This is a genomic window from Plantibacter sp. MDV22-iso1 (assembly GCF_058408345.1).
Genome location: NZ_JBZVDY010000001.1, coordinates 567,816 through 622,205 on the forward strand (window position 1 = coordinate 567,816; position 54,390 = coordinate 622,205).

Here is a 54,390-nt window from a genome sequence, read left to right on the forward strand (position 1 = left end):
TGCGACTGGTGGTTGGCGACGACGATGTACGGCCCGGTCACGCCCGACAGGCGCTCGCGACCCGTCACCGTCACGCGGGTCAGCGACCACACGAGGGGCTTCAGCAGCAGACGCTGGGCGACGAAGCGCGCGTTGGCGTGGAGGGAGGAGGTGAACCGCGGCTCTGCGGTCATCGGCGGGCTCCTGACTGGGCGGCGTTGGCGGCTCGACGGCTCGAGGACATCCGGCCGGAGATCCACCGGATGGACGCACGGGGCGCGAACTTGACGAGGGCCATGAGGGCTTTGAAGCGGAAGCTCGGGATGGAGACGACGACCCCCCTCCCGGCGTCGCGGAGGGCGTCGGCGACGAGCCGGTCCACATCGATCCACAGACCCGACGGGATCGAGCGGGTGCTGATGCCGGCCCGATCGTGGAACTCGGTGCGGACCCATCCGGGGCACAGGGCCGTCACGCGGACACCCGAGCCGGCGAGCTCGACGGCGAGCGCCTCGGTGTAGGTGGTGACGAACGCCTTCACCGCGGAGTAGCCGCCGGTGGTGATGTACCCCGCCGTGCTCGAGACGTTGATGATGGTGCCGCGTCCGCGTTCCCGCATGGCGCGGGCCGCGGCGCCCGAGAGGGTGGTGACGCTCCGGCACATGACCTCGATCGCGTTGTCGAGCTCGCTCGTGTCGGGATCGGTGAGGCGGGCGTGCACGCCGAACCCGGCGTTGTTCACGACGACCTCGATCGGCGACGCCTGGTCCTCGATCCGTGCGGCGAGTCTCGCGACGTCGGCACGGTCCGAGAGGTCGGCACTGATCACCTCGACGGTGCGACCGGTCGCGCGCAGTCGCTCGGCCGATCGCTCGAGCCGCTCGACATCACGGGCGACGAGCACCAGGTCGAAGCCCCGTCCGGCGAGCGCCGTGGCGAACGCGGCACCGATGCCGGACGTCCCACCGGTGACGAGAGCTGTAGCCATGGGGATCAGAATACGCTACGCGTTGCGTATCGTTGCAAGCTACAGTGATGAGGTCGGATCGTCACGGAACGGAGACGCCATGGTGAACCGGGATTCGCCGCGCGGAACAGCACCCGCAGCCCTCGAGGACGCGGAGCAGGAGAGCGCCATGCTGCGGCCTGCCCACGGGTTCAGCGTCCGCGACTACGCGAAGTCCGCCGTCGGCAGTCGTCGCAAGGAGATCGACGCCGAGGCATTCGCCGAAACGCCGCTGAGTGCTGAGACGGTCGCGCTCCTCCGGGCCCTGTCGGACATCGAGCGCGCGACCATGCAGTACCTCCGCGGAGTGCTCGTCACCCCCACCCACAAGGACGCCCGGGTCACCGCGTTCCTCATCACCTGGGCGTACGAGAAGTACTGGATCACCGACACCCTCGACACCGTGCTCAAGGCGAACGGGACCCCGCGCGACAAGACGCGTTCAACGGGTCTCCGCCGCACCGTCCACGGCGTGCGCGACCGCTTCGCGCCCATCGGCCAGGCCCTCATCGCGAACGTGCTCGGCGAGGACATCATCGCCTGGCACATGACGATCGGGACGATCGACGACCTCATCACCCACGCGGCGTACCGCACGGTGCGCGAGCGCGAACCGCACCCCGTGCTCGACCGCCTCGTCGACGAGATCCTCGAGACGAAGGCCAGGCACCTCGAATTCTTCACCGCACAAGCGAGCGACCGCCTCGCCGCGTCGCCCCGTGCGCAGGGCATCACCCGTCGCCGCATCCGGAACGCCGTGTGGCCCACCGGCTCCGATGCGAACGGCCCCCGACAGACGGCACGGTTCGCCGCGCTCGTGTTCCGCAGTACCGCCACCTGGAGCGACCCCGCCGTCCTCGGCATCGACGCGTCGATCGACGCGCTGCCCGGTCAGTCGGGCCTCCATCTCGCCGCAAGACTTGCCCGCCGCGGACGCCGCGGCAGCCTCGAGGAGAACCGATGACCGACACCCCCACGCCAGACGCCGAGCAGCCCGACACGCAGGAGCCCGAGGCTCAGCAGCCCGCCGCTGAGCAGCCCGCCACCGCCCCGAACGCCCTCGACGGCGCGCACGTGCTCGTCACCGGCGGAACCGGTTTCCTCGGTCAGGCGGTGCTCGAGCGCCTGCTCGCCGATCACCCGACCACCCGTGTCAGCCTGCTCATCCGGAAGAAGGGGTCGGTGCGCGGAAGCGACCGTCTCCAGACCCTGCTCCGCAAGCCGGTGTTCAAGGCCTGGCGCGAACGCGTCGGCGCCGAAGCCGCTGCGGCGATCGTGGCCGAACGCGTCAGCGTGATCGAGGGTGGCCTCGACGAGATGGCACTGCCGGCCGACCTCGACGTCGTCATCCACAGCGCGTCGACCGTCTCCTTCGACCCGCCGATCGACGAGGCCTTCGCCACGAACGTCGGCGGAGCGACCACGCTGTACGCGGCGCTCGCGAAGAGCGGCGCGACCCCGCACGTCGTCCACGTCTCCACCGCCTACGTCGGTGGCACCCGGAAGGGCATCCAGCCGGAACGCAGCCTCGCGCACGACGCCGACTGGCGCGTCGAGGCCGAGGCAGCCCGCTCGGCGCGCGTCCGCACCGAGGAGTCGTCCCGTCGTCCGGAGGTCCTGCGCAAGCTCATGCAGACCGCCCGCCGCGAGCACGGCAAGGCCGGCCCCCAGGCCGTCTCGAACGCCGCCGAGGCCGCACGCATCGCCTGGGTCGACGCCCGACTCGTCGCCCACGGCCGCGCACGCGCCGAGAGCCTCGGCTGGACCGACGTCTACACCTTCACGAAGGCCATGGCCGAGCGGGTCGCCGAAGAGCGCTGGGCCGGCGAGGGCAACCGACTGTCCGTCGTGCGCCCCTCGATCATCGAGAGCGCGCTCGCGCACCCCTTCCCCGGCTGGATCGACGGCTACAAGGTCGCCGACCCGCTGATCATCGCCTACGGCCGCGGGCAGCTGCCCGACTTCCCGGGCCTCCCCGACAGCGTGCTCGACATCATCCCCGTCGACTTCGTCGTCAACGCGATCCTCGCTGCTGCGCAGACCCCGCCGGAGCCGGCTGCGGCGCGCTACTTCCACGTGAGCTCAGGAGCCAGCAACCCGCTGCCGTTCCACAAGATGTACGCGAACGTGCACAGCTACTTCACCGAGCACCCGATCCCGGCCGACGCCGGCGACATCAGCGTGCCGACCTGGAACTTCCCCGGCGGGCGCGCCATCGAGCGCTCCATCGACCGGCGGCAGAAGGCGACGACGGCGGCCGGCCGGGTCGTCTCCCACCTGCCGGCGAACGCGACCACCCGCGGGTGGCAGGACCGGATCCGCAAGGCGTCGAGCGACCTCGGCTCACTCCGCGACTTCACCGGGCTCTACCGCTCCTACGTGCAGAGCGAGATCGTCTTCGACGACCAGCGCACCCGTGCTCTGCACGCCTCGCTGACGCCCGAGCAGCAGGCTGATCGCGGGTTCGACGTCACCACGATCGACTGGGACGACTACTTCCAGCGCATCCACTTCCCCGCCGTCACGACCCTGACCCGTGCCTTCGCCAACCGCAAGGCGGGCGCCGCAAAGCAGCAGAAGATCCTGCCCGTGCGCGACGACGTCCTCGCGGTGTTCGACCTCGAGGGCACGGTGCTCGCCTGGAACCTCATCGAGCAGTACCTCTGGCTGCGGCTCGCCGCGACCTCGCGGTCGCGCTGGCCCATCGAGATCGCTGCACTCGGCGCGTCCATGCCGGGGTACATCGGTGCTGAACTCCGCGACCGCGGCGAGTTCATCCGCACGTTCATGCGTCGCTACGAGGGCGTCGACGTGGCGCAGCTCGAGAAGATCGTCCGGGGCGGCTTCGGCAAGGCCGTCCGGTCCCGCCTCCTCCCCCAGGCGCTCGAGCAGATCGCCGCGCACCGGGCAGCCGGTCACCGGACGATCCTCGTCACCGGCACCATCGACCTCATGACGGCTCCGCTCGAGCCGTTCTTCGACGAGGTCGTGGCCGGGGCGATGCACGCCGAGAACGGACGCCTCACGGGCTACCTCGACAGCCCGCCGCTCGTCGACGAAGCGCGCGGCGCCTGGCTCACCCAGTACGCCGAGCAGCACGGCATGGACCTCGCGCACTCCTACGGCTACGGCGACTCCCATGCGGACGCCGCCTGGCTGCAGCTGGTCGGGAACCCGGTCGCCGTCAACCCCGACCACACCCTGTACAAGCTGGCGCAGGCCGGGCGGTGGACGGTGCGAGAATGGGCACGAACCACCGGAGGCGTCCGCTCCGAAGACGAACTGACCCGCGCACCGCGCCCCGCACAGCCGAGAGGAGAGCGGACGGCCGAGGACACGATCCCCGACCGCCCCACCGCACATGGCGTTTGACATCGACAAGTTCACCGAGACGAGTGTCTCGGTGAACTGGAGCGACCTCGACTTCGACGAGTTCAAGACGAACCCGCTCCCCGCTTCCACCCTGCGCAGCCTGCGCTACATGTGCGACATCGAGTACCACACGGTCTGCTACCTGCGCGACATGCTCATGACGCCGTCCCACGAGGACGACGAGGTCGGCGCGTTCATGACGATGTGGAACCGTGAGGAGTTCTGGCACGGGGAGGCGCTCGCCGCCGTCCTCGCCGCCCACGACATCACGGTCGACTTCGACGAGCTCAAGGCGACGCGCCTGAAGCTCGGCTGGAAGGACCGCCTCGACCCCATCAAGCAGTCGATCCTCGGCAACCTCGTGGGCACCGACTTCATCGCGGTGCACATGAGCTGGGGCGCGGCGAACGAGTGGTCCGCGACCGCCGCGTACACCCGCCTCGCACAGTTGGAGCGGCACCCGGTGCTCTCGGTCCTCCTCAAGCGGATCGCGAAGCAGGAGACCCGTCACGTGGCGTTCTACGCGAGCCAGGCCAGGGCACGCCTGGAGTCGTCGAAGAGCGCACGTCGACTCACCCGGTTCCTCCTCCGCAAGGTGTGGGGCCCCGTCGGTTCCGGCGTCATGCCCGACTCCGAGGTCACGCACGTCATGGGACACCTCTTCGGCGACGAGGACGGCCTGGCCGAGGTGCGCCGCATCGACGGGCACATCGCGAAGCTCCCCGGCATGGAGGGGCTCACGATCATCGAGAACTCGCTCCGCGTGCGCGGCGTCGCTGCCTGAACCGCACCACCTCGGACAGCAGCCCCGGTCGGATCTCCGACCGGGGCTGCTTCGTTCGTGCGGGCCGTGTCTCAGCTCTGCGAGACGATGCGGGCGCCGTGGACCGGTCCGTGGGCTCGGATGACCTTCAGCCCGGACGAGGCGAGCGTCACCTGCAGTTCGACGGCGTCGTCGGTGTCGGCCGCCAGGAAGGCGATCGTCGGCCCGGAGCCGGAGACGAGGCTGCCGAGGGCGCCCTGCGAGTCGCCGAACTCGAGCACCTCGCCCAGCACCGGGCGCAGCTGCAGCGCGGCGGCCTGCAGGTCGTTGTAGAGGACCTCGCCGAGGAGGTGGGCGTCGCCCGCCCGCAATGCCTGGAGCACCGCGGCGTCGACCGTCGGCTGACGACCGGACGGCGAGATGTCGAGGATGTGCCGCGCCCGGTGGGCGTCGAGCTCCTGGTAGACCTGCGGGGTCGACATCCCGAAGTCGGCGAGGGCGAGCACCCACTCGAACTGCCCCTTGGCCAACGCACTGCTCAGTTGGTCGCCGCGGCCGGTGCCGACCGCGGTGCCGCCGAGCAGCGCGAAGGGAACGTCCGCGCCGAGGCGCGCCGCCAGCGCCAGGAGGTCGTCGCGGCTGCGTTCGGTCCCCCAGAGGGCGTCACAGGCGAGCAGCGTGGCCGCCGCGTCGGCTGAGCCGCCGCCCATCCCGCCGGCGACCGGGACGTGCTTCTCGATCTCGAGCCGGACACCGCCGCGGTACCCCGTCCGGCGCGCGAGGGCCTTCGCGGCGCGGATGGCGAGGTTGCTCGTGTCGGTCGGCACACCCGAAACGTCCACCGAGCCGGAGAACGACACGCTGAAGTCGTCGGCCGGGTACGCGTGCACGTCCTCGTACAAGGAGATCGCCTGGTACGCGGTCGCGACGTCGTGGTAGCCGTCGTCCATCACTTCGCCGACTTTGAGGAAGACGTTGATCTTCCCCGGTGCTCGCACGTGGACGTGCTTGAGGATGGCCTCGGTGGTCATTGTTCCAAGTTAGTCGATCGAGCAGGCGCCTCAGACCGCGTCACTTGTCGGAGGAGTCCGCCCAGATGTTGACGTCGGCGCCCTCCGCGAGTCGGTCGATCTCCTCGAGCTCCTCGGTCGTGAACGCAGGGCCGTCGAGCGCCGCCAGGTTCTCGTCGAGCTGCTCGGGGCGGGAGGCACCGATGAGGGCGGAGGTGATCGCGGGGTTGTTCAGGACCCAGGCGAGCGACATCTGCGCGAGGGTCTGGCCACGCTCCACGGCGATGTCGTTGAGGGACCGGAGGCGGGTCGCCATCTCCTCGCTCACCTGGCGGTCGGGCAGGGAGGGACGGTTCGTCGCACGTTCGGCCGGGCCGTCGCCGAGGTACTTGTCGGTGAGCAGGCCCTGCGCGAGTGGCACGAAGGCGATCGCGCCGAGGCCGGTCTCGGTCAGCACCTCGGTGAGGCCGTCCTCGACCCAGCGGTTGAGGATCGAGTACGACGGCTGGTGGATCACGAGCGGCGTGCCGAGCTCGCGAGCGACGGCGTGCGCGGCGGCGGTCCGCTCGGCCGAGTACGAGGAGATGCCGACGTACAGGGCCTTGCCGGAGCGCACGATCGCGTCGAGCGCGCCCACGGTCTCCTCGATGGGCGTGACCTCGTCGACCCGGTGCGAGTAGAAGATGTCGACGTAGTCGAGACCCATCCGCTCGAGCGACTCGTCGAGGCTCGCGGTCAGGTACTTCTTCGAACCGAAGTTGCCGTACGGGCCTGGCCAGAAGTCGTAACCGGCCTTCGAGGAGATGATGAGCTCGTTGCGGTACGGACCGAAGTCCTCGCGCATCATGCGACCGAAGTTCGTCTCGGCGGAACCGTAGGGCGGGCCGTAGTTGTTCGCGAGGTCGAAGTGGGTGATGCCGTGGTCGAACGCGTGGCGCAGCAGCGCGCGCTGCCCGTCGAACGGCCGGTTGTCGCCGAAGTTGTACCAGAGGCCGAGCGAGATCGGCGGGAGGAAGAGGCCCGAGGTGCCGACCTGGCGGTAGTCGTTCCGCGCGTAGCGGTCGTCCGCCGCAGCGTACGGGCGGTGGATGTCGGGGACGTTCAGCGGGAATCGAGCATCAGCGGTCATGCGCCAACGTTATCGTCCCGCACGCACGATCGACAGGAAGTCGTGGACCGTGAGCTCCTCGCCGCGCGCCGTCGGCTTCACCCCGGCGGCCTCCATCTGCTCCGTCGCGGCCTGGGAGCTGCCGAGGACGCTCCCGAGTGCCTGCCGGAGCATCTTCCGACGCTGCTGGAACGCCGCGTCGATGAGCGCGAAGGTCTTGATGCGCTCCTCCTCGGTGCCGATGACGTCGCTTCGTCGCTCGAATCCGACGAGCACGGAGTCGACGTTCGGGACGGGCCAGAACACCTGCCGGCTCACCTGGCCGGCGATACGCCACGCGCCGTACCAGGCGGCCTTCGCGCTCGGGGCGCCGTAGACCTTGCTGCCAGGGACGGCGGCGAGTCGGTAGCCGACCTCGGCCTGCACCATGACGACACCGGCCGTCAGCGAGGTGAAGTGCTCCAGGAAGTGCAGGAGGACGGGCACGGAGATGTTGTACGGCAGGTTGGCGACGAGTCGGTTGGGCTGCGCCGGGAGTTCCTCGATGCGCATCGCGTCCTCGTGGACGACCGACAACCGGTCGATCATGCCCGGTGCCATCTCCCCCACGGTGAGCGGCAGCTGCTTGGCGAGCCGACCGTCGATCTCGACGGCGACGACGCTCGCGTCGGCCTCGAGCAGGCCGAGGGTCAACGAGCCGAGTCCAGGGCCGATCTCGACGACGACGTCGCCCGGAGCGACGTGCGCGACCGACACGATCTTGCGGACGGTGTTCGCGTCGATGACGAAGTTCTGACCGAGCTTCTTCGTCGGCGTCACGTCCAGCAGGGTGGCGAGATCTCGGATCTCGGCGGGGCCGAGCAGGGCGACGGAGGCGGTCATCCCTCCAGTATCCCTGATCGGGGAGCCGGTCCTCGTCGGGCGACGGGCGCGAGGCTCGGTGAGGAGCTCAGACGCTCAGTCGGCCCAGGAGCCGTAGACGCGCTCGGTGTTCGTCGCGAGCTGCGTCGCGAACGCTGCGACGTCCTCACCCAGGTGCTCGGCCATGCCGCGCACCGTGTACGGGAGGAGGTACGGCGCGTTCGGCCGACCGCGGAACGGGGCGGGCGTGAGGTAGGGCGCGTCGGTCTCGACCATGATCAGCTCGCGGGGCATGATCGCGAGCGCCTCACGCAGCGGTGCGGCGTTCTTGAACGTCACCGTACCGGCGAAGGAGGCGTACCAGCCGTGCTCGGCGCACAGCTCCGCGAGCTCCGGGCCGCCCGAGAAACAGTGGAAGACGGTGCGTTCCGGGGCGCCCACCCGCAGGAGCGTCTCGACGACCTGGTCGTGGGCGTCGCGATCGTGGATCTGCAGCGCGACACCGTGGCGCTTCGCGATGGCGATGTGCGCTTCGAACGACGCGAACTGCGCCGCTCGGCCGTCCTCCTCGGTGCGGAAGAAGTCGAGGCCGGTCTCGCCGACGGCGCGCACACGGGGCTCCGCCGCCAGACGGTCGATCTCGGCCAGCGCCTCGTCCAGGGTGCCCGCGCGGTCGAGGTCCGGCGCGTCGTTGGGATGGATCGCGACCGCCGCGAGCACACGGGGGTCACGAGCGGCGATCGCCGCCGACCAACGGGAGGTCTCGACGTCGGTGCCGACCTGCACGATGCCTTGGACCCCGACGGAGCCCGCGCGGTCCAAGTGCTCCGACGGGGTCAGCGGGGCGTCGCCGTCGGCGTGCTCGAGGTGCGTGTGGTTGTCGTAGACCGCGACCGGCAGCGCCTCAGGTGCCTCAGGGTAGCTCAGCTGCTTCCGCTCCCCCGCTTCGCGCTGCCGCAGGTGCGGTGTGGCGGCCGGATCCGGCGCGACGCCCCCGCTCATTCGGCGACGGCCTCGATCCGCGGGAACAGGGGCTCGAGCCCTGCCACCGAGGTGCCGGCGGGCAGCTGCCCCCAGGTGCCGACATCGCCGATGCGCTGTGCCCCGAGCTCGCCGAGGGCGGCTTCGGCGCCGAGGGCGGACCACAGCTTGGTGGTCGCCTTCGGGACGAAGGGGTGGAGCAGGACCGACAGGGCGCGCAGGCCCTCGACCGCCGTGGCGAGCACGGTGCCGAGCCGCTCCCGCTTGGCCTCGTCCTTCGCGAGCGCCCACGGCTCCTGCTCGGTGATGTAGCCGTTCAGCTCGTCGACGATCCGCCAGATGGCAGCGAGCGCGTCCTGGATGGCGAGGCGCTCGATCGCGGCGTCGGCGTTGACTGCAGCGCGAGCGACCGTCTCCTGGATGGCCACATCGGCCGGTTCGGCAGGGCCACTCGCCGGCACGACGCCGTCGAAGTACCGCGTCACCATGGCGAGCACGCGCGACGCGAGGTTGCCGAAGCCGTTCGCGAGCTCAGCCTGGTACCGCGCGGAGAGGTCCTCCCAGCTGAACGAACCGTCCTGCCCGAAGGCGATGGCGCGCATGAAGTAGTAGCGGAACGCGTCGGAGCCGAAGGTGTCGGTGATCTCACTCGGTGCGATACCGGTGAGCTTCGACTTCGACATCTTCTCGCCGCCGACGAGCAGCCAGCCGTGACCGAAGACCCGCTTCGGGACCTCGAGCCCGGCGGCCATGAGCATCGCCGGCCAGATGACCGCGTGGAACCGCAGGATGTCCTTGCCGACGATCTGCGTGGCGGGCCAGCGCTCGGCGAACGCCTCCTCGTCGGAGCCGTACCCGGCGGCGGTGATGTAGTTGAGCAGGGCGTCGAACCACACGTAGACGACGTGGCTCTCGTCCCACGGGACCTTGATGCCCCAGTCGAAGGTCGAGCGGGAGATGGACAGGTCCTTGAGCCCCTGGCGCACGAACTGGATGACCTCGTTGCGCGCCGACTCCGGCTGCACGAACTCCGGTCGCTCCTCGTAGAGGGCCAGCAGGCGCTCGGCGAAGTCGCTCATGCGGAAGAAGTAGTTGCTCTCCTGGAGCAGTTCGACCGGCTTCGAGTGGATCGCGCACACGAGCTGCCCGACGTACTCGCCGGTGCCCTGCACGAGGTCGCTCTCCTGCTTGTACTCCTCACAGCCGACGCAGTAGTACCCCTCGAACTCACCGGTGTAGATGAAGCCGGCGTCGTACAGACGCTGGAGGAAGAGCTGGACGTTCTGCTCGTGCCGTTCGTCCGTCGTGCGGATGAAGTCGTCGTTCGAGATGTCGATCGTGTCGAGCAGCGGGTACCAGGACTCGCTGACGAGCTTGTCGGCCCACTCCTTCGGCGTCACGCCGTTCGCGGTCGCCGTGCGCAGGATCTTCTGGCCGTGCTCGTCGGTCCCGGTCAGGAACCAGGTGCGGTCGCCGGCCTGACGGTGCCAGCGCGCGAGGACGTCCGCGGCCACCTCCGTGTAGGCGTGCCCGATGTGCGGGGCGTCGTTGACGTAGAAGATGGGCGTGGTGATGTAGAACGAGGTGCCGTCGGCCATGGGGTCAATCCTAGGACGAGCGGGCGTAGCCACCGTGCCTGTTACGGTGCGGGACGCACCTTCGCGTCCGGCGACGCCTTCGGGGGCCGGGCTGCGAGAGCCGCCTGGTACAGGTCGCGCTTCGAGAGGCCGGTGGCCTCGGCGACCTCGTTGGAAGCGTCCTTCAGGCGCGTGCCCGAGGCTACGAGCGCGAGCACCTGCTCGAGCGCGGTGGCCGGATCGGCTTCGACGGCCTCCGCACCGGCGATGACGATGCAGATCTCGCCCTTCACACCGCCGGACGCCCACTCGGCCAGTTCAGCGGCCGTCCCCCGCTTGACCTCCTCGAACAGCTTGGTGAGCTCACGGCACACCGCCACGCGACGATCGGCTCCGAGCACGGAGGCGATGTCCTCGAGGGAGGATGCGAGTCGGTTGGGCGATTCGAAGAACACCATCGTGCGCGGCTCGGTCGCGAGCGCTCGGAGGCTGCTGCGTCGATCGCCCGGTTTCCGCGGGAGGAACCCCTCGAAGGTGAAGCGGTCCGTCGCGAGACCGGACACGGCGAGCGCCGTCACGACCGCCGACGGCCCGGGGATCGCGGTGACCTGGACGTCTGCGGTCGCCGCCGCGTCGACGAGGTGGAAGCCGGGGTCGGACACGGTCGGCATGCCGGCGTCGCTGAGCACGAGGACGTCGGTCTCGCGGGCCAGTTCGACGATCTCGGCCGCACGTTCGCGCTCGTTGTGGTCGTGCATGGCGATGAGCCGCGGCCGCGATTCCACACCGAGGGCGCGCAGCAGGTGGATGGCCGTCCTGGTGTCCTCGGCGACGATGACCTCAGCCGCGGCCAGCGCCTCCCGGAGTCGTGGCGACGCATCGCCGAGGTTGCCGATGGGGGTCGCTCCGAGGATGATCACCGGACCAGTCTCCCATCCGGTCGGGGTGGTTAGATGAGACGGTGTCGGTCGATCTTCTGGAAGCCCCTGTGACGGGATCCCGCCTCGACCGCTGGTGGGAGCGGATGCTCCGCACCGAGCGCCGCAGGAAGCTCTGGATCTGGGGCGGCCCGGCCGCCGTGACGCTCCTCGCGTTCGTGCTGCGGTTCTGGAACCTCGGTCACCCGCACTCGCTCGTCTTCGACGAGACCTTCTACGTGAAGGACTCGTGGTCGCTGTGGCTGAACGGCTACGAGAGCACCTGGCCGGACGGGGCGGACGAGGGCTTCGCGAACGGCGACGCGGGCAGCCCGAGCACGAACCCCTCCTACGTCGTACACCCACCGCTCGGTAAGTGGCTGATCGCGCTCGGCATCGCCGTGTTCGGCATCGACGACAGCACCGGGTGGCGCATCTCCACCGTGATCGCCGGAACGCTCGCGGTCCTGCTCGTCACGCTCATCGCCAAGCGGTTGTTCACTTCCTCGATCCTCGCCGTCCTGGCCGGGTTCCTGTTCGCGATCGACGGGCACGCGATCGTCATGGCCCGGGTCTCGCTGCTCGACAACTTCGTCATGTTCTTCGTGCTGGCGGGATTCGGCGCGATCCTGTTGGACCGGTCGTGGCACGCGTCACGCCTGGCGGCGAAGGTCGCGTCAGCCCGGGCGAGGGGCGCCGATCCGGCCTGGGGTCCCGTCCTCTGGTGGCGGCCGTGGCTGCTCGCCGCAGGGGTCGCGTTCGGTGCGGCCACCGCGGTCAAGTGGAACGGACTGTACTTCCTCGCCGCGTTCGGGGTGTACGTGATCGTCACGGACCTGCTGCTCCGTCGCCGACTGGGCCTCAGCCTGTGGGCGAGCGCGGCGGTCCTCAAGCAGGGCCCCGTGTCCTTCGTGACCCTCGTCCCCGTGGCCGCCGTCGTGTACCTCGCCAGCTGGACCGGGTGGATCAGGACGTCCGGCGGGTACGACCGCCAATGGGCGGACGCGGTGGGGAACGCGTGGACCGGCACCTTCGCGTGGGTCCCCCACTGGTTCCAGAGCCTCCTCCACTACCACCAGAGCGCCTACAGCTTCCACGTCGGCCTCAGCACCCCGCACCCCTACGCCGCGAACCCGCTCGGCTGGCTGCTCATGATCCGGCCGACGAGCATGTACTACCAGTCCCCCGCCACCGGGACCGACGGCTGCGCGTGGGACGCCTGCTCCTCCGCGATCACCTCGATCGGCAACCCGCTCATCTGGTGGGGCGCCGCCGTCGCGCTCGGGTACTGCGTCTACCGGCTCGTCCGGTACCGCGAGTGGCAGGTCGGGCTCATCGTCCTCGGAGTCGCAGCGGGGTACCTGCCCTGGCTGCTCTACCTGAACCGGACGGTGTTCCAGTTCTACACGATCGTCTTCGAGCCGTACCTCATCCTGGCCCTCGTCTTCGCGATCGGGAAGATCCTCGGGTCCCGCGACGACCCGGAGGAACGACGGTTCGCCGGCGTCGGCGTCATCGGGGTGTTCGTGACCATCACGACGCTGTTGAGCATCTTCTGGTATCCGCTCTGGACCGCGATCACCGTGCCCTACTGGTTCTGGCACCTGCACGCCTGGTTGCCGTCATGGGTGTGACGGGAGGACGACGATGAAGGCGCTCCCAGGGGTGCTCGCCGCCGGTGCCGCGGCGCTCGCCGCCCTGGGCCTCCACACCCTCCTGCCGGTCGTCCCGCTCCTGACCGCGAGCGTCCTGCTCGGCATGGTGGTGGGCCAGCTGCCGCCGTTCCAGCGGCTCGCGGCGGGCGTCCTGAAGCCGGGACTCGGGATGAGCGCGAAGCGGTTCATGCGGATCGGTGTCATCCTGCTGGGGCTGAAGCTGAGCCTCGTCGACATCGCCGGCCTGGGGTGGGTCACGCTCGCCACCACGGTGGCGATCGTCGTCGTCACCTTCTTCGTCACCCTCTGGCTCGGCCGGAGGCTCGGGCTCGCGGGCCCCGAACCGCTCCTCATCGCCACGGGCTTCTCCATCTGCGGCGCCTCCGCGATCGGCGCGATGAGCGGCGTCGTGAAGGCGAAGGACGAGGAGCAGGCGACGCCCGTCGCGCTCGTCACGCTCTGCGGGACCCTCGCGATCTTCGTCCTCCCGGCGCTCCGCGGCCCCCTCGGTCTCAGCGACGAGCAGTTCGGCCACTGGGTGGGGGCGAGTGTGCACGACGTGGGTCAGGTCGTCGCGACCGCCCAGATCGCCGGCACGAGCGCACTCGCGATCGCCGTCGTCGTCAAGCTCACCCGCGTCGTACTCCTCGCCCCCATGGTCGCCGCCGCCGCGACGATCGAACGCCGCCGACTCCTGGCGGTGTCGGCCGGCGCCGGTGCGCAGGTCGACACCGACGGAACCGCGACCGCAGCCCGACCACCGATCGTCCCGCTCTTCGTGGCGGGCTTCATCGCCGCGGTGCTCGTCCGAACCCTGCTCCCGGTGCCCGAGCTCGTCCTCGACCTCGCCGACGGCGTGCAGACCGCACTGCTGGCGATGGCGCTCTTCGCGCTCGGTGCCGCGATCCGCGTCCGCACACTCGTCACCACCGGGTGGCGCGCGCTCGTCGTCGGGCTCGTCTCCTGGCTCCTCATCGCGGTGCTCGCGCTCGGAGCGGTGCACCTGGCCTGAGGCCGGCGTGCGTGTCCGACCAGCGTGACTAGTGCTCGCCGCCCACGATCTTCAGGCCGATGACGCAGCCGATGAGCCCGAGGATGAGCAGCACCTTGACGACCGACAACTGCTCGCCGCCGAAGGTCATGGCCCAGCCGACGGTGAGCGCTGCGCCGATCCCGACCCAGACCGCGTAGGCGGTGCCGACCGGGATGTCGCGCATGGCCCAGGCGAGTCCGGCCATGCTGAGCACGAGCGCCCCCGCGAACGTCACGGTCGGCCAGAGCTTCGTGAAGCCCTCGGACTTGCCGAGCGCGGTGGCCCAGACGGCTTCCAGGACACCCGACGCGATGAGTACGATCCACGACATGACGATCACTCCCAAGTGGTCAGTCTTGTCGCGTTCCGGGTACTGCGCCCTCGTCCGGCAGCCCGATCAGGGCTGTGCCCCACACGATACGCCGACGCCCTGGGCAGGCCCTGTGCAGTGCGGTCGAATGCGACGCAATGTTGCAGCACGGTGAAGCGCTCGACGGTGCTCCGGTAGCGTGAACGCATGGCAGATCGTGAGTATGGCTTCCGCACGCGTGCGATCCACGCGGGCAACATCCCCGACCAGGTGACCGGCGCACGGGCGCTGCCCATCTACCAGTCGAGCGCCTTCGTCTTCGACGACACCGCCGACGCCGCCGCCCGCTTCGCCCTGCAGAAGTACGGGAACATCTACTCCCGCCTCGCCAACCCGACGGTCGCGAGCTTCGAGGAGCGCATCGCCAGCCTCGAGGGAGGCCTCGGTGCCGTCGCGACCGCCTCCGGCCTCGCCGCGCAGTACATCACCTTCGCCTCGCTGGCCGGACAGGGCGACCACATCGTCGCCTCGGCCAACCTCTACGGCGGCTCGATCACGCAGCTCGACGTCACCCTCCGCCGGTTCGGTATCGAGACCACCTTCGTGCAGTCGTCCGACGCCGCCGACTACGCCGCCGCCATCCAGGAGAACACGAAGCTCGTCTTCGCCGAAACGGTCGCGAACCCCTCGGGCGAGATCGCCGACATCGAGGGCCTCGCGGACGTCGCGCACGCACACGGCATTCCGCTCATCATCGACTCCACCATCGCGACGCCCTACCTCAACCGCCCGATCGAGTGGGGTGCCGACATCGTCACGCACTCGGCCACCAAGTTCCTCGGCGGCCACGGAACGACCCTCGGCGGTGTCGTCGTCGAGAGCGGGCGCTTCGATTGGAACACCGACAAGTTCCCCCTGTTCGGCCAGCCCGTCCCGAGCTACGGCGGCCTGCAGTGGTCGGGCAACTTCGGCGAGTACGCCTTCCTCACCCGGCTGCGCGCCGAGCAGCTCCGCGACATCGGTCCGGCGCTCGCACCGCACTCGGCCTTCCTCCTCGCCCAGGGGGTCGAGACGCTGCCGTTCCGGATCCAGGCCCACGTCGACAACGCGCGGATCGTCGCCGAGTGGCTCGACGCCGACCCGCGCATCGCCGCCGTCAACTGGGCCGGGCTCCCGGCTCACCCGCACCACGAGCGTGCGGACAAGTACCTGCCGAAGGGGCCGGGCTCGGTCTTCAGCTTCGAGGTGAAGGGTGGCCGTCAGGTCGGCCAGAAGCTCATCGAGTCCGTCGACCTCGCGAGCCACCTGGCGAACATCGGCGACGCGAAGACGCTCATCATCCACCCCGCATCGACGACACACGCGCAGCTGTCCGACCAGCAACTCGTCGACGCCGGTGTGCTGCCGGGCATCGTCCGACTGAGCGTCGGCATCGAGGACCCTGACGACATCATCTACGACCTCGACCAGGCGCTCGCAGCCGCGGTGAAGGAGTAGTGGCATGAGCACTTCGACAAGCTCAGTGACCGGTGTGGACACGACCGTGACCGGTGAGGACACGACCGTGACCGACCAGGACGCGACCGAGACGGTCCGGCTCACCAACGGCCTCACCTGCTCGCTGCCCGCCGATTCGCCGCTCGCGAAGCTGCTGCGTTCGCAGCGCACCTGGGCGGGCCCCGACGCGAAGGCCCGCCTGAGGCTCCTCCGCGAGGCGAAGTCCGTCGCGATCGTCGGCGCCTCCCCGAACACGGCGCGTTCCTCGTACTTCGTGGGCACCTACCTGCAGCAGTCGAGCGACTTCAGGATCTACTTCGTGAACCCGAACGCCACGGAGATCCTCGGACAGCCCGCCTACCCCGACCTCGCCTCCCTGCCAGAAGTACCCGACATCGTCGACGTCTTCCGCAAGGCGAGTGACATCCCCCAGGTCATCGACGAGGTCGTCGCCGTCGGAGCTCCGACCGTCTGGGTGCAACTCGGCATCTGGAACCAGGAGGCCGCCGAGTACGGCGAGTCGAAGGGCCTGAACGTCGTGATGGACCGCTGCATCAAGGTGGAGCACGCCCGGTTCCACGGCGGCCTCCACCTGCTCGGCTTCGACACCGGCCAGATCACCGCCCGCAAGACCCTGCGCTGACGCCTCGGTTCCCTGAACTCGTCGGCAGGTCGCACTTCGACAGGCTCAGTGACCGGGGACGGCTCAGTGACCGGGACGGTACGGGATACGGCCCTGGATACACTCGTGACGTGCCTGCGTCGAACCTCCGAGTGACCGTCCTGGGGCCGGTGTTCGTCGAGGGACGCACCGGTCGGCTCGTCGAGCCCGGCGGCCGGCTCGCCAAAGCGCTGGTGACGATCCTGGTGCTCGCGGACGGGCGCGCCGTGTCGACGGCCGCCCTCATCGACGAGCTGTGGGACGACGCACCGCCCGCGGGTGCGAAAGCTGCACTGCAGACCCTGGTCTCACGGGTGCGCGCCGTGTCGGCACCCGACCTCATCGACTCCTCGGCCGCCGGCTATCGACTGTCGATCGACCAGTCCCTGGTCGACCTCCACATCGCAGCGCGGGCGGCCGATGCGGCGTCGACGGCCATCCGTGCCGCCGACCCGCACACCGCCGACATGCTCGCCCGGGACGCGCTCCTCCTCTGGACGGGTGATCCCGGCGCTGAACTGGACGGTCCGATCGGCGAGGAGCTGGTGCAGCGCGCGGCACGGCTCCGCGACGAGCTGCGGCGGGTGCGTGCTCAGAGCCGCCTCGAGCTCGGCGACGGTGCAGCCGTCATCACCGACCTCGAGGCCCTCGTCGCCGCCGACCCGCTCGACGACGCCACCCAGCTGATGCTCTTCAACGCCTACGCGCAGAGCGGACGTCGCTCCGACGCGATGCAGCTCTTCGCCGATCACCGTCACCGGCTCCGCGACGAACTCGGTGCCGACCCGACGTCGGCACTGGTCGCGGCGCACACGGCGCTCCTGCAGGACGCCGTCGAGCCGTCTCCGCCGGTGGCCACTCCGGTGACCACCCGGGTCTCCAGCATGGTGCTCGGGCTCCGGACGGCGCCGAACGAACTCCTCGGTCGCGACACCGACCTCGACGCGATCGGCACGCTCGTGTCCGAGGTCCGCCTGACCACGATCCTCGGCCCCGGTGGCCTCGGGAAGACCCGACTCGCCCAGGAGGTCGCCCGGCGTGCCACCACGACCACACCCGGCGTCGTCGTGGTGGAACTGGCGAGCGTGCGGGACCCGGACGATCTGCCACTCGCGGTCGCGACCGCACTCGGCATCCGCGAGGCCCCGACCCCGCGTCGGCTGAGCGAAGCGATCATGGTGCAACCGGTCGAACTGCGCGAGCGCATCATCGACCGACTCTCGGAACGGCCGACGCTGCTCGTGATGGACAACTGCGAGCACCTCGTGGACGCGGCGGCACGCTGGATCGCCGATGCGCTGGCCTGGGCCGGCGACCTCCGCGTCCTCGCGACGAGTCGGAGCCCGTTGTCGATCGCCGCCGAGCACGTCTACCAGCTCGACCCGCTGGACGCCGCCGTGGACGGCACCGACCTCGAACACGCGGGCCCGGCGGTGCGGCTGTTCGTCGAGCGTGCCCGCGCCGCCCGTCCAGGTCTCCATGTGCCACTCGACGTCGCGGCGCGTCTCTGCGCGAAACTCGACGGGCTGCCGCTGGCGATCGAACTCGCGGCGGCGCGCACCAGATCCATGTCGGTCGAGGAGATCGAGCGACGACTCGGGAACCGCTTCACCCTGCTGACCGCCGGTGATCGCAGTGCTCCTGAGCGCCACCGCACCCTCCTCGCCGTCATCGACTGGAGTTGGAACCTCCTGGGCGAGCACGAACGTGTCGTCCTCCGTCGCATGTCCAGATTTCCCGACGGCTTCGATCTGGAGGCGACTGCAGCGCTCGCCCCCGAGGTCGAAGTCGTGGAGGCGCTCGACGCGCTCGTCGGCCAGTCGTTGCTCACCGTGCAGGACGACCCGGCCACCGGGACCGTCCGATTCCGGATGCTGGAGACGGTCCGCGAGTTCGGCGCGATCAAGTCCGCCGAGGCGCACGAGGACGACCTCGTACTCGACCGCACGCGGACATGGGCGGTCGCACTGGCCGAGACGCTCCTCCCCGCCATGCAAGGGCCTCGACAGGTGGCGGCGTTCGCGCGCCTCGCCGTCGAACAGGACACCCTGGTGGACGTGCTCCGCGGGGCCGTCGCCGAGGATCGCGCCGATGTCGTCGCCCCGGTCTTCGCAGCACTCGCCCTCTTCTGGACGATCCGCAGCGCGCATCAGGAGGTCCTGGTCTTCGGCGCGGCCGTCCTCGACGTGCTCCGCCACCAGGACCCGGAGTCGGTGTCGACCGACACCCCCGCCATCGCCGTCGCCATCATCACCGTGACGTTCCTCGCCACCGATCCCCGCACGTCCGCGCGGGCGATCGGCGTCCTCCGCCGACTCGAACGGGCGCGGACGACACAGGCCCCACGGATGCGCGCGATGGTCAGCCTGTTGCTGGCCGCGGGTCGCCCCGAACGCGCGGAGGCCCTCCTCCGCGAGTACTCCCGGTCGACCGACCCGCACGTCGCGAACCTCGGAAACCTCATGTCGGCACAGGCGGCGGAGAACGACGGCGACCCCCGCGCCGCCGAAGCGGCCGCCCTGCGCGCGAACGACCTCTCGCTCACGCTCGGAGATGTCTGGGGCGCCGCCATGAGTGCGCACATGCTCGCCCAACTGCACAGCCAGAACGACGAGCCGGAGGAGGCGCTCGTCTGGGCGGCCCGCGCTGCCGAGGGGCTGACCGCGATCGGTGCCGAAGCGGACCTCCGTCAACTCGAGTGGCTGATCGCGATCGGCGACATCGCCCGTGGTGACCACGCCGCCGCCGCCACCGTGCTCGACCGGTTCCTCTCGGACGACGTCTCGTTCTCCGCGTTCGCCCCGCTCCCCGAACGCCGGTCGATCGGCTGGGCCGGTCTCGCCGAGATCGCGCGGGCCCAGGGCGACGCCGCACGGGGAGCCGAGCTCTACGGGAAGGCGCTCGTCGCGTTCGCTCCGGGTGAGTCGCGACGATCGCCGTGGTTCACCCTCGTCGGCTCCGCCGCGATCGCCGCCGCCGTGCTGGACGGCGTCCCGGACGCCACCGAGGTCCAGCGTCTCGTGCGGCGGGTCCGCACCCGCACCCTCGCGCTGGGACGCCTCCTCCCGAACCGGTTCGACCGACCGGTGCTCGGTTCCACCGTCGTCGCCCTCGGCGCCTGGTACGTCCGCTCGGACGACGACGAAGTGCGATTCATCGGCGCCGAGCTCGTCGCGCTCGCCAGTGCGCTCGCCTCCCGTCAGGACATCCCATCGCTCGTCCGCACACCACACGAGGCAGCAGCGGCGGCGCGCCTCACAGCGACCGAGCGCGACCGCCTCGCCGAGCGGACCCTCCCCCTGCAGGCGCACGAGAGCGCCGCCAGAGCGTTCGAACTGCTCGGCAGTCCTGCCCTGGCGGCGCGCTGATCGGTCGCTGCGGTCGTCTCGTCGTCAGGCGCGGCGCATGTACGCCCGCACGGTGAGCGGTGCGAAGACCGCCACGATGACGGCGGCGCCGAGGAGCGCCAGCCAGGCGTCACCGCCGAAGACACCCGTGTTCGCGAGGTCGCGGACCGCGGTCACGAGGTGCGAGACGGGGTTCACGTCCACGAAGCCCTGGAGGAAGCTCGGCATCGTCTCCGGGTTCACGAAGGCGTTCGAGAGGAACGTCAGCGGGAACAGGACGAGGAAGGAGATGCCCTGCACGCTGCTCGCGCTCCGGGCGATGACCCCGAAGAACGCGAAGATCCAGCTGATGGCCCAGGCGCAGACGATCACGAGGAGGCCGGCGAGGGCCACGAAGCCGATGCCGCCCTCCGGTCGGTACCCCATGACGAAGCCCATCGCGAAGGTGAGCGTCGTGGCGATCGTGTAGCGCACCGTGTCGGCGAGGAGGGCACCGGCCAGCGGTGCGATGCGGGCGATGGGCATCGACTTGAAGCGGTCGAACACGCCCTTGTCCATGTCCTCGCGGAGCTGGATGCCGGTCACGACCGAGGTCGTGATGACGGTCTGGACCAGGATGCCCGGGATGATGATCGGCAGATAGCTCGCGACGTCGCCGGCGATCGCGCCGCCGAAGATGTACGTGAACATCAGCGTGAAGATGATCGGCTGGACCGTCACGTCGATCAGCTGCTCGGGCGTGCGCTTGATCTTGAGCAGTCCGCGGTACGCCATGGTGAAGGAGTTGCGGACCGTCTGCGAGAGGCTGACGTGGTTCCGGAGGGACCGGTCTGCGGCCGGGGTGATGGTGATCGTGCTCATGCGTGGACCTGCTCTGCGGTGTCGAGGGAATCGGTGTGGGACACGGCGTCGGCGTCGTCCGCCTCGACGCCGTGCCCGGTGAGGGTGAGGAAGACCTCGTCGAGCGTCGGCTTCTGGACGCTCATCTCCGCGAGCCGGATCCCGGCTTCCCGGAGCGTGATGAACAGGTCGGTCACGGCGTCGGGGTCGCGCATCGGGGCCGTGATACGGGTGGCCTCCGGCGACACGACGGTGTCCACGCCGAGGACGCTCGAGATGACCCGTCGCGCATCCTCCAGGTCGTCGGGGTCCGCGAGCCGCAGCTGCAGCGACGACTCGCCGACGGAGGCCTTCAGCTCGTCGGAGGTGCCCTCGGCGACGACGAGACCGCGGTCGATGACGGCGATCCGGTCGGCGAGCTGGTCCGCCTCGTCGAGGTACTGGGTGGTCAGGAGAACGGTCGAGCCCGTCGCGACCAGGCGGCGGATCGTGTCCCACATCTGCGCCCGGGTCCGCGGGTCGAGGCCCGTGGTCGGCTCGTCGAGGAAGATGAGGGGCGGCTGGGCGATGAGGCTCGCCGCGAGGTCGAGACGACGACGCATGCCGCCGGAGAACTTCTTCAAGGGTCGCGACGCCGCGTCGCTCAGGCCGAACTCCTCGAGGAGTTCCGCGCTCTTGCGCTTCGCCTCCGCGCGGCCGAGTCCGAGCAGTCGAGAGAAGACGACGAGGTTCTCGATGGCCGAGAGGTTCTCGTCGACCGACGCGAACTGCGCGGTCACGCCGATGAGCTGGCGCACGACCTGCGACTCCCGTTGGATGTCGTGTCCGAAGACGGTGGCGGTGCCGGCGTCAGGACGCAGGAGCGTCGCCAGCATGCTGATGGTGGTGGTCTTGCCGGCGCCGTTCGGGCCGAGGACGCCGTAGACGGTGCCGGTGCGGACCGAGAGGTCGACGCCGTCGACCGCCCGGTTGTCGCCGAAGGTCTTCACGAGGCCGTGGGCTTCGATCGCCCAGTCGGAGCTGATGCTCATGCGGATGCCTTTCGAAATCAGGTGTGGACCGCCGGTGGGCGACCCGGACAACAGTGTGGGCGGGGGCACTCACGGAGCGCTCACCTGCCGCTGACACCCGCTGACGTCCGCTGACACCGCACCCGGCGCTGAAGACGCTTAGAGTGAAAGGAGCCAGTCGCACCGAAGGGGGTCGTCCAGTGACCGCATACGTGTCCGCGTTCGACCTCTTCTCCATCGGGATCGGGCCGTCCAGCTCGCACACGGTCGGACCGATGCGGGCGGCCCTGGCCTTCGCCACCGGGCTCGCGCACGACGGCCTGCTCGACCGGGTCGACCGCGTCACGTGCTCGTTGTACGGATCGCTCGGCGCGACCGGCATCGGCCACGGCACCCCAGACGCCGTCGTCGCGGGACTCCAGGGGCTCACCCCCGAAGGGTGCGATCCCGCCGAGGTCCGACGGGCCTGGAGCGACCACCCCGACGGCGCTCCGCTCACGCTCGCCGGCACGCGGGCCATCGCGTTCTCGAAGGACGACGTCTCGTTCGTGCCCAGGACGAGGCTGCCGGGCCACCCGAACGCCATGACCCTCCACGCCTGGGACCAGCGGAGCGACCTCCCGGTGCGCTCCGAGACGTACTACTCCGTCGGCGGCGGCTTCATCCGTCGTGACGGCGACGACCCGAGCACGGTGCTGCCGTCGACACCCGTGCCGATGCCGTTCCGGACCGCTGAGGCGCTCATCGGGCTCTGCGACGAGACAGGACTCCCGATCGACGCGATCGCGAGACGCAACGAGGAGGCCCTGCGGTCGGCGATCGAGGTCGACGCCGGCCTCGACGCCATCTGGGCCGCCATGCACGAGTGCGTGACCGCCGGGCTCGCCGACACCGGCACCCTCCCGGGCGGTCTCGGTGTCAAGCGCCGGGCACGTGCCGTCCGTGAGCGCCTCGACGTGGCCGAGGCCGAAAGCGGGCGCGAACTCCCCACGGAGTGGCTCCACGCGTTCGCCCTGGCGGTCAACGAGCAGAACGCCTCCGGCGGGCGGGTCGTGACCGCACCCACGAACGGGGCCGCGGGGATCATCCCAGCCGTCGGGAGCTACTACCTGCGGTTCGTGCCGGGCGCCTCGCTCGACGGTATCGGTCGCTACCTGCTCACGGCGACCGCCATCGGCTCGCTCTTCAAGGCGAACGCGTCCATCTCCGGGGCCGAGGGCGGCTGCCAGGCCGAGGTCGGCTCGGCCTGCGCCATGGCCGCCGGTGCCCTGTGCGCCGTCCTCGGCGGCACACCACGTCAGGTCGAGAACGCCGCGGAGATCGCGATGGAGCACCACCTCGGCCTCACGTGCGACCCGGTGGGCGGGCTCGTCCAGGTCCCGTGCATCGAACGCAACGCGATCGCGTCCTCGACGGCCGTCAGCGCCGCACGCCTGTCGCTGCATGGCGACGGGACGCACCTGGTGTCGCTCGACACCGTGATCGAGACCATGCGCCAGACCGGCGTCGACATGTCGACGAAGTATAAGGAGACGAGCGAGGGCGGTCTCGCGGTCAACGTCATCGAGTGCTGAACCGCGGCGACGTGTGACCGCGTGTTGCCGACCACCGTGGTCATCCGGGCCGCGGCCTCCTACGGTGGGCGCATGACCTCCAAGCACGCGCCGTTCCTGGTGGACCCGCTCGTCTCCACCCAGTGGCTCGCGGACCATCTCGGCAGCGAGAGCCTCATCGTCCTCGACGCGAGTGTCGTCGAGCTGCCTGCGCTGGACGGCGGCCCGGTGCGACTGGTGAGCGGCTACGACCTGTACCTCTTCGACGGGCACGTCCCCGGCGCCGTGTTCGTCGAACTGCTCGATACAGGCCGGGGGCTCGGAGCGTCCTCAGCGGAGGAGGTCCGACGCGGTGCGGCCGCCATCGGCGTCACGGAGCAGCACACGGTCGTTCTGTACGACCAGCTCGACGGGCGCTCCGCCGAGCGCCTGCGGGCGGCGCTGACCGGAGCCGGGTACGAACGCGTCGCGCTCCTCGACGGTGGACTCGGGCGCTGGCGCTCCGAAGCACGCGAGCTGCGGTTCGGCCATCCGGACGGCTCGTTCGGAGCCTGACCCATCCGCGTGTCGGGTCGTCGGGTGCGCTGGATCAGCGGGCGTCGAGCTGCGCCACGTCCGTCACTGGGAGACGGCAGACGAAGTCCCGGCACTGGTAGGCGGTCAACCGGCCGTCGCGACTCGTCCGTTCGGCGAAGACGTCGAACCCGCTCGTCGCCCAAGCCGCCGCCTGCCACTCGGAGACCACCGCCACGACGTCGTCCCGGCGCGTTCTGACCGCGTCGCGCATCGCCCGATCCGCCGTCGCGCGATCCTCTTCCTCGTCCGGGTCCGCCCGATCCGGCCCGACGACGATGAGTTGCGACGCCGGCCCGGTGAGCGATGCCGCCAGGGCCAGACTCGCGCCGAACGCGGTCGGTGCCGACAGCGCAGCCGACGCGGCGAACCTGACCGCGCCCTCGGCGGCGTCCCGGAACCGGCCGTCGGCCGTCAGCTGGAACAGCAGCAGCGACGCGCGTCCGAGCGACGATATCCCCGAGGGATACGCGCCCTCCGACGGGTCGCCGTCGATCCGCATGCCCTGGGCCGACAGCACCGGGTCGCCGCCGCCCGGCAGGATGAAGCCGGCCACCGCGGCGGAGGAGGCGTCGGTCACGGGCTCATAGGGCAGGGTCTCGTCGGTCACGGTCTCGTCTGACAAGCACCGGTCGACGAGGTCGCGGGCGACCTCCGCGTAGCGGACCTCGCCCGTCGCGAGGCCGAGGCGCAGGAGCCCCTCCGCGAGCATCCCGTAGTCCTCGAGGGTCGCCGACGCATCCGACCGTTGTTCATCGAGCGAGGCCCGGGCGAGCGTGCCGTCCGAGCCGAGGTGGTTCTCGAGCACCGCGTCCGCCGCCCACCTCGCTGATTCGAGCCACTCGGGGCGGTCGAAGACCGTCGATGCCTCCGCCAGCGCGCCGATCGCGAGCCCGTTCCAACCGGTGAGCACCTTGCGGTCGACGGCCGGCGGGGTCAGCGTCGCCCGGCCGTCCGCATCGCGTCGGTAGTAGCCGCCCTCCGATCCGACGCCGTCGACGATGCTCTCGGAGTCCTGCGCCGACCCGAAGCCGCCGCTCGGCTGCTGCAGCGTGCCGATGAGGAACTCGGCGATCCCGGCGGCGACACCGGCCGCCCACGAGCTCGGACGCTCGGCCCAGGCCCGGGTGTAGGCGGTGAGGAGGAGCGCATTGTCCGTCAGCATGCGTTCGTAGTGCGGCTCGCTCCAGTCCCGGTTGACCGCGTACCGGAAGAACCCGCCTTCGACCGGGTCACGGAGCGCCGATGCCCCCATCGTCCTGAGGGTGCGTTGCGCGAGGTCGACACCGCGGCGAGCGGCGTCCCCCTCGCGCGGCGTGAGCAGGAAGTCGAACAGCGGGGCCATCGGGAACTTCGGAGCCGTGCCGAAACCGCCGAGCTCCTGGTCCTCCAGCGCCTCGACCGCCTCGACCGCCGCATCGAGCTCGCCGGTCTCCGGCAGCGGCGCGTCATCCGTGGACGACATCGTCTCGGCGATAACCCGCGCGAGCCCGTCGGCGCTCGCGACGACCTGCTCACGTCGCTCGGTCCACGCGACCCTGACGGCCTCGAGCACCTGTGGGAACGAGGGATGCCCGCGGAGCGGCACCGGTGGCGAGTAGGTCCCCGCGTGGAAGACGTGTCCGCGCGGCGTCACGAACACGTTCAGCGGCCAACCGAGGTCACGGGTGAACGCGCCGGCGGCGGCGAGATAACTGGCGTCGACGTCGGGGTGCTCCTCGCGGTCGACCTTCACCGCCACGAAGTCGCGTCGGAGGAGCTCGGCGATGTGCTCGTCCGAGAACGACTCGCGTGCCATGACGTGACACCAGTGACACGTCGAGTAGCCGATCGAGACGAGCAGGGGGACGTCGCGACGGGCTGCCTCGGCGAAGGCCTCCGGTCCCCACGGGTACCAGTCGACCGGCTGCTCGGCGTGCGATCGGAGGTACGGGCTCATCGCCTCGGCGAGCCGGTTCGTCATGCGGGGTCCGTGGCCCGGGACCTACTGGCCGAGCGGCAGTCGCTCGCCCGCCGTGATCCGCGTACGGAGCCGGTTGTTCGGCGCCGGCAGCGGGCACACGTAGTGGTCGCTGAACGCGCACGGCGGCAGGTACGCGCGGTTGAAGTCGACGAGGACGTGGCCGTCCGAGGTCGGGGCCGGCATGCTGATGAAACGGAACCGGTAGCTCTCGTCGCCACTCGTGCCGTCGGAGAAGACCGCCCAGAGTCCGTTCGGGCCGCCGGTGACCGTCAGCGACACCGCTTCGTCACCGAGCTCGAACTCGACCCGGCCGACAGGGGTCTCGGTCGTGACGTGGCCGTCGATCGACTCGGTCTCGACCGTGACGTCCGGAGACGGCACGAACCGTGCCGGCCGGATCCAGGCGACGTCGGGGTCGAACGCGCTGATGCCCGCGAGCGAGGTCCGCGTCGGCGCCTCCGGATCGAGCACGCGGAGGGCGTAGACGCCGTCCCGCTCCATGCCTCGGAGCAGCGCGTCGCCGAAGTGCAGTTCGTCGCCGTGGACCAGCTCGACGCGGTCGGTCATGATCTGGGCGCCACTCGGCGTGGTCAGTCCGGTCCCCGTGAGCCGCTCACCGACGATGCCGGTCGCGTCCGCACGCCAGGTGCCCGGCGCGCCCTCGAGGGCGGTCGCCTCCTCGGTCAGCCAGTGGGTGAACCGGAGGGCGGCGATACCGTGGGGTGCTCGGACGGAACGCTCGCGAGCGGTGTGCCAGGCGGTCCAGGACGCGATGAACTCTGCGGGGGTCTCGGAACTCATACCCTGACGCTACCAACTCCTCACGTGTCGGAGACCCCCTGGACATCCGGCTGCAGCCGGATGCGCTCCCCGCGAACAGCGCGATGGCGCCGCCCGGAGGACCGGACGACGCCATCGACGTGTGGCTGCTGCTCAGTCGAAGAGCTTCTTGTCCTTCAGCCAGTCGGCCGCGAGGGTCTTCGGAGCTGCCTTCTCATCGCCCTGGTTGCGGGCGTTGAGCTCGATGAGGTCTTCGGTGGTCAGCTCCGCCGACACGGCGTTCAAGACCTCCTTGACCTTGTCGCTGGCCTTGGCCGAGTTGATCAGCGGCAGGACGTTCTGCGGGAGGATCAGGTTCTCCGGGTCCTCGAGCGTGACGAAGTCGTTCTCGGTGATCGACGGGGTCGTGGTGTAGATGTCGGCGAGCTGGACCGTACCGTCGAGCAGGGCCGCGGTGGTCTGGGCGCCGCCGCCGTCGCTGATCGGGACGAAGGTGAGCTTGTCGGCGGGGACGCCGTACACCTCGGTCAGGCCCTTCGGGCCGTACGGGCGCTCAGCCAACTCGGGTGCGCCGCCGATGGCGAGCGGGATGGTGAGGGCCGCGAGGTCGGCGAGGCTCGTGACGTTGTTCGCCTCGCTGAACTCCTTCGTGACGTTGTAGGAGTCCTTGTCCTCCGCCTTGGACTGGTCGAGGACCTCGTAGCCCTTGGGCGTGGCCTCCTGCAGGGCGGAGTAGACCTCGTCGCTCGAGGTGGCCGTGGCGGAGTCGTCGAAGAACTGCAGCAGGTTGCCGCTGTAGTCGGGGACGAGGTCGATCGAGCCGTCTTCGAGCGCTGCGATGTAGACGTCGCGAGCGCCGATGTTCAGGGACTCGGCCGTCTTGATGTCGTTGGCCTCGAGCGCCTGGATGTAGATCTGCGCGATGATCTCCGACTCGGGGAATCCGGCGGAGCCGACCGTGATCGTGTCGGATGCCGCGGTCTCCCCGGCGGTCGGGTCGCCTGCGGAGCAGGCGCTGAGTGCGAGTGCCGCGACGGCGGTCGCGGCGATGCCGACGGCGAGGCGTCGACCCTGTCGAACTGTGAACATGGTGTTTCCTATCTGTGATGGGCGAGAACGGTGGTGCCGTTGTGGGTCTGGGAGCCGAGCGGTGCTGTCACCCGGAGTGGTGGGACGCTTCAGTCGTTGCCGTATGCCGCGGTCTGCATGTTCGCCTCCGCTTCCGCGACGACGGGGTCTGGAGCGGTGGACCGGTCGCCACCGCTCGTGGCGTGACCCCGGGTCTCGTCGACCCGTGTATGGGTCGCCTGGACGCCGCGCGGCACGACGGCACGCTGCAGCAGGGAGAAGACGCCTTCGAGGAGGAGGGCGAGCACGATGATGATGATCGAGCCGGCGAGCATCTGCGCGTAGTCCCGTACGGGGAGACCGTCGAGGATGTAGCGACCGAGACCGGGGCCGTTGGTGAGGAACGCGACGACGGTCGCGGTCGCGATCGTCTGCAGGACGGCCGAGCGCACGCCACCGATCATGAGCGGGAGCGCGAGCGGGATCTCCACCTTGCCGAGGATCTGCCACTCGTTCATCCCGACGGCACGCGCGGCGTCGATGGTCTGGCGGTCGATCGCCTCGACCCCTCCGTACGCACCGGCCAGGACCGGCGGGACGGCGAGCACGACGAGGGCCGTGATCGCGGGGACGAGACTCGTGCTGGAGAAGCCCCACCCGAGGGTGATGAGTGCGAGGAGCGAGAGCAGACCGAGCGTGGGCAGCGCCCGGAGCGCGCCGGTGATCGCGACCGCGACCTCTCGTCCCTTCCCGGTGTGCCCGATGAGGAGCCCGAGCGGGATCGCGATGACGCAGGCGATGAAGACGGTCAGGCCGGTCACGGCCAGGTGCTGGAGCACCCGCACGGGGATGCCGCCCGGGCCCTCCCAGTGCGCGGGGTCGAGGATCCAGCCGAAGGCGGCGAGGAAGTTGATCATGCGGCTCCTCCCCCGGCGGTCGCCAGCTCACGGGCTTCGGTGGCCGCGCGACGACGACGGATCGCACCCTTCGAGCTGATCCGCGTCCACGGCATGAGGATTCGGCCGAGGAGCACCAGCAGGACGTCGAACACGATCGCGATCACGACCGTCCCGACGATGCCGGTCAGGATCTCGATCGGGAACTGCCGGTTGTAGCCGTCGGTGAAGAGGTAGCCGAGGTTCGTCACGCCGATGAGGGCGCCGACGCTCAGCAGGCTGATGGTGCTCGCGGAGACCACGCGGACGCCGGCGAGCATGAGTGGGCCCGCCAGTGGGAACTCGACCCGCCAGAACCGCTGGCCGGTGGAGAACCCCACGGCCTGGGCCGACTGCCGGACCCCGGCGTCGACGGCGTCGAGCGCGTCGGCGACCGTGCGGACGAGCAGGGCCACGGCGTAGATGGTGAGCGCGATCACGACGTTCGCCGGATCGAGGATCTTCGTGCCGATGAGGGACGGCATGAGGACGAAGAGCGGCAGGGACGGGATCGCGTAGAGGATGCCGCTCAGCGTGAGCAGCACGCCTCGCGACCACCGGTACCGGTGTGCGAGCCAGCCGAGGGGTAGGGAGATGAGGAAGCCCAGGATGATCGGGGGCAGGCTCAGCTGGACATGGGTGAGGGTGAGGTCCCAGATCATGTCCCAGTTCGCGATGACCCAGCTCATGTGGATGCGCCGTCCTTCCGGACGTCCAGGCCGGTGCGGTCGCCTGCGCCGGGCCCGGCTCCGAGGACGCCGGCGGGGCGGCCCGACTCGTCGACGACGACGTCGCGTCCGTCGACGCGCTCGACGTGCAGGGTCCGCTGGCCGCGATCGGCGCCGATGAACTGGGCGACGAAGTCGTCGGCTGGGTTGGCGACGATCTCGGCCGGCGTGCCGACCTGGGCGATGTGGCCGCCCTTCTGCAGGATGACGACCTGGTCGCCGAGGAGGAAGGCCTCGTCGATGTCGTGGGTGACGAACACGATCGTCTTCGCGATGTCGCGCTGCAGTCGGAGCAGCTCCCGCTGGAGCTCGGCACGCACGAGCGGGTCGACGGCACCGAACGGCTCGTCCATCAGCAGGATGTTCGGGTCGATCGCAAGGCCTCGTGCGACGCCGACGCGCTGCTGCTGGCCACCGGACAACTGACTCGGGTACCGGTCGGCGAGCGCGCGATCGAGTCCGACGGTGTCGAGGAGAGTGAGGGCGTCCGCCCGGGCCTGCTTCTTGTTGACGCCGGTGAGCATGGGCACCGTCGCCACATTGTCGATCACGGTGCGGTGCGGGAGGAGACCGGAGTTCTGCATGACATAGCCGATGCGGCGACGGAGACGGACGGGGTCGACGGCGGAGACGACCTCGTCGTCGATGACGATGCGTCCCTCGCTCGGATCGACCATGCGGTTGATCATCCGCAGGAGCGTGGTCTTGCCACAGCCTGAGGACCCGACGAAGACCGTGGTGGAACGCGACGGGATCGTGAGGGAGAAGTCGTCGACCGCGAGGGTGCCGTCGTCGAAGCGCTTGGAGACGTGCTCGAAGGAGATCATGCTGGACCGATGCCTCTTCTCTGCACGGCTGTTCGTGACAGGTCGTCTTCCAAGGGCCGTCGCCGCCGCGGTCGGTGGCTCGCTGAACGTCTCTCGGTCGGTGGTCCGAACCTACCGGAGGGCACCGACATCGCTCACCCCCTCGACACGTGTCGAAATACATGGCATGCGACGACGTGGGTGCGCCCGCGCACCGTCACCCGCCGGCCGCCGTCGCTCAGGATCGGTCGACGCCCAACGCGGCGAGGGCCGCCGTGACGAGCTGCTGACCGTGCAGCTCCTGCTCGATCGCCGACCGGAGGCCAGCATGGGCGACGGAGAACCCGACCGCCCACTCGTCGTGCTCGCCCGGGCCGAGCGCGTCCGCCGCGACGATCGCCTCGACCGCCAGCACGTCCGCGAAGAGGGCGGTCGAGCGTTCCAGCAGTCGCAGCGAGGTCCCGGCGAAGGAGGCCGGGTCGTCCGAGGCCTCATCCGGCACGCCGGCGGTGACGACCGGGGTCGCGAGCACGCGCAGTTCGGCGACGAGGTCCGCGGCCGACTGACCGAGCCGACCCGGTGCGAGCCCGTGCCCGGTCCCCCGGTGGTCGGCCCCGCCTCCGTCGATGCGTCTGAGCCGTCGCTCGGCCGCAGCGGCGGTGTGCGCGATGGCCGCGCGCAGCCCGTCGAAGGCGCGGGCGAGCCGCGCGCCGTGGAGCAACCCGCCGGTCCGCAGGACACCCGACGCCTGGTCGACGAGTGGATCCTCCGAGGCCGTTCCGAGTGTCGCTTCGATGAGTAGGACGGCCGCGGTGACCTCGTCGGCGAGGGCACCGTTGATCTGTGGGGTCGCCCGGAGCCGCAGTCCGTCTCGTTCCCCTCCGCCGCGCGCACCCTCCGGGCCGACCGGCGTCGCCAACAACTCGGAGATCCGCTCGCCACTCGCCCGGGTGCCGGCCGACGGGGTGCCCGCGAGGACCGTCGCGTCGAACGCCTGTCCTCGCCCGCCGCGCCCGGACCGCGCAGCCGCCCGGGACGAGAGTGCGCTCGTGGTGTCCGCGAGTCGACTGAGCGCGCCGAGCCGGTGGAGGGCGAGCGCGCCGACGCCGAGGGAGTAGGCGTTGTGGTGGACGAACGCCAGCCCCTCGTGCACAGCGAGGTCGAGCGGCGCGAGCCCGACCCGTGACAGGGCGACCTGCGCGGGGAGCCGTTCGCCCGCGAGGACCGCCTCCCCCTGTCCGATCACGAGCGTCGCGACGGATGCCAGGTGGGTCTCGTCGCCGTCGCCGAGGGAGCCGATGGACGGGATCACCGGGGTCACCCCACGGTTGAGGAGTTCCGCGACGAACACGGCGGTCTCGAGGCGGATCCCGGATGCCCCACGGGTCCAGCCGGCGAGCCGGGCGGCGACCACCGCCCGAGCACGGTCCACCGAGAGCGGCAGTCCGATGCCGCCACGGCGGTCATGGACGACGCGCTCCTCCACTGCCGAGACGTCGAGCGTCGCGGTGCGCGGAGCCGCTCGTCCCCCGGCGGCCCCAGGGATCCGTGGACCATGTGGCCGAGAACCCTGAGCGCCGACTCCGACCGGCGTCGTCTGCCGGTCGATGATGGCCCGGCCGGCGCCGATGCGGTCGAGCGCCGGGGTGTCGAGGACGACGATGGCGTCGTCACGGGACACGGCCACGAGGTCGTCGACCGAGATCGGGCCGGTGCCGAACACGACGGGCGCTCCCATCAGTGCGCGCCCGTCGATCGGTCGGCGGCGTTCGTCTGGTCTGCGCTGCTGGACACGGGTCGCTCCATCCGCTCGTCGAGGGGCCGTGGACCGGCCGGGATGGACGTCAGCGTACGAGCGCCTCGCGGCCGGTGCACGGTGTGTGTCGACGTATGACGGCACGCGGGAACGGCCGGTGTTCGGCGAGGTGTCCGTCGACCTCAGCGGTAGCGGCGGCCCTCGTCGCGGCGGTAGAGGGCGAGGACGACGACGGTCAGGACGAGCGTCCACGCCAGGACGCCGACCCACGACCACCACGGCAACTCGCCACCCTGGACCGCCCAGACGACGAGCTCCCGGGTCTGACGGCTCGGGAGGAACATGGACAGCCGGTCGAGCCACGGGGCGAAGAGGAACGGTGGGATGAACAGTCCGCCGGCGAAGGCCAGCGAGAACATGACCACCTGCACCACGGCGATCGCGGCCTTGCTCGGGAGGGCGTACCCGATCGCGGTGCCGAGGAGCATGAACGGCAGGGCACCCACCAGGAGCGCCACGATGCCGCCGAGCAGTCCCATCGGAGTCGTGGTGGCTGCGGTCAGGGACGCGCCGAGCACGACGACCGGTATGACGGCCGCGAACCCGAGGAGGCCGACCGAGCACAGGTGCGAGAGAACACGGGCGACACCCGTCACCGGAAGCGTGCGGAGGTACGGATCCCACGCCTGTTCCCTCGCCTGGGCAATGGTCAAACCGAAGCCGAACAGGGAGTTGGCGAGCACGGCGAAGACGATGAGGGAGATGACCGCCTGGGTCGCGATGACGGGATCGCCGGCGACCTGCGCCTGCGGGACGACGAAGAACAGTAGCGAGAGCGCCGGGAAGACGAGCGAGCCGATCAGCGCGATCGGGACGCGCACGGTCTCGAGCAGGGAGTACCGCGCGTGCAGGGCGGTGAGCTGGACGGTGGTGGCCATCAGACGGCGCTCCGTTCGACGTCCGCCCGGGCATCCGCGGTGAGGGTCAGGAACGCCTCCTCGAGGGTCGCTCCGCGCACGGCGAGATCGGTGAACGGGGCCTCGGACCGGACGAGCTCGCGCACGAACGCGTCGGCGTCACGGACGTCCAGTTCGACGGCGTCACCGTCACGACTCGCCTGGACGACCCCGGTGAGCCGCTCCACCGCTCCGGGGTCGGTGGTCCGGAGCCGCACCCGGTGGATACCGACGAGCCCGAGGACGTCGCGCAGCGGGGCGTCGGTGATGACCCGTCCGCCACCCAGGACCACGACACGCTCGGCGAGCGCTTCGATCTCCTCGAGGTAGTGACTGGTGAGGACGATGGTCGCCCCGAGCTCGTGTTGCCGGCGGATCGCGTCCCAGAGGGTTCGGCGGGCGTCGACGTCGAGGCCCGTCGTCGGCTCGTCGAGGAGCACGAGACGCGGTCTGCCGACGAACGCGAGCGCGACCGCGAGGCGGCGCTGCTGGCCGCCCGAGAGCGAGCCCGTCTGGCGTCGGAGGAGGTCACCGAGACCGAACTGTTCCGCCAGGGCGGCCGTCGGCACGCGGTCCGCGAAGTGGCGTCCGATGAAGTCGACGACCTCTCCCACCCGGAGCGTGGGCGGCAGTGCCGTCTCCTGCGGTGTCGATCCGAGCCTGGTGCGGTTGACCGCATGGGCGGGATCGCCGCCGAAGAGCGTCACCGTGCCGGTCGTCGGACGTCGGGTGCCCTGCAGCAGGGAGAGCACGGTGGACTTGCCGGCGCCGTTGGGCCCGAGGAGCCCGACGAGCGAGCCCGGCTCGATACTGAGGTCGACGTCGTGCAGCGCGGTCACGTCGCCGTAACGTCGTGTCACGCCCTCGAGGGTGGCCAGTGGTGTGATCGTCATGATGTCCCCGTTCCCGACGCGCCGCCGAGCATCGCTCGGAGCCCGGTCATGTAGTCCTCGAACGCGCGGCGCCCGAGCGTGGTGAGTTCCAGGTAGGTGACCGGGGTGCGTCCCCGGTGGGTCTTCGTGACGAGGACGTAGGCGCCGTCCTCGAGCTTCCGCAGATGCGTGGAGAGGTTCCCGGCGGTCATGTCGAGCATCTCCTGCAGGCGGGGGAACGACATACTGCTGTCCGCATCGATCGCCGCGAGCGTCGACATGATGCGCAGGCGGGCCTGGGCATGGATGAGGGGGTCGAGTTCGTCCATCGGTCACGCCGCCGATCGGTGGGCACGCCGACGGCGGGTCGCTTCGAGGAAGGTCGCGTACACGAGGAACCCGCCTCCGCCGGCGATGGCCATGATGAGCGCGTTGCCCGGCGAGCCGAAGAACGGCGCGGCCATGCCGACCACGATGATCCAGATGCCCATGCCGTACATGAGGCGGTCGCGCCAGACTGCTCCACCTGCGAGGTAGAGCAGACCGACCACGAGGCTGTAGATCGCCGGGTAGAAGATGGCGGCGAGTGCGGGTGCCATCCCCGCAGCGAACAGTGCGCCGCCGAACACCGCCGCTGCCGTGCACCCGATCGCCCAGGCGATGCCGTACATCGTGCCCTGCACCTGCTGTGCTCCCTGGATCCCACGCGACACACGGGAGCCGATGATCGACGACGAGACGATGCCGCCCACCATGAGGATCCCGAAGAGCCATCCGGCGACCGCCGGCGGCGTGGTGAACCAGGGGTTCTCGCCGCTCGCGGACCAGAGGGCCAGGAACCCGACGGTCCACGCGACACCCCAGACGTACACGATCGCGATGGTGGGCCTCGTGAAGATGTCGTCGACACGGCTCGCCTGTCGCTCCTGCAGAGCGAGCATGGCGGCCGGGTCGAGCGCGTCCGAGCCGTCGGTGGGTTCCATCGGTGAAGTCATACCTACTTTGTAACGCAAACCACTCTGCTAGGCAACCCTGTTTGCGATACCGCGCGTAAACATCCCCGCTTCGCACCGAGGCGCCGCAGCCCGACTGCCCTTCGACAGGCTCAGGGACCGGGGAAGGCGGCTCAGGGTTCGCGGGATCCGGAGGCCCGGAACGGCAGCACAACCCGCCCAGCCCGATACGATGGAGGGCTGATGTCCGACCTCCGAATCTCCTACCCGCCCGAGCTGCCGGTCAGTGCCGCTCGCGCGGACATCGCGCGTGCCATCAGCGAGCACCAGGTCGTCATCGTCGCCGGGGCAACGGGTTCCGGCAAGACCACCCAGCTGCCGAAGATCTGCCTCGAGCTCGGTCGCGAGTCCATCGGGCACACGCAACCCCGACGTCTGGCCGCGCGCACGATCGCCGAACGCATCTCGGAGGAGCTCGGCCAGGAGCTCGGCGGCATCGTCGGCTACCAGGTCCGCTTCACCGATCAGGCGTCGAAGGCGACGAAGATCAAGCTGATGACCGACGGCATCCTGCTGAACGAGATCCACCGCGACCGGATGCTGCGCAAGTACGACACGATCATCATCGACGAGGCGCACGAGCGCAGTCTCAACATCGACTTCCTGCTCGGCTATCTCAAGCAGCTCCTCCCCCAGCGCCCCGACCTCAAGGTCATCATCACGTCCGCGACGATCGACCCGGAGAGCTTCTCGAAGCACTTCGACGGGGCGCCCATCGTCGAGGTCTCCGGCCGCACGTACCCGGTCGAGATCCGCTACCGGCCGCTCGTGGCCGACGAGCCCACGGACGACGATGAGGACGCCCCCGAGTCCGAGGCCGCCGACCGCGACTACCTCGAGGGCATCAACGCGGCCCTCGACGAGCTGGCGCGCGAGTCGATGGGCGACGTCCTCGTCTTCCTGTCCGGTGAGACGGAGATCCGCGACGCCGCCGACGCCATCCGCGGCCGCAACCTGCCCGGCACCGAGGTGCTCCCGCTCTACGGCCGGCTCTCCTCCGCAGACCAGCACCGCGTGTTCCAGCCGTCGACCGTGGCAGGCCTCCGCAGGCGCATCATCCTCGCGACGAACGTCGCCGAGACGAGCCTCACGGTGCCCGGCATCAAGTACGTCATCGACGCCGGAACCGCCCGCATCTCGCGCTACAGCGTGCGCTCCAAGGTGCAGCGGCTCCCCATCGAGGCGATCTCGCAGGCGTCGGCGAACCAGCGTTCGGGTCGCTCCGGCCGCACGAGCGACGGCATCGCCATCCGCCTCTACTCGGAGGACGACTTCGCGAAGCGCCCGGAGTTCACCGAACCGGAGATCCTCCGCACGAACCTCGCCGCGGTGATCCTGCAGATGATATCCCTCGGCCTCGGTGACATCGCCGCCTTCCCCTTCCTCCAGCCGCCGGACGCCCGCGGCATCAAGGACGGCGTCGACCTGCTGTCCGAACTCGGCGCGATCGAGACGCGCACCTTCGCCGACGGGTCACCTCGCGGCGGCGGTCCACGCCTCACGCGGGTGGGGCGCGACCTCAGCCGCCTGCCGATCGATCCGCGGTTCGCGCGCATGGTCGTGGAGTCGAAGCGGCACGGGGTGTCGCGGGAGGTGCTCGCGATCGTCGCGGCGCTCACCATCCAGGACCCACGCGAACGACCGCTCGAGCACCGGCAGAAAGCCGACGAACTGCACCGCCGGTTCGTCGACCCGACGAGCGACTTCCTCGCCCTCCTGAACCTCTGGAACTACCTCGAGGAGAAACAGGACGAGCTGTCGTCGAGCGCGTTCCGTCGGCTCTGCAAGAACGAGTTCCTCAACTACCTCCGCGTCCGCGAATGGCACGACGTCTACCGCCAGCTGCGCCAGCTCGCGAAGCCACTCGGCCTGACGATCAACGAGCCGGCGGTGAACCCCGACGGCATCCACAAGTCGCTCCTCGCGGGGCTCCTCTCCCACATCGGGCTGAAGGATCAGACCGTCGCTCCGGTCGTGAAGGGCCGGAACGCTCCACCGGCGACGAAGACCGCGAAGAAGGGCGACTACATCGGCGCCCGCCAGACGCGCTTCGTCCTCTTCCCCGGGTCCGCGCTCGCCAAGAAGCAGCCGAACGCCGTGATGAGCGCGGAACTCGTGGAGACGAGTCGGCTGTTCGCCCGCACCAACGCCTCGATCGACCCGGCGTGGGCGGAACAGATCGCCGGCGACCTCTGCAAGCGCTCGTACAGCGAGCCGCACTGGGAGAAGAACCAGGGCTCCGCCGTCGCGTTCGAGAAGGTGACGCTCTTCGGCGTGCCGATCGTGCCGCGCCGCCGGGTGCAGTTCGGTCGCATCGACCAGGAGCAGGCCCGTGAACTGTTCCTGCGGCACGCGCTCGTCGACGGCGAGTGGACCCACGACATCGGTCGCGACAAGCTGTTCGACTTCCACCGCGCGAACCGACGGCTGCGCAAGGAGCTGAGTGAGCTCGAGGAGCGGACGCGACGCCGCGACATCCTCTTCGACGACGAAGCCGTCTTCGACTTCTACGACGCCCGCGTCCCCGCCGAGATCTCGACGACGCGGGGCTTCGAGTCCTGGTGGCGCAAGACGCGCGTCGACCAGCCCGAGCTGCTCACGATGCGCCAGGAGGACCTCCTCCACGAGGACGCTCCGGCGGTGGACGAGGACCGCTTCCCCGCCGAGTGGGTGCAGGCCGACCAGCGGTTGAAGCTCAGCTATCGCTTCGAGCCCGGAAGCGACGACGACGGCGTGACGGTCATCGTCCCGCTCGCCCTGCTCGACCGGCTCTCGCCCGCGGGTTTCGACTGGCAGGTCCCCGGGCTCCGTCGAGACCTCATCACCGCGATGATCAAAGCGCTCCCGAAGGCCCTGCGTCGGAACATCGTGCCTGCGGCCGACTGGGCGGCGAAGCTGCTCGCCGAGCTCCCCGCAGACGTCCCGGCGGTCGCCCCCGGCAGTCCCGCCGCCGAGGACTCGTTCGCCACCCGTCTCGCGAACGCGATCAAGCGGCTCTCCTACATGGACATCACCGCCTCGGACTTCGAGATGGGACGCGTCCCCGAGCACCTGCTCGTGACCTTCCGGGTCATCGACGAGCGCGGCCGGACGCTCGCCAGCGGCAAGGACCTCGTCGAGCTGCAGCAGCGCCTCAAGCAGCGCACCCGTGCGAGCGTCGCCAAGGTCGCGGCCGCCAGAGTGCCCAACGCCATCGAGCGCTCCGGGTTCACCAGATGGGACTTCGACGACCTCCCCCGGTTCATCGACATCCGCCAAGAGGACGGCGTGATCCGCGGCTACCCCGCGATCGTCGACGACGGCACGAGCGTGTCGATCCGGATCATGAGCACGGAGGCCGACCAGGCCCGCGCCATGCCCGCCGGCGTGCGCCGCCTCCTCCTGCTCGCGATCCCGTCCCCGACGGCGTACGTGCAGCAGCACCTCAAGGCCAATGAGAAGCTGGCGCTCGCGACGAGCCCGTACCGATCGACGCCGGCGTTGTTCGAGGACTGCCTCGCCGCCTGCATCGACGATGTCCTGTTCCGCGTGGTGCCCGACGGACAGGTGTTCTCGCGGCTGCAGTACGAGACGCTTCGCGACCGCGTCTCCGCCTCGGTCATGGACCGCATGTTCCAGACGGTCGCCATCGTCGCCCGCATCCTGCAAGCCGCGCGCGACACGGAGAAGGCCATGAAGGCGGCGACGAGCATGACGCTGCTCGCGGCCCTCACCGACATGCGGGGCCAGCTCGACGGACTGGTCTTCCCGGGCTTCGTCTCCCGGACGGGCTCAGCACGACTCGAGCATCTGCCCCGCTACCTCGCGGGCATCCGTTACCGCGCCGAGCGGCTGACGGACAACCCGAACCGCGACCGGGTGTGGATGACGGAGGCGCAGACGGCGTCGGCACGGTTCGAAGCCGCCGGCGGCACGATCCCTCTGCCCGCCGAGGCTCCGGAGCACCTCGTGAAGGCCCGGTGGATGCTCGAGGAGCTCCGGATCAGCCTGTTCGCCCAGCAGCTGGGCACGGCCGAATCGGTGTCGTTGCAGCGCCTGCAGAAGGTCCTCGCGGGCTAGCCCTCCCTGATCCCTGACGATGGACGGCGGTCCCTGAGCCTGTCGAAGGCCGGATCTCGACAAGCTCGATGACCGGGTCGACGGCTCAGGCCTCGGGTCCTGTCGCCACCGGACGCTCCGGGTGGTTCGCCCACTCGCTCCACGACCCCGGGTACAGCGCCGGTTCGAAGCCGGCCAGGGTGAGTGCGACCGCGTTGTGCGCCGCGGTCACCCCACTGCCGCAGTAGGTGGCGACCGTCGCGTCCGCAGGCACGCCCGCGGCGAGGAACTGCTCGCGGAGGGTCTCAGGCGAGAGGAACCGGCCGTCGGCGCCGACGTTGGCGGTCGTCGGTGTGCTGAGCGCTCCGGGGATGTGACCGGCCCGGGGATCGATCGGTTCGACGTCACCCCGGTACCGCTCGCCGGCGCGCGCGTCCAGCAGGACCCGCCCCTCGCCCGCCCACGTCGCTGCGGTGTCGATGTCGATGCTCGGCAGGACACCCGACGTCAGCGTGACGGTCCCGGGTTCCGGGACGACCTCGCCACGCTCCACGGGCAGTCCGGCGTCCGTCCACGCCCGGAACGCGCCGTCGAGGATGCGGACGTCCGCGATGCCGGCGTTCCGCAGCATCCACCAGGCGCGCGCCGCCGACAGGCTCGTGAGGTCGTCGTAGACCACGACGACGTCACCGTCGTCGACGCCCCACGATCGCGCGGACGCCTGGAGCGCCTCGCGATCGGGCAGGGGGTGACGGCCTCGGACGGCCGGCTCTCCGGTCGGCACGTGGTCGGCCAGCTCATGGTCGAGGTCGACGTACACGGCGCCGGGCAGGTGTCCCTCGAGGTAGGCGGGCCGTCCGTCCGGTGCGTCGAGTCGCCACCGCACGTCGAGGACGCGCACCGGCGTCTCGGAGGCGATCAAGGCGGCGAGGTCGTCCGGGGTGATGAGGATGGGCATGCGTCCAGCGTACGCACGCGAGGTCGACGGGACCTGCGCCCGACCGCTCGGTCACCGTCACACCGGGTAACAGAGTTGCAGCTCCGGCCGGATGAGCGAAACGTAGCCTGTGCAGCGTCCACCGAATCGGCGTTGCAGCAGTCGTCCACAGCCGTTCGAAGGATCCCCCGTGAGCTCAGTCCACCCGGCAGCCGCCTCCGTGACCGCCTTGCCGTCCCCCGTCGACGGTGGCGAGGTCGCCCCCGGTTTCGCGTCCCTGTCCCCCGACGACTTCAAGGCGGCGTTCCGTCAGCACCCCGCCGGCGTCTCGGTCATCACCGCCGACGACGGCTCCGGGCCGGTGGGGCTGACCGCCACCTCGGTCTTCTCCGTCAGTGCGGAACCGCCGCTCCTCGTCTTCTCCGTGTCGTCGCTGTCCTCGAGCGCGCCGACCATCACCGCATCCGACACCGTCGTCGTCCACCTCCTGGGTTCCGAGCAGCTGCACATCGCGAAGCTCTGCGCGACGAGCGGAATCGACCGCTTCGCCGACACCTCCATCTGGGACCGCCTGCCCACGGGCGAGCCGTACTTCACGGGCAACGGCGTCTGGATCCGCGGACGCATCGTCAACCGCATGGAGGCGGGCACCTCGACGGTCATCGCGGTGCACGCGCTGGAGTCGAGCGTTTCGCAGCCGCAAGCGGCCGAGGAGCCGGTCCGGGCCGAGCCTGCCGCCGAGGCACCCGCTCCCGCCGTCCCGGCCTTCACCCCGAGCTTCGATGGCGCGCCGCTCGTCTACCACAACCGCACCTGGCACCGCCTCGACGCGAACTCGCAGATCGACGGCTGAGCGACCTGCTGCTGGACATCTGTGCACTCGCAACCCGCCGTCGGTCCACCGATCTCCGGATAGCGTGGTGACATCACCATCGTCGAGAGGACCCTCATGGCTGGATCGAAAGCCCGCACCGCCGCACGTCTGCTGCTCGGAGGCGCACTCGTCTTCGCCGGCGTCAGTCACCTGACCTTCGCTCGGAAGGACTTCCAGGCGCAGGTGCCGGAATGGGTCCCGATCGACGAGGACACCACCGTGCTCGCCTCGGGCGTCGTCGAGATCGCCCTGGGTGCGGCACTCGCCTCAGGCGTGAAGCGGACGGCCGTCGGTAACCTCGCCGCGGCGTTCTTCACCGCGATCTTCCCGGGCAACCTCTCCCAGTGGCTCAACCGCCGCGACGCCTTCGGCCTCGACACCGACAGCCGCCGGTTCACCCGCCTCTTCTTCCAGCCCGTGCTCATCGCCTGGGCACTCTGGTCCACCCGACGCTGACCACCCGCCGTCGCTGAGTCGCCCGAATCTGCGCGTTTCCGCGTCGGATTCGAACATCCTCGGGCGAGTCAGCGGCGCACGGCGGCTCTCCGGGTAGTGTCGAGGACACCAGAGCCACAGGGAGAACGATGCTGACGACCGAAGCGACCATGGACGAGCTGCTCGTCGCCGAACCCGTCGAGGCTCCGAGCGCAGGACGCAACGGTGTCGTCAGTCTGGTCGCGCTCGTCGCCATCCTCACGATCGTGGTCACCGCGATCGCGGCGCTCTTCTTCCCCGTCGTCCAGGGCGTGACCGCGTTCTTCTACTTCTTCCTGGCGACCGGCGGTGGCCTCGGCGGCTGACGCCGATACGCGCTCAACGCCTGAGGGCCGGATGGAATCGTGGATTCCATCCGGCCCTCGTGCGTTCAGCGCAGCGACTGCGCGATGACTAGAAGTCCCAGTCCTCGTCTTCCGTGACCACGGCCTTGCCGATCACGTAGGAGGAGCCGGAACCCGAGAAGAAGTCGTGGTTCTCGTCGGCGTTTGGGGAGAGCGCCGACAGGATCGCCGGGTTCACGTCCGTGACCGTCTTCGGGAACATGGCCTCGTAGCCGAGGTTCATGAGCGCCTTGTTGGCGTTGTAGTGCAGGAACTTCTTGACGTCCTCGGTGAGGCCGACCTCGTCGTAGAGATCCTGCGTGTACTGCACCTCGTTGTCGTAGAGCTCGTAGAGCAGCGAGAACGTGTAGTCCTTGACGTCGTCGCGCTCAGCCTGCGTGAGCTTCTCGAGGCCCTTCTGGAACTTGTAGCCGATGTAGTACCCGTGCACGGCCTCGTCGCGGATGATCAGGCGGATCATGTCGGCCGTGTTGGTGAGCTTCGCGCGGCTCGACCAGTGCATGGGCAGGTAGAAGCCCGAGTAGAAGAGGAACGACTCGAGGAGGGTCGAGGCGGCCTTCCGCTTCAGCGGGTCGTCACCGTGGTAGCGGTCGAGGACGATGGACGCCTTCTTCTGCAGGTTCGGGTTCTCGACCGACCAGCGGAACGCCTCGTCGATCTCCTTCGTGCTGCTGAGCGTGGAGAAGATCGACGAGTAGCTCTTCGCGTGCACCGACTCCATGAACGCGATGTTCGTGTAGACGGCCTCCTCGTGCGGGGTGATCGCATCGGGGATGAGGGCGACGGCGCCGACAGTGCCCTGGATCGTGTCGAGGAGCGTGAGGCCCGTGAACACGCGCATGGTGAGCTGCTGCTCCTGCGGCGTCAGGGTGTTCCACGACTGGACGTCGTTCGACAGCGGGATCTTCTCGGGCAGCCAGAAGTTGTTGACGAGGCGGTTCCAGACCTCGACGTCCTTCTCGTCCTCGATCTTGTTCCAGTTGATCGCCTGGACGCGGTCGACCAGCTTGAGCTTCTCTGACATGAATTGGTGTCCTCTATCGGGAAGTGGGGTTGGCCCTTCGACAGGCTCAGGGACCGGTGATGCTGATGGCCCTCGACGGACCGGTGATGCTGATGGCCCTCGACGGACCGGTGATGCTGATGGCCCTCGACGGACCGGTGGTGCTGATGCCCTTCGACAGGCTCAGGGACCGGGGTCGGGATCAGAGACCGGAACCCCGGTCACTGAGCCTGTCGAAGTGCGATGACGAAGCGCGAAGCTCCTTAGAGCATGCAGCTGACGCAGCCGTCGACTTCCGTGCCCTCGAGCGCGAGCTGGCGGAGACGGATGTAGTAGATGGTCTTGATGCCCTTCTTCCACGCGTAGATCTGCGCCTTGTTGATGTCGCGCGTGGTGGCGGTGTCCTTGAAGAACAGCGTCAGCGACAGTCCCTGGTCGACGTGCTGCGTCGCCGCGGCGTACGTGTCGATGATCTTCTCGGCACCGATCTCGTAGGCGTCCTCGTAGTACTCCAGGTTGTCGTTCGTCATGAACGGAGCCGGGTAGTACACGCGACCGAGCTTGCCTTCCTTGCGGATCTCGATCTTCGACGCGATCGGGTGGATCGACGACGTGGAGTTGTTGATGTAGGAGATCGAACCGGTCGGCGGGACGGCCTGGAGGTTCTGGTTGTAGATGCCGTACTCCTGGATGGACGCCTTGAGGGCAGTCCAGTCCGCCTGCGTCGGGATCTGCACGCCGGCCTGCTCGAAGAGCTCGCGGCCACGAGCCGTCTCGGGCTCCCAGACCTGGTCGATGTACTTGTCGAAGAACTCACCCGACGCGTACTGCGAGTCGGCGAAACCGTCGAAGGTCTCCCCGCGCTCCTTGGCGATGAGGTTCGAGGCACGCAGCGCGTGGAACACCACCGTGTAGAAGTAGATGTTCGTGAAGTCGATGCCCTCGGGGCTGCCGTAGTGCACGCGCTCGCGGGCGAGGTAGCCGTGGAGGTTCATCTGGCCGAGGCCGATGGCGTGCGACTTGTCGTTGCCGTCCTCGATCGAACGCACCGAGGAGATGTGGCTCTGGTCGGACACGGAGGTGAGGCCGCGGATGGCGGTCTCGACCGTGCGACCGAAGTCGGGCGAGTCCATCGTGAGCGCGATGTTCAGCGAGCCGAGGTTGCAGGAGATGTCCTTGCCGATCTCCTTGTACGAGAGGTCCTCGTTGTAGGTGGTCGGCGTGTTGACCTGGAGGATCTCCGAGCAGAGGTTCGACATGTTGATGCGGCCCTTGATGGGGTTCGCCTTGTTCACCGTGTCTTCGAACACGATGTACGGGTAGCCGGACTCGAACTGGATCTCCGCGATGGTCTGGAAGAACTCGCGGGCGTTGATCTTCGTCTTCTTGATGCGGGAGTCGTCGACCATCTCGTGGTACTTCTCGCTCACCGAGATGTCGCCGAAGGGCACGCCGTAGACGCGCTCGACGTCGTACGGGGAGAACAGGTACATGTCCTCGCCCTTCTTCGCGAGCTCGAAGGTGATGTCGGGGACGACGACGCCGAGGGACAGCGTCTTGATCCGGATCTTCTCGTCGGCGTTCTCACGCTTGGTGTCGAGGAAGCGCAGGATGTCGGGGTGGTGTGCGTTGAGGTACACCGCACCGGCGCCCTGACGCGCGCCGAGCTGGTTCGCGTAGCTGAAGGAGTCCTCGAGGAGCTTCATCACGGGGATGATGCCGCTCGACTGGTTCTCGATCTGCTTGATCGGCGCACCGGACTCACGGATGTTCGACAGCGAGAGCGCCACACCACCGCCACGCTTCGAGAGCTGGAGCGCGGAGTTGATGCCGCGGGCGATCGACTCCATGTTGTCCTCGATGCGGAGGAGGAAGCAGGAGACGAGCTCGCCTCGCTGGGCCTTGCCCGAGTTGAGGAAGGTGGGCGTCGCCGGCTGGAACCGACCCGCGATGATCTCTTCGACGAGCGCGACCGCGAGCTGCTGGTCGCCGTCGGCGAGGCCGAGGGCGGTCATGACGACGCGGTCCTCGAACCGCTCGAGGTAGCGCTTGCCGTCGAAGGTCTTCAGCGTGTACGAGGTGTAGTACTTGAACGCGCCGAGGAAGGTCTGGAAGCGGAACTTCTTCGAGTAGGCCAGGTCGTTGAGTTCCTGGATGAAGTCGAACGAGTACTTGTCGAGCACTGCCTGCTCGTAATACTCCTTCTCGACGAGGTAGTCGAGCCGTTCCTTCAGCGAGTGGAAGAAGACGGTGTTCTGGTTGACGTGCTGGAGGAAGTACTCCCGCGCGGCCTCACGGTCCTTGTCGAACTGGATCTCGCCGTTCGGGCCGTAGAGGTTGAGCATCGCGTTGAGCGAGTGGTAGTCCATCTGGCTCGTCGACGGTGCGTCGATCACTGAAACTGGCGCTGCTGCCAAAATGATTCCAATCCATTGTGGACGGTGGTGACATCGTCCTGGGTTCCGAAGAGTTCGAAGCGGTACAGGTGCGGGACCTTGCATTTGCTGGCGATCACGTCGCCGGCGAGCCCGTAGGCCTCGCCGAAGTTCGTGTTGCCAGCGGCGATGACCCCGCGGATCAGGGAGCGGTTGGCCTCCACGTTGAGGAACCGGATCACCTGTTTGGGCACCGCTCCGTCGCCGTTGCCCCCGCCGTAGGTGGGGGTCACGAGGACGTAGGGTGCCGTGGCGTGCACGGCTTCGTCTTTCGCATACAGCGGGATCTGCAACGAGGGCAGGTCGAGCTTCTGCATGAAGCGATGCGTGTTGCCGGAAATGCTGGAGAAGTAGATCAGCCGTGGTTGCACGGGTGGCCTCCTCGTCGACGTCCGGACGGTCGGATGGTGCGGTGCTGCTGGAGCCGGCTCATGATGACGCCTGCGACCGTGGGCTCAAGCCAGACGTGCGGCGAGCTCTTCGATCTTGTCGGGACGGAAGCCCGACCAGTGGTCTTCCTCGGTGATGACGACCGGTGCCTGCAGGTAGCCGAGGGCCTTGACCTGCTCGAGTGCGTTCTCGTCGACCGAGAGGTCGAGGATGTTGTACTCGATGCCCTTGTTGTCGAGTGCGCGGTACGTCGCGGTGCACTGCACGCAACTGGGCTTCGTGTAGACCGTGATTGCCATAGCTCTTCGTGCCTTCCCCTCAAAATCTGGTGATTCCCGCGGCGTCCTGCGCCGGGGTTCCAATACTACATATAGATGGCGGTCTTCAGGTCGACCACAAGGGCTAGTAGTTACAGCCCTGTAGTTTTCCACCGGGTTCTCCACCGTTTCGGGCGAGTTATCCACCGGTTCTCCACTGGCTACAACACCCCTGGGCGACGCGAAAGTCCCGGATTGACGGCCTTTTCTCCCCCGTCCGAGGGATATCTATCCACAGGCAAAATTCTCCTCCGCACCTCCGACATCCGTTGTCGGTTTGGGCGTGTCGCGGGCGTGTCGGGCGTGTCGGAACCGGTCCCTAGACTGGTGTCCTTGTGAGCAGCTACCGTGACCTCCTTCGTACCCCCGGCGTCGCCCGGATCATCGCGGCGCAGCTCACCGCACGCTTCCCGTTCGGGATGCTCTCGCTGGCCTTCCTGCTCCACATCGAACAGGTCACCGGGTCCTACGGTGCCGCCGGGCTCGTCCTCGCCGCGACGAGCATCGGGCAGGCGATCGCCGGCCCCCTCACGAGCCGGTGGATGGGCGTCTGGGGCATCCGCAAGGTGCTCCTCCTCACCCTCGCGGTGTGTGCCGTCTCCGTCACGACCATCGCCCTCGTCACCATGACCGTCCCCGCGTACATGGCGGTCGGATTCGTCGCCGGGCTGAGCACCCCGCCCGTCCAGCCCGCGGTCCGCACCATCTACCCGAAGCTCGTCACCTCCCAGCAGCTCACCCCGTTGTTCTCCCTCGACGCCTCGGCCCAGGAGATCATCTGGGTGCTCGGGCCCGTCGTGACCACCTTCGTGTCCACCCAGGTCGGCACGGTCTGGGGCATCGCCCTGGCGGCTGTGATCATGGTCGTCGGCTGCCTGTGGTTCATCTCCTCACCGGAGGTCGGGCGCGTGCGCATCCCGAGGAGCCGTCGCAAGCTCGGACAGGTGCTCAAGCGCCCGCCGGTCCTCCTCGCCACCGTCGTCGGCTTCCTCCTCATCGGCGCCTGTTCGGCCGTCGAGGCGGGCGTCGTCGCGACCTTCGGGCACGACGGCCTCGAAGCCGGTATCGTCCTCGCGATCTTCTCGGTCGGCTCGCTGGCCGGCGGCCTCGCCCTCGGACACACCCCGATCGGTCCCTACGCGCTGGCGCGCCGCATCTTCATCGTCTTCGCCGGACTCGCCGTCGCGAGCCTCTTCCTCAACGCCTGGTGGCTGTCGATCACCCTCTTCGTCGCGGGCATCGGCATCGCACCGGCCCTCGCCGTGCTGTTCGCCATCGTCTCGGCGAGCGTGAAGTTCAGCGACACGGCCGAGGCCTACGGCTGGGTCGGCACCGGTCAGCTCATCGGTGCCGCGATGGGGTCGGCGGCGGCCGGCTTCCTCATCGACGGCTCCGGAGCGGTCGGCGCGTTCTGGGTCGCCGGCCTGTTCGCGCTGCTCGGTTTCGTCATCCCCTGGATCGGTCACCGCTGGCACCCCGACCTCCGCGGCCGCGATGCGAGCCCGATCCCCGACACCGAGCCGATCAACACCCACCCGTCCTGAGCCGCCCCGCTTCAGTCGTCGGCGCGCAGCGGCGCGAGGGCCTCGTCGAGTGCGGCCAGTTCGCCCAGCAGCATCGGCAACATCGTGGTCTGGCGGTCGTTGGGCGTGAACACGCCGTCGGCGATCTGTCGGGAGACGTATGGGATCTCCACGTTCGCACCGGTACTGATGAGACCGAGGGCCTGCAGCACGGGCCGAAGGGCGACGACGCCGCGGGTTCCGCCCGACAGCCCGCCGTAGCTGACGATCCCGACCGGCTTCCGCGCCCACTCGTGCATGAGGTAGTCGAGCGCGTTCTTGAGGGAGGGCGCATAGCTGTAGTTGTACTCGGGCGTCACGAACACGAAGGCGTCCGTCCGGTCGACCCGCTCGCTCCAGGAGATCGTGTGCGGGTGGACGTAGGCACGCTTCCGCGGGTGCGCGGGCTCGTCCATGAACGGCAACGCCAGCTCCCGGAGATCGACCGCGTCGACGGTGAACCGCTCGTCCGTCTCCGCCACGCCGGTGACCCAGTCGGCGACGGCGCCGCCCACCCGCTCGGGACGGACGCTCCCGGTGACGATCATGAGTTGCGGCATGGGCTCCCTTTCGACGGTGACGGTGGCCCTGTCGAGGATACTGGTGCCATGGCAGACAGCACCCCGACCGTCCTCCTCAACGACGGGCACACGATCCCCCAGCTCGGCTTCGGCGTCTACAAGGTCCCGGACCTCGCCAGCACCGAGATCGTGCGGACGGCGTTGGAGGTCGGGTACCGCCACATCGACACCGCGTCGCTGTACGGCAACGAGCGAGGCACCGGCGTCGCGATCCGCGAGTCGGGTATCGCCCGCGACGAACTCTTCGTCACGACGAAGGTCTGGAACACCGATCAGGGGTACGAGGAGACGCTGCGCGCGTTCGACACGAGCCTCGACCTCCTCGGCCTCGACCACGTCGACCTGTACCTCATCCACTGGCCGGCCCCGGGGCAGGACCGGTACCGCGAAACCTGGCGCGCGCTCGAGCGGTTGCGGGCCGAAGGACGTACGCGCTCCATCGGCGTCTCCAACTTCCACCGCAGCCATCTCGAACGACTCCTGGAGTCGGCGGAGGTCACCCCGGCCGTCAACCAGGTCGAACTCCACCCGTTCCTCCCCCAGCGGGAGTTGCGCGCCGTCAACGCGGCACACGGCATCGCGACGGAGGCCTGGTCGCCGCTCGCCCGCGGCCGCTTCTTCACGCCCGCCGCCGACGGATACGACGCCACCTCCGACCTCGGGGCCATCGCACGGAAGCACGGGCGCACGGTCGCGCAGGTGGTGCTGCGCTGGCACCTGCAGCTCGGCAACATCGTCATCCCCAAGTCGGCCACACCGGCGCGGATCGCGGAGAACTTCGCGGTGTTCGACTTCACCCTCGATGCCGACGACCTGGCCGCCATCTCGGCGCTCGAGAACGGCGAGCGCACCGGCACCGACCCGGACCGGCTCGACTGACGCGAGACCGTAGGCTGAACCCATGACCGAGCCCGTCGTCGACACCGCGTCCAGCCTCGCCGCCCGCACGATCACGCCCGTGGAGCTCCCGCGTCACCGCTGGGGTCGTCACGATGCGCCGGCTCGGGCGCTCGTGGTCCACGGACTCGGCAGCAACGGTCCGAGCACCTGGCGCATCTGCGCCGCCCTGGCCGATCGCGGTTGGCTCGTCGAGGCGGTCGACCTCCGCGGCCACGGCGTCGCCCCTCGTGCGCTGGACTACCGGGTCGAGGCCTACGCCGCCGATCTGCTGGCCACCAGGCCGACCCCCGTGCCCGGCGTCGGGCACGCCGCGTGGGACCTCGTCGTCGGACACTCGCTCGGAGGCGCCGCCACCGCGGTCGCCGCCGCAGCGGATCCCCGGTGGGCGGCGGCGGTCGTGCTGCTCGACCCCGCCATCGCGCTCGACGACCACGACGCCGAGATCATCCGCGCCAGCCAGGAGGCCGCCTTCGCCGACAACACGATCGCTTCCGTCCGCGCGAAGAACCCGGAGTGGCACCCACTGGACGTGGAGATCAAGGTCCAGGCGGTGTCCGAGGCGAGCCGGTGGGCGATCGAGCAGACGAGCGAGCAGAACCACCCGTGGGACGTCCGTCCTGCGGCGGCCGCTCTGCGCAACCCGACCTTCGTGATCGCCTCCGACCCGGAGGTGTACAGCCTCTTCCGCGGCGCGCTCGCCGCCGAGGTCCTCGCGAACCGCCAGGTCAGCCTGACGATCGTCCAGGGTGCAGGTCACAACGTGCACCGGGACCGCCCGGCGGAGACCACGAAGGCCATCGGTGATTGGGCCGAGCTGCAACTCGAGCAGCGGGCGCGACGCGAGACCTGATCGCGACCTGTTTCCCACGGTCCCTGCACCGCGGCTCCCTGGGGTGACGCGCGTCGTGAGACCTGATCGTGACCCGCTTCCCAGGGTCCCTGCACCTCCGCGGTGCGACGGCTCCCTAGGGTGATGCCATGAAGCGCTCAGCAGTGATCCGCACCACCACCGTGTTGGTCTCGGCCGTCCTCGTCGGGCTCGTCCTCTCGGGCTGCTCGGCCGGGTCGAGCACCGAGGCCGGCAGCGACTCGCGAGCTGCGATGCCCGCGCCCGGCCAGGTCGCCGGCGACGCGCAGCTCGGCGTCGACGGCGCCGCCTCCCCCGACCTCACGCAACAGCAGGTGGTCACGACCGGTTCACTCACCGTCACCGCTGACGACCCGATCAGCACCGCGACGGACGCCACCCGGATCGTCACCGAGGCGGGCGGGCGCGTCGACAGCCGCGACGAGACTCCGGGCACCTCCGACCAGGCCGCGCAGGCGACCCTGACGGTCCGCATCCCCGCCGACGACTTCGACGACGTGCTCGCACAGCTGCAGGCACTCGGCACGGTGAACAGCCTCTCCGTGTCCGCGGTGGACGTCACGGCACAGGCCGCCGACCTCGACGCGCGGGTCACCGCCCTCCAGGCCTCCGTCGACCGACTGCTCGGACTCATGGCGGCTTCGACCACGACGGCCGACCTCCTCGCCGCCGAGACCAGCCTGTCCCAGCGGCAGGCGGAACTGGACGGGCTCGTCGCCCAGCGCGACGCGCTCGCCGACCAGGTCGACTTCTCCTCCGTGTTCGTGAGCTTCGTGGCCCCAGGCGTGGTCGCGCCGGGCGTGCCCACCGACTTCTGGGGCGGCGTGGTCGCCGGGTGGAACGCGCTCGTCGCCGCCGCCTCGGGGCTCGTCGTCGTGGTCGGCGTCCTGGTGCCGTGGCTGCTCCCCCTCGCGGTCGTCGCCGCGGTCGTGGTCCTCCTCGTCAGGTCGGGCCGCCGGCGCGCCGCTCGCCGCTCGCAGACAACTGCCACCTCGGCCGGGCCCGATGCGACAATGGACCGGTGACCGCTCAAGCGCAGCACCACCCGTCCGATCGGTCGTTCGACCCCGCCTCGATCCTCAGTGACGGGCTCGTCGAGCGCATCCGCGAACGTGCCGCCGTGGCGGACCGTGAGAACGCCTTCTTCGACGAGGACCTCGCCGAGCTGCGAGCGTGCGGCTACCTCCGGGCGTTCGTCCCCGAGGAGTTCGGCGGCCTCGGCCTCGGTCTGAGCGAGGTCACGCTGCTCCAATCCCGGCTCGCCACCGCCGCCCCGGCGACCGCCCTCGCGATCAACATGCACCTCGTGTGGACGGGTGTCGCGCGACTGCTCCACACTCGAGGAGACGACTCGCTCCGCTTCGTCCTCGAGGGAGCGGCCGGGGACGAGCTCTACGCGTTCGGCGTGAGCGAGGCGGGCAACGACCTCGTGCTCTTCGGATCCGACACCGAAGCCCGTCCGGGCCCCGACGGTTCCTATCGGTTCCACGGCCGGAAGATCTTCACCTCGTTGTCACCCGCGTGGACGTGGCTGGGGACGACCGGGCTCGACACGACCTCGGCCGACGGTCCGAAGGTCGTCTACGGCTTCATCGAGCGCTCGCGCGGCGGGTTCGAGATCCTCGACGACTGGGACACCGTCGGGATGCGCGCCAGCCAGAGTAGGACGACCCTGCTCCAGGGGGCCGAGTCGACGGCGGAACACATCGTCCGACGCCTCGACCCGGGGCCCAACCCGGATCCCATCGTCTTCGGGATCTTCGCCTGCTTCGAGACCCTCATCGCCGCCGTGTACACGGGCATCGGCGAACGCGCCCTCCGGCTCGCGGTCGAGACCGCCCACCGGAAGACGTCGAAGAAGGCCGGTGGCGCGAGGTACGCGGCGGACCCCGACATCCGCCGTCGGATCGCGGCGGCCGCCATCGCGTACGACGGCATGCTGCCGCAGCTCGCCGGCATCGCTCGGGACCTCGATGACGGCGTCGACCATGGCGCGCTCTGGTTCCCGAAGCTCGTCGGGCTCAAGGTCCGCGCGACGGAGACCGCCCGCGAGGTCGTGGATCAGGCGATCCGGGTCGCCGGCGGCGGCAGCTACTTCGCCGCGAGCGAATTGGGCCGGCTGTACCGCGACGTCCTCGCCGGGATGTTCCATCCCTCCGACGACGAGTCCGCCCACGCCACCGTGGCGAACGCCTGGCTCGGGCCCGTGTGACGGCTCGGGCCGACCTGAAGGCGCGGCTCAGCCGCGGTTGTTGCTGAGCTCGAAGATCCGCAGGAGCTCGCCGACCGCGGCGTCCTTGCTGTCCCCGCCCTCCTCGAACATCTGCGTGACGTGCGTCAGCAGGTGGTTCTCGACGAGCAGTTTGTTGAGCGATCCCAGCGACTTCTGGATGGCGAGCGACTGCGTGATGATGTCCATGCAGTAGTCCTCGTTCTCGATCATCTTCTCGAGGCCGCGCATCTGGCCCTCGAGGATCTTCGTCCGGTGCAGGGCCCGCTTCTTGATGTCTTCGATCACCGGCTCAGGGTACCACCAGGGGGTACGGTGCCCTCTTGCTCGATCGGACCGGAGGACACGGTCGACGAGCCTAGGATGGGCGGATGACGAGCTCCCCCACACTCGAACTCACCGCCGCCGATGCGGACCGTGCGCGAGCCCTGCGATCGATGAAACGCCTCGCCACCGGATTGCTCCTCGTCATGGCGGTCATCTTCGCCGTCGCGTTCGCGCTCGAGGGGCGCTACCCGTGGTTGGCGTATGTCAGGGCCGCCTCCGAGGGCGGCATGGTCGGGGCGCTCGCGGACTGGTTCGCCGTCACCGCCCTCTTCCGGCACCCGCTCGGCATCCCGATCCCCCACACGGCGATCATCCCGAAGCGCAAGGACGAGATCGGCGTCAGCCTCGGCGAGTTCGTGGAGACCAACTTCCTCTCCGAAGAGGTCGTGCGGCAGAAGCTCGCGTCCGTCTCCGTCTCCGAGAAGCTCGGCGGCTGGTTGTCCGAGCCCGCGAACGCCGAGCGGGTCACCGCCGAGGGGTCCATCGCGGTGCGGGGTCTCCTGGAGACGCTGTCCGACGACGACGTCCGCGAGGTCATCGAGGCACTGGCGTCCAAACACCTCATCGACCCGCAGTGGGCCCCGAACATCGGCCGTTGGGTCGAGCACATCGTCGGCGTGGGCGCGCACCACGACGCGGTCGACCTCCTCCTCGACCGCACAGGTGAGTGGCTGAGCACGAACCCGAAGGCGTTCGAGCGCCTGGTCTCGAGCCGTCTGCCGACCTGGGTGCCGTCCTTCGTCGACCGGCTCGTGGACGACAAGCTCTACCGTGAGGCCGTGTCCTTCGTCCAGGCCGTCCGCGCGGACCCCGACCACCAGCTCCGTCATGCCCTCGACGGGTATCTCGGCGAGCTCGCGGAGCAGCTGCAGCACGACGACGCGACCATCACCCGCTTCGAGAACGCCAAACACGAGGTCATCGACAGTCCTCGCGTCCGGGAGGTCGCCGGTAAGACGTGGACGGCCGCGAAGAGCGCGTTCCTCGAGGCACTCGACGCCCCCGACAGCGACCTCCGCGTGCGGATCTCCGGCACCATCGCGGACTTCGGCCGGCGGCTGTCGACGGATCGAGCGTTCTCCACCCGCGTCGACACCCGCGTCGCGGACGCACTGTCCTACGTCGTCACCCGCTACCGGCACGACATCGCGAGCATCATCACCGAGACCGTCGAGCGCTGGGACGCCCGGGAGACGACCCAGAAGATCGAGCTGCTCGTCGGACGCGACCTGCAGTTCATCCGCTTGAACGGCACCATCGTCGGCGCGCTCGCCGGCCTCGCGATCTTCACGGTCGCGCAGGCGGTCCTCCGCGCGTTCTGACGACGGGACCGGTCAGCGCTTCGGGAGCAGCTCCACGGAGATGAGGTTCACGACGTCGCTTGCGAGCAGGTCGAGCGACCCCTGGTCTTTGCACGTGAAGGTGAAGACGACGAGGATCCCCATCTTCGTGAGCGACCGGACGCCCCAGTACGTGCGCTCCCCCGAGGGCTGCGTCCACGACAGGACCCGGAACTCGATGAGGCCCCCACCGCTGTTGTAGTTCAGTTGCTCCGTCGTGCCGTCCGCTTTGACGTAGTCGGCCCCGACGTACTTCGCCATGTAGGCGTCGCTCGACTTCTCGTCGTCTCCGACCGCGATCTCGTCAGGCGTCAGCGCGATGTTGCCGAGTCCGACGTCGCAGGAGGTCGCCGCGTTCCGGTAGATCTCGACGCCGTTCCGGTCCGGACCGATCGCCGCCCAGGACGAATCCAGGTCGTTCGTCAGGTAAGCCGTCCATTCGGCGGGGACGTCCTGCCCGGCCGCGAAGTCGAGGTCGGGCGGGATGGAGACATAGGTCTTCGTCGGCTCCGGCGTCGAGTCCGTCCCCGTGGGCGTCGGAGAAGCGGTCTTCGTCGGGGTGGCCGAGCGAGTGGGGCTCGGATCCGCGACCGGTGCGCCACCCTGCGTGAGCACGAGGGCGACGACGGTGATGATCGCCGCCAACACGAGCGGGACACCGACCGCGAGGGCGATGATGAGCCCCGTCCGTTTGCGCTTCGGGGCGCCCGGAGGCGGCGGTTGCTGGCCGAACCCGGGCGGCCCCTGCTGGTACGGGTTCTGCTGCGGTGGCTGCTGCTGTCCGCCGTACGGGTTCTGCTGCTGGCCATAGGGGTTCTG

Annotated in this window: 49 protein-coding genes, 1 pseudogene and 1 riboswitch (1 of these 51 cut by a window edge); of the genes and pseudogenes, 20 read left to right on the top strand and 30 right to left on the bottom strand. The window is 69.5% G+C overall.

The annotated features are described in order from the left end of the window. Together AC4PMY_RS02680 and AC4PMY_RS02685 are read right to left on the bottom strand one after the other, a co-directional pair. A protein-coding gene (locus tag AC4PMY_RS02680) for a lysophospholipid acyltransferase family protein (protein WP_064296490.1) crosses the window boundary here: on the bottom strand, positions 1–173 show its beginning. It extends 532 nt beyond the left edge of the window; the window shows 173 of its 705 coding nt (coding positions 1–173); the start codon lies at positions 171–173; its stop codon lies beyond the left edge, outside the window. Next, positions 170–967 (bottom strand): SDR family NAD(P)-dependent oxidoreductase, encoded by a 798-nt coding sequence (locus AC4PMY_RS02685; RefSeq protein WP_071261108.1) that lies wholly within the window; start codon positions 965–967, stop codon positions 170–172. Before AC4PMY_RS02685 ends, AC4PMY_RS02680 begins: the two co-directional genes overlap by 4 nt. Positions 968–1,046: 79 nt before the next feature. Between AC4PMY_RS02685 and AC4PMY_RS02690 the strand changes: the two genes are divergently transcribed. The 3 genes from AC4PMY_RS02690 to AC4PMY_RS02700 are packed head-to-tail and all read left to right on the top strand — an operon-like array spanning position 1,047 to position 5,141. Beyond that, on the top strand, positions 1,047–1,949 hold the full coding sequence (locus AC4PMY_RS02690) for a hypothetical protein (RefSeq protein WP_064296492.1): 903 nt from the start codon (positions 1,047–1,049) through the stop codon (positions 1,947–1,949). Continuing rightward, positions 1,946–4,357, top strand: a complete 2,412-nt coding sequence (locus AC4PMY_RS02695) for an SDR family oxidoreductase (protein ID WP_491621933.1) — start codon at positions 1,946–1,948, stop codon at positions 4,355–4,357. Before AC4PMY_RS02690 ends, AC4PMY_RS02695 begins: the two co-directional genes overlap by 4 nt. Further along, positions 4,347–5,141 (top strand): ferritin family protein, encoded by a 795-nt coding sequence (locus AC4PMY_RS02700; RefSeq protein ID WP_056007527.1) that lies wholly within the window; start codon positions 4,347–4,349, stop codon positions 5,139–5,141. The genes AC4PMY_RS02695 and AC4PMY_RS02700 overlap by 11 nt, the downstream gene beginning before the upstream one ends. Positions 5,142–5,212: 71 nt before the next feature. Here the strand turns inward: AC4PMY_RS02700 and AC4PMY_RS02705 are convergent, their stop codons facing one another. The 6 genes from AC4PMY_RS02705 to rsmI all read right to left on the bottom strand — a co-directional run bounded on the left by AC4PMY_RS02705 (position 5,213) and on the right by rsmI (position 11,577). Then, positions 5,213–6,151: a 4-(cytidine 5'-diphospho)-2-C-methyl-D-erythritol kinase gene (locus tag AC4PMY_RS02705; protein WP_064296493.1), complete on the bottom strand. Its 939-nt coding sequence runs from the start codon at positions 6,149–6,151 to the stop codon at positions 5,213–5,215. A gap of 40 nt (positions 6,152–6,191) precedes the next feature. After that, complete coding sequence (gene mgrA, locus AC4PMY_RS02710; RefSeq protein ID WP_064296494.1) at positions 6,192–7,259, bottom strand: L-glyceraldehyde 3-phosphate reductase; 1,068 nt, start codon at positions 7,257–7,259, stop codon at positions 6,192–6,194. A gap of 9 nt (positions 7,260–7,268) precedes the next feature. Then, positions 7,269–8,120 carry a 16S rRNA (adenine(1518)-N(6)/adenine(1519)-N(6))-dimethyltransferase RsmA gene (rsmA, locus tag AC4PMY_RS02715; RefSeq protein WP_491621934.1) on the bottom strand — a complete coding sequence of 284 codons (852 nt, stop codon included), beginning with the start codon at positions 8,118–8,120 and terminating at the stop codon, positions 7,269–7,271. A gap of 75 nt (positions 8,121–8,195) precedes the next feature. Then, positions 8,196–9,101 (bottom strand): TatD family hydrolase, encoded by a 906-nt coding sequence (locus tag AC4PMY_RS02720; RefSeq protein WP_064296496.1) that lies wholly within the window; start codon positions 9,099–9,101, stop codon positions 8,196–8,198. Beyond that, positions 9,098–10,678, bottom strand: a complete 1,581-nt coding sequence (metG, locus tag AC4PMY_RS02725; RefSeq protein WP_071261115.1) for a methionine--tRNA ligase — start codon at positions 10,676–10,678, stop codon at positions 9,098–9,100. The genes AC4PMY_RS02720 and metG overlap by 4 nt, the downstream gene beginning before the upstream one ends. A gap of 41 nt (positions 10,679–10,719) precedes the next feature. Next, positions 10,720–11,577, bottom strand: a complete 858-nt coding sequence (rsmI, locus tag AC4PMY_RS02730; RefSeq protein ID WP_071261117.1) for a 16S rRNA (cytidine(1402)-2'-O)-methyltransferase — start codon at positions 11,575–11,577, stop codon at positions 10,720–10,722. A gap of 68 nt (positions 11,578–11,645) precedes the next feature. Between rsmI and AC4PMY_RS02735 the strand changes: the two genes are divergently transcribed. Next, positions 11,646–13,208 (top strand): dolichyl-phosphate-mannose--protein mannosyltransferase, encoded by a 1,563-nt coding sequence (locus tag AC4PMY_RS02735; protein WP_229938717.1) that lies wholly within the window; start codon positions 11,646–11,648, stop codon positions 13,206–13,208. 13 nt (positions 13,209–13,221) lie between these two features. Continuing rightward, positions 13,222–14,241, top strand: coding sequence for a YeiH family protein (locus AC4PMY_RS02740; RefSeq protein WP_491621935.1), 1,020 nt, complete (start codon positions 13,222–13,224; stop codon positions 14,239–14,241). A gap of 28 nt (positions 14,242–14,269) precedes the next feature. On the opposite strand, the gene AC4PMY_RS02745 is transcribed toward AC4PMY_RS02740, so the two are convergent. Continuing rightward, positions 14,270–14,593, bottom strand: coding sequence for a DMT family transporter (locus AC4PMY_RS02745; protein ID WP_491621936.1), 324 nt, complete (start codon positions 14,591–14,593; stop codon positions 14,270–14,272). A gap of 14 nt (positions 14,594–14,607) precedes the next feature. Further along, a riboswitch (guanidine-III (ykkC-III) riboswitch) is annotated at positions 14,608–14,671 on the bottom strand. A gap of 108 nt (positions 14,672–14,779) precedes the next feature. Here AC4PMY_RS02745 and AC4PMY_RS02750 point away from each other — a divergent pair. The 3 genes from AC4PMY_RS02750 (at position 14,780) to AC4PMY_RS02760 (ending at position 20,098) form a co-directional block, all read left to right on the top strand. Further along, the gene (locus AC4PMY_RS02750) at positions 14,780–16,069 is read left to right on the top strand and encodes an O-acetylhomoserine aminocarboxypropyltransferase/cysteine synthase family protein (protein WP_064296501.1); all 1,290 of its coding nucleotides are present in this window, start codon (positions 14,780–14,782) and stop codon (positions 16,067–16,069) included. A gap of 4 nt (positions 16,070–16,073) precedes the next feature. After that, positions 16,074–16,712: a CoA-binding protein gene (locus AC4PMY_RS02755; RefSeq protein ID WP_491621937.1), complete on the top strand. Its 639-nt coding sequence runs from the start codon at positions 16,074–16,076 to the stop codon at positions 16,710–16,712. A 110-nt stretch (positions 16,713–16,822) separates the two neighbouring features. Then, positions 16,823–20,098 carry an AfsR/SARP family transcriptional regulator gene (locus AC4PMY_RS02760; RefSeq protein ID WP_491621938.1) on the top strand — a complete coding sequence of 1,092 codons (3,276 nt, stop codon included), beginning with the start codon at positions 16,823–16,825 and terminating at the stop codon, positions 20,096–20,098. A gap of 24 nt (positions 20,099–20,122) precedes the next feature. On the opposite strand, the gene AC4PMY_RS02765 is transcribed toward AC4PMY_RS02760, so the two are convergent. Both AC4PMY_RS02765 and AC4PMY_RS02770 read right to left on the bottom strand, forming a co-directional pair. Then, on the bottom strand, positions 20,123–20,938 hold the full coding sequence (locus tag AC4PMY_RS02765; RefSeq protein ID WP_064296503.1) for an ABC transporter permease: 816 nt from the start codon (positions 20,936–20,938) through the stop codon (positions 20,123–20,125). Further along, positions 20,935–21,948, bottom strand: a complete 1,014-nt coding sequence (locus AC4PMY_RS02770; RefSeq protein WP_491621939.1) for an ATP-binding cassette domain-containing protein — start codon at positions 21,946–21,948, stop codon at positions 20,935–20,937. Before AC4PMY_RS02770 ends, AC4PMY_RS02765 begins: the two co-directional genes overlap by 4 nt. Before the next feature lie 179 nt (positions 21,949–22,127). Between AC4PMY_RS02770 and AC4PMY_RS02775 the strand changes: the two genes are divergently transcribed. Then, entirely contained in the window at positions 22,128–23,501 is a 1,374-nt protein-coding gene (locus tag AC4PMY_RS02775) for an L-serine ammonia-lyase (RefSeq protein ID WP_491621940.1), read from the top strand. Positions 23,502–23,573: 72 nt separating this feature from the next. Beyond that, on the top strand, positions 23,574–24,035 hold the full coding sequence (locus AC4PMY_RS02780) for a rhodanese-like domain-containing protein (protein ID WP_491621941.1): 462 nt from the start codon (positions 23,574–23,576) through the stop codon (positions 24,033–24,035). A 34-nt stretch (positions 24,036–24,069) separates the two neighbouring features. Here AC4PMY_RS02780 and AC4PMY_RS02785 read toward each other — a convergent pair whose 3' ends face one another. The 11 genes from AC4PMY_RS02785 to AC4PMY_RS02835 all read right to left on the bottom strand — a co-directional run bounded on the left by AC4PMY_RS02785 (position 24,070) and on the right by AC4PMY_RS02835 (position 34,912). Continuing rightward, positions 24,070–26,016 (bottom strand): thioredoxin domain-containing protein, encoded by a 1,947-nt coding sequence (locus tag AC4PMY_RS02785; RefSeq protein ID WP_491621942.1) that lies wholly within the window; start codon positions 26,014–26,016, stop codon positions 24,070–24,072. 21 nt (positions 26,017–26,037) lie between these two features. Continuing rightward, positions 26,038–26,817, bottom strand: coding sequence for a DUF1684 domain-containing protein (locus AC4PMY_RS02790; RefSeq protein ID WP_491621943.1), 780 nt, complete (start codon positions 26,815–26,817; stop codon positions 26,038–26,040). 132 nt (positions 26,818–26,949) lie between these two features. Next, a complete protein-coding gene (locus AC4PMY_RS02795) occupies positions 26,950–27,885 on the bottom strand; it encodes an ABC transporter substrate-binding protein (protein WP_064296509.1) in 936 nt (311 codons plus the stop codon). An 89-nt stretch (positions 27,886–27,974) separates the two neighbouring features. Continuing rightward, positions 27,975–28,781: an ABC transporter permease gene (locus AC4PMY_RS02800; protein ID WP_491621944.1), complete on the bottom strand. Its 807-nt coding sequence runs from the start codon at positions 28,779–28,781 to the stop codon at positions 27,975–27,977. After that, on the bottom strand, positions 28,778–29,488 hold the full coding sequence (locus AC4PMY_RS02805) for an ABC transporter permease (RefSeq protein WP_064296511.1): 711 nt from the start codon (positions 29,486–29,488) through the stop codon (positions 28,778–28,780). Before AC4PMY_RS02805 ends, AC4PMY_RS02800 begins: the two co-directional genes overlap by 4 nt. After that, on the bottom strand, positions 29,485–30,354 hold the full coding sequence (locus AC4PMY_RS02810; RefSeq protein WP_064296512.1) for an ABC transporter ATP-binding protein: 870 nt from the start codon (positions 30,352–30,354) through the stop codon (positions 29,485–29,487). Before AC4PMY_RS02810 ends, AC4PMY_RS02805 begins: the two co-directional genes overlap by 4 nt. Before the next feature lie 217 nt (positions 30,355–30,571). Next, positions 30,572–32,071, bottom strand: coding sequence for an aromatic amino acid lyase (locus AC4PMY_RS02815; RefSeq protein ID WP_491621945.1), 1,500 nt, complete (start codon positions 32,069–32,071; stop codon positions 30,572–30,574). 200 nt (positions 32,072–32,271) lie between these two features. After that, positions 32,272–33,027 (bottom strand): ABC transporter permease, encoded by a 756-nt coding sequence (locus AC4PMY_RS02820; protein WP_064296514.1) that lies wholly within the window; start codon positions 33,025–33,027, stop codon positions 32,272–32,274. Further along, on the bottom strand, positions 33,027–33,938 hold the full coding sequence (locus AC4PMY_RS02825) for an ABC transporter ATP-binding protein (protein ID WP_491621946.1): 912 nt from the start codon (positions 33,936–33,938) through the stop codon (positions 33,027–33,029). The genes AC4PMY_RS02820 and AC4PMY_RS02825 overlap by 1 nt, the downstream gene beginning before the upstream one ends. After that, on the bottom strand, positions 33,935–34,246 hold the full coding sequence (locus AC4PMY_RS02830) for a transcriptional regulator (RefSeq protein ID WP_064296516.1): 312 nt from the start codon (positions 34,244–34,246) through the stop codon (positions 33,935–33,937). Before AC4PMY_RS02830 ends, AC4PMY_RS02825 begins: the two co-directional genes overlap by 4 nt. A gap of 3 nt (positions 34,247–34,249) precedes the next feature. Next, positions 34,250–34,912 (bottom strand): hypothetical protein, encoded by a 663-nt coding sequence (locus AC4PMY_RS02835; RefSeq protein ID WP_157583565.1) that lies wholly within the window; start codon positions 34,910–34,912, stop codon positions 34,250–34,252. A 201-nt stretch (positions 34,913–35,113) separates the two neighbouring features. Between AC4PMY_RS02835 and hrpA the strand changes: the two genes are divergently transcribed. Beyond that, a complete protein-coding gene (hrpA, locus tag AC4PMY_RS02840; protein WP_491621947.1) occupies positions 35,114–38,989 on the top strand; it encodes an ATP-dependent RNA helicase HrpA in 3,876 nt (1,291 codons plus the stop codon). An 85-nt stretch (positions 38,990–39,074) separates the two neighbouring features. Here the strand turns inward: hrpA and AC4PMY_RS02845 are convergent, their stop codons facing one another. Then, positions 39,075–39,926, bottom strand: a complete 852-nt coding sequence (locus AC4PMY_RS02845) for a sulfurtransferase (RefSeq protein WP_491621948.1) — start codon at positions 39,924–39,926, stop codon at positions 39,075–39,077. Between the two features lie 199 nt (positions 39,927–40,125). Here AC4PMY_RS02845 and AC4PMY_RS02850 point away from each other — a divergent pair, with 199 nt between their 5' ends. From AC4PMY_RS02850 to AC4PMY_RS02860, 3 genes are all read left to right on the top strand, one after another. Then, positions 40,126–40,758, top strand: a complete 633-nt coding sequence (locus AC4PMY_RS02850) for a flavin reductase family protein (RefSeq protein ID WP_064296588.1) — start codon at positions 40,126–40,128, stop codon at positions 40,756–40,758. Between the two features lie 96 nt (positions 40,759–40,854). Continuing rightward, a complete protein-coding gene (locus AC4PMY_RS02855) occupies positions 40,855–41,235 on the top strand; it encodes a DoxX family protein (protein WP_064296521.1) in 381 nt (126 codons plus the stop codon). Between the two features lie 128 nt (positions 41,236–41,363). Further along, positions 41,364–41,579, top strand: a complete 216-nt coding sequence (locus tag AC4PMY_RS02860; RefSeq protein ID WP_064296522.1) for a hypothetical protein — start codon at positions 41,364–41,366, stop codon at positions 41,577–41,579. 88 nt (positions 41,580–41,667) lie between these two features. Here the strand turns inward: AC4PMY_RS02860 and nrdF are convergent, their stop codons facing one another. The 4 genes from nrdF to nrdH form a co-directional block, all read right to left on the bottom strand. Then, a complete protein-coding gene (gene nrdF, locus AC4PMY_RS02865; RefSeq protein ID WP_056007612.1) occupies positions 41,668–42,642 on the bottom strand; it encodes a class 1b ribonucleoside-diphosphate reductase subunit beta in 975 nt (324 codons plus the stop codon). Positions 42,643–42,884: 242 nt separating this feature from the next. Beyond that, on the bottom strand, positions 42,885–44,990 hold the full coding sequence (gene nrdE / locus AC4PMY_RS02870) for a class 1b ribonucleoside-diphosphate reductase subunit alpha (RefSeq protein WP_064296589.1): 2,106 nt from the start codon (positions 44,988–44,990) through the stop codon (positions 42,885–42,887). Positions 44,991–45,013: 23 nt separating this feature from the next. Then, a complete protein-coding gene (gene nrdI / locus AC4PMY_RS02875) occupies positions 45,014–45,427 on the bottom strand; it encodes a class Ib ribonucleoside-diphosphate reductase assembly flavoprotein NrdI (RefSeq protein ID WP_064296523.1) in 414 nt (137 codons plus the stop codon). 84 nt (positions 45,428–45,511) lie between these two features. Beyond that, the gene (gene nrdH / locus AC4PMY_RS02880; protein ID WP_056007615.1) at positions 45,512–45,745 is read right to left on the bottom strand and encodes a glutaredoxin-like protein NrdH; all 234 of its coding nucleotides are present in this window, start codon (positions 45,743–45,745) and stop codon (positions 45,512–45,514) included. Between the two features lie 353 nt (positions 45,746–46,098). On the opposite strand from nrdH, the gene AC4PMY_RS02885 reads away from it, so the two are divergent. Continuing rightward, a complete protein-coding gene (locus AC4PMY_RS02885) occupies positions 46,099–47,307 on the top strand; it encodes an MFS transporter (protein ID WP_314138957.1) in 1,209 nt (402 codons plus the stop codon). An 11-nt stretch (positions 47,308–47,318) separates the two neighbouring features. Here AC4PMY_RS02885 and AC4PMY_RS02890 read toward each other — a convergent pair whose 3' ends face one another. Beyond that, positions 47,319–47,885 (bottom strand): NADPH-dependent FMN reductase, encoded by a 567-nt coding sequence (locus AC4PMY_RS02890; RefSeq protein ID WP_491621949.1) that lies wholly within the window; start codon positions 47,883–47,885, stop codon positions 47,319–47,321. A gap of 48 nt (positions 47,886–47,933) precedes the next feature. On the opposite strand from AC4PMY_RS02890, the gene AC4PMY_RS02895 reads away from it, so the two are divergent. The 4 genes from AC4PMY_RS02895 to AC4PMY_RS02910 all read left to right on the top strand — a co-directional run bounded on the left by AC4PMY_RS02895 (position 47,934) and on the right by AC4PMY_RS02910 (position 51,886). Beyond that, positions 47,934–48,785 (top strand): aldo/keto reductase, encoded by an 852-nt coding sequence (locus tag AC4PMY_RS02895; RefSeq protein WP_491621950.1) that lies wholly within the window; start codon positions 47,934–47,936, stop codon positions 48,783–48,785. A gap of 22 nt (positions 48,786–48,807) precedes the next feature. After that, positions 48,808–49,656: an alpha/beta fold hydrolase gene (locus AC4PMY_RS02900; RefSeq protein WP_064296527.1), complete on the top strand. Its 849-nt coding sequence runs from the start codon at positions 48,808–48,810 to the stop codon at positions 49,654–49,656. A gap of 128 nt (positions 49,657–49,784) precedes the next feature. Continuing rightward, on the top strand, positions 49,785–50,699 hold the full coding sequence (locus AC4PMY_RS02905; protein WP_491621951.1) for a DUF4349 domain-containing protein: 915 nt from the start codon (positions 49,785–49,787) through the stop codon (positions 50,697–50,699). Next, positions 50,696–51,886: an acyl-CoA dehydrogenase family protein gene (locus AC4PMY_RS02910; RefSeq protein ID WP_491621952.1), complete on the top strand. Its 1,191-nt coding sequence runs from the start codon at positions 50,696–50,698 to the stop codon at positions 51,884–51,886. Before AC4PMY_RS02905 ends, AC4PMY_RS02910 begins: the two co-directional genes overlap by 4 nt. A gap of 27 nt (positions 51,887–51,913) precedes the next feature. Here the strand turns inward: AC4PMY_RS02910 and AC4PMY_RS02915 are convergent, their stop codons facing one another. Beyond that, positions 51,914–52,192 carry a metal-sensitive transcriptional regulator gene (locus tag AC4PMY_RS02915; RefSeq protein ID WP_064296530.1) on the bottom strand — a complete coding sequence of 93 codons (279 nt, stop codon included), beginning with the start codon at positions 52,190–52,192 and terminating at the stop codon, positions 51,914–51,916. 83 nt (positions 52,193–52,275) lie between these two features. Here AC4PMY_RS02915 and AC4PMY_RS02920 point away from each other — a divergent pair, with 83 nt between their 5' ends. Then, positions 52,276–53,553 carry a DUF445 domain-containing protein gene (locus AC4PMY_RS02920; RefSeq protein WP_064296531.1) on the top strand — a complete coding sequence of 426 codons (1,278 nt, stop codon included), beginning with the start codon at positions 52,276–52,278 and terminating at the stop codon, positions 53,551–53,553. 12 nt (positions 53,554–53,565) lie between these two features. On the opposite strand, the pseudogene AC4PMY_RS02925 reads toward AC4PMY_RS02920, so the two are convergent. Beyond that, positions 53,566–54,390 (bottom strand): annotated as a pseudogene (locus tag AC4PMY_RS02925) (hypothetical protein); the annotation flags it as partial.

What these genes read in the sequence shown, in the direction of transcription:
- AC4PMY_RS02685 (WP_071261108.1), bottom strand. Translation starts at nt 967, where the DNA reads ATGGCTACAGCTCTCGTCACCGGTGGGACGTCCGGCATCGGTGCCGCG.
- AC4PMY_RS02690 (WP_064296492.1), top strand. Translation starts at nt 1,047, where the DNA reads ATGGTGAACCGGGATTCGCCGCGCGGAACAGCACCCGCAGCCCTCGAG.
- AC4PMY_RS02695 (WP_491621933.1), top strand. Translation starts at nt 1,946, where the DNA reads ATGACCGACACCCCCACGCCAGACGCCGAGCAGCCCGACACGCAGGAG.
- AC4PMY_RS02700 (WP_056007527.1), top strand. Translation starts at nt 4,347, where the DNA reads ATGGCGTTTGACATCGACAAGTTCACCGAGACGAGTGTCTCGGTGAAC.
- AC4PMY_RS02705 (WP_064296493.1), bottom strand. Translation starts at nt 6,151, where the DNA reads ATGACCACCGAGGCCATCCTCAAGCACGTCCACGTGCGAGCACCGGGG.
- mgrA (WP_064296494.1), bottom strand. Translation starts at nt 7,259, where the DNA reads ATGACCGCTGATGCTCGATTCCCGCTGAACGTCCCCGACATCCACCGC.
- rsmA (WP_491621934.1), bottom strand. Translation starts at nt 8,120, where the DNA reads ATGACCGCCTCCGTCGCCCTGCTCGGCCCCGCCGAGATCCGAGATCTC.
- AC4PMY_RS02720 (WP_064296496.1), bottom strand. Translation starts at nt 9,101, where the DNA reads ATGAGCGGGGGCGTCGCGCCGGATCCGGCCGCCACACCGCACCTGCGG.
- metG (WP_071261115.1), bottom strand. Translation starts at nt 10,678, where the DNA reads ATGGCCGACGGCACCTCGTTCTACATCACCACGCCCATCTTCTACGTC.
- AC4PMY_RS02740 (WP_491621935.1), top strand. Translation starts at nt 13,222, where the DNA reads ATGAAGGCGCTCCCAGGGGTGCTCGCCGCCGGTGCCGCGGCGCTCGCC.
- AC4PMY_RS02745 (WP_491621936.1), bottom strand. Translation starts at nt 14,593, where the DNA reads ATGTCGTGGATCGTACTCATCGCGTCGGGTGTCCTGGAAGCCGTCTGG.
- AC4PMY_RS02750 (WP_064296501.1), top strand. Translation starts at nt 14,780, where the DNA reads ATGGCAGATCGTGAGTATGGCTTCCGCACGCGTGCGATCCACGCGGGC.
- AC4PMY_RS02755 (WP_491621937.1), top strand. Translation starts at nt 16,074, where the DNA reads ATGAGCACTTCGACAAGCTCAGTGACCGGTGTGGACACGACCGTGACC.
- AC4PMY_RS02765 (WP_064296503.1), bottom strand. Translation starts at nt 20,938, where the DNA reads ATGAGCACGATCACCATCACCCCGGCCGCAGACCGGTCCCTCCGGAAC.
- AC4PMY_RS02770 (WP_491621939.1), bottom strand. Translation starts at nt 21,948, where the DNA reads ATGAGCATCAGCTCCGACTGGGCGATCGAAGCCCACGGCCTCGTGAAG.
- AC4PMY_RS02780 (WP_491621941.1), top strand. Translation starts at nt 23,574, where the DNA reads ATGACCTCCAAGCACGCGCCGTTCCTGGTGGACCCGCTCGTCTCCACC.
- AC4PMY_RS02785 (WP_491621942.1), bottom strand. Translation starts at nt 26,016, where the DNA reads ATGACGAACCGGCTCGCCGAGGCGATGAGCCCGTACCTCCGATCGCAC.
- AC4PMY_RS02790 (WP_491621943.1), bottom strand. Translation starts at nt 26,817, where the DNA reads ATGAGTTCCGAGACCCCCGCAGAGTTCATCGCGTCCTGGACCGCCTGG.
- AC4PMY_RS02795 (WP_064296509.1), bottom strand. Translation starts at nt 27,885, where the DNA reads ATGTTCACAGTTCGACAGGGTCGACGCCTCGCCGTCGGCATCGCCGCG.
- AC4PMY_RS02800 (WP_491621944.1), bottom strand. Translation starts at nt 28,781, where the DNA reads ATGATCAACTTCCTCGCCGCCTTCGGCTGGATCCTCGACCCCGCGCAC.
- AC4PMY_RS02805 (WP_064296511.1), bottom strand. Translation starts at nt 29,488, where the DNA reads ATGAGCTGGGTCATCGCGAACTGGGACATGATCTGGGACCTCACCCTC.
- AC4PMY_RS02810 (WP_064296512.1), bottom strand. Translation starts at nt 30,354, where the DNA reads ATGATCTCCTTCGAGCACGTCTCCAAGCGCTTCGACGACGGCACCCTC.
- AC4PMY_RS02815 (WP_491621945.1), bottom strand. Translation starts at nt 32,071, where the DNA reads ATGGGAGCGCCCGTCGTGTTCGGCACCGGCCCGATCTCGGTCGACGAC.
- AC4PMY_RS02820 (WP_064296514.1), bottom strand. Translation starts at nt 33,027, where the DNA reads ATGGCCACCACCGTCCAGCTCACCGCCCTGCACGCGCGGTACTCCCTG.
- AC4PMY_RS02825 (WP_491621946.1), bottom strand. Translation starts at nt 33,938, where the DNA reads ATGACGATCACACCACTGGCCACCCTCGAGGGCGTGACACGACGTTAC.
- AC4PMY_RS02830 (WP_064296516.1), bottom strand. Translation starts at nt 34,246, where the DNA reads ATGGACGAACTCGACCCCCTCATCCATGCCCAGGCCCGCCTGCGCATC.
- AC4PMY_RS02835 (WP_157583565.1), bottom strand. Translation starts at nt 34,912, where the DNA reads ATGACTTCACCGATGGAACCCACCGACGGCTCGGACGCGCTCGACCCG.
- hrpA (WP_491621947.1), top strand. Translation starts at nt 35,114, where the DNA reads ATGTCCGACCTCCGAATCTCCTACCCGCCCGAGCTGCCGGTCAGTGCC.
- AC4PMY_RS02845 (WP_491621948.1), bottom strand. Translation starts at nt 39,926, where the DNA reads ATGCCCATCCTCATCACCCCGGACGACCTCGCCGCCTTGATCGCCTCC.
- AC4PMY_RS02855 (WP_064296521.1), top strand. Translation starts at nt 40,855, where the DNA reads ATGGCTGGATCGAAAGCCCGCACCGCCGCACGTCTGCTGCTCGGAGGC.
- AC4PMY_RS02860 (WP_064296522.1), top strand. Translation starts at nt 41,364, where the DNA reads ATGCTGACGACCGAAGCGACCATGGACGAGCTGCTCGTCGCCGAACCC.
- nrdF (WP_056007612.1), bottom strand. Translation starts at nt 42,642, where the DNA reads ATGTCAGAGAAGCTCAAGCTGGTCGACCGCGTCCAGGCGATCAACTGG.
- nrdE (WP_064296589.1), bottom strand. Translation starts at nt 44,990, where the DNA reads ATGGACTACCACTCGCTCAACGCGATGCTCAACCTCTACGGCCCGAAC.
- nrdH (WP_056007615.1), bottom strand. Translation starts at nt 45,745, where the DNA reads ATGGCAATCACGGTCTACACGAAGCCCAGTTGCGTGCAGTGCACCGCG.
- AC4PMY_RS02890 (WP_491621949.1), bottom strand. Translation starts at nt 47,885, where the DNA reads ATGCCGCAACTCATGATCGTCACCGGGAGCGTCCGTCCCGAGCGGGTG.
- AC4PMY_RS02895 (WP_491621950.1), top strand. Translation starts at nt 47,934, where the DNA reads ATGGCAGACAGCACCCCGACCGTCCTCCTCAACGACGGGCACACGATC.
- AC4PMY_RS02900 (WP_064296527.1), top strand. Translation starts at nt 48,808, where the DNA reads ATGACCGAGCCCGTCGTCGACACCGCGTCCAGCCTCGCCGCCCGCACG.
- AC4PMY_RS02905 (WP_491621951.1), top strand. Translation starts at nt 49,785, where the DNA reads ATGAAGCGCTCAGCAGTGATCCGCACCACCACCGTGTTGGTCTCGGCC.
- AC4PMY_RS02920 (WP_064296531.1), top strand. Translation starts at nt 52,276, where the DNA reads ATGACGAGCTCCCCCACACTCGAACTCACCGCCGCCGATGCGGACCGT.